The sequence below is a fragment of the Mycobacterium sp. NPDC004974 genome, assembly GCF_053600815.1.
This window is the reverse complement of record NZ_JBSGAQ010000009.1, coordinates 168,627-224,653: the sequence shown is the minus strand read 5'-3', so window position 1 is coordinate 224,653 and position 56,027 is coordinate 168,627. Positions and strand designations below refer to the sequence as shown.

Annotated in this window: 55 protein-coding genes (2 of these 55 cut by a window edge); 26 read left to right on the top strand and 29 right to left on the bottom strand. The window is 67.7% G+C overall.

Going from position 1 to position 56,027, the window contains the following annotated elements; genetic code table 11:
• A protein-coding gene (locus tag ACWEFV_RS21040; RefSeq protein WP_450071571.1) for a fumarylacetoacetate hydrolase family protein crosses the window boundary here: on the bottom strand, positions 1-477 show its 5' portion. 234 nt of this gene lie to the left of the window's left edge; 477 of the gene's 711 nt are visible here — the first part of the coding sequence; its start codon is at positions 475-477; its stop codon lies off the left edge, out of view.
• 118 nt (positions 478-595) lie between these two features.
• On the bottom strand, positions 596-2,425 hold the full coding sequence (locus ACWEFV_RS21035) for an acyl-CoA dehydrogenase (RefSeq protein ID WP_450071570.1): 1,830 nt from the start codon (positions 2,423-2,425) through the stop codon (positions 596-598).
• 137 nt (positions 2,426-2,562) lie between these two features.
• Between ACWEFV_RS21035 and hrpA the strand changes: the two genes are divergently transcribed.
• Positions 2,563-6,456, top strand: a complete 3,894-nt coding sequence (hrpA, locus tag ACWEFV_RS21030) for an ATP-dependent RNA helicase HrpA (protein WP_450071569.1) — start codon at positions 2,563-2,565, stop codon at positions 6,454-6,456.
• Between the two features lie 68 nt (positions 6,457-6,524).
• Here hrpA and ACWEFV_RS21025 read toward each other — a convergent pair whose 3' ends face one another.
• Genes ACWEFV_RS21025 through ACWEFV_RS21010 form a run of 4 tightly spaced genes read right to left on the bottom strand, consistent with a single transcriptional unit; the run spans position 6,525 to position 10,694 of the window.
• On the bottom strand, positions 6,525-7,430 hold the full coding sequence (locus ACWEFV_RS21025) for a fumarylacetoacetate hydrolase family protein (protein ID WP_450071568.1): 906 nt from the start codon (positions 7,428-7,430) through the stop codon (positions 6,525-6,527).
• Entirely contained in the window at positions 7,427-8,275 is an 849-nt protein-coding gene (locus ACWEFV_RS21020) for an alpha/beta fold hydrolase (RefSeq protein WP_450071567.1), read from the bottom strand. The genes ACWEFV_RS21025 and ACWEFV_RS21020 overlap by 4 nt, the downstream gene beginning before the upstream one ends.
• A 48-nt stretch (positions 8,276-8,323) precedes the next feature.
• Entirely contained in the window at positions 8,324-9,499 is a 1,176-nt protein-coding gene (locus ACWEFV_RS21015) for an acyl-CoA dehydrogenase family protein (protein WP_450071566.1), read from the bottom strand.
• On the bottom strand, positions 9,492-10,694 hold the full coding sequence (locus ACWEFV_RS21010; protein WP_135459573.1) for an acyl-CoA dehydrogenase family protein: 1,203 nt from the start codon (positions 10,692-10,694) through the stop codon (positions 9,492-9,494). The genes ACWEFV_RS21015 and ACWEFV_RS21010 overlap by 8 nt, the downstream gene beginning before the upstream one ends.
• Before the next feature lie 59 nt (positions 10,695-10,753).
• Between ACWEFV_RS21010 and ACWEFV_RS21005 the strand changes: the two genes are divergently transcribed.
• Complete coding sequence (locus ACWEFV_RS21005) at positions 10,754-11,890, top strand: FAD-dependent oxidoreductase (protein ID WP_167858040.1); 1,137 nt, start codon at positions 10,754-10,756, stop codon at positions 11,888-11,890.
• Here the strand turns inward: ACWEFV_RS21005 and ACWEFV_RS21000 are convergent.
• The 3 genes from ACWEFV_RS21000 to ACWEFV_RS20990 form a co-directional block, all read right to left on the bottom strand.
• A complete protein-coding gene (locus tag ACWEFV_RS21000) occupies positions 11,866-12,279 on the bottom strand; it encodes a cupin domain-containing protein (RefSeq protein ID WP_135459571.1) in 414 nt (137 codons plus the stop codon). The genes ACWEFV_RS21005 and ACWEFV_RS21000 overlap by 25 nt on opposite strands.
• A 144-nt stretch (positions 12,280-12,423) precedes the next feature.
• A complete protein-coding gene (locus ACWEFV_RS20995) occupies positions 12,424-13,665 on the bottom strand; it encodes an esterase family protein (protein WP_450071596.1) in 1,242 nt (413 codons plus the stop codon).
• Between the two features lie 89 nt (positions 13,666-13,754).
• On the bottom strand, positions 13,755-14,624 hold the full coding sequence (locus ACWEFV_RS20990; RefSeq protein WP_450071565.1) for a helix-turn-helix domain-containing protein: 870 nt from the start codon (positions 14,622-14,624) through the stop codon (positions 13,755-13,757).
• 74 nt (positions 14,625-14,698) lie between these two features.
• Here ACWEFV_RS20990 and ACWEFV_RS20985 point away from each other — a divergent pair, with 74 nt between their 5' ends.
• Complete coding sequence (locus tag ACWEFV_RS20985; protein WP_450071564.1) at positions 14,699-15,292, top strand: class I SAM-dependent methyltransferase; 594 nt, start codon at positions 14,699-14,701, stop codon at positions 15,290-15,292.
• Here ACWEFV_RS20985 and ACWEFV_RS20980 read toward each other — a convergent pair.
• From ACWEFV_RS20980 to ACWEFV_RS20970, 3 genes are all read right to left on the bottom strand, one after another.
• The gene (locus tag ACWEFV_RS20980) at positions 15,261-17,210 is read right to left on the bottom strand and encodes a CocE/NonD family hydrolase (RefSeq protein WP_450071563.1); all 1,950 of its coding nucleotides are present in this window, start codon (positions 17,208-17,210) and stop codon (positions 15,261-15,263) included. The two genes, ACWEFV_RS20985 and ACWEFV_RS20980, sit on opposite strands and share 32 nt — an antisense overlap.
• Positions 17,211-17,275: 65 nt before the next feature.
• Positions 17,276-17,674 carry a heme-binding protein gene (locus ACWEFV_RS20975; RefSeq protein ID WP_450071562.1) on the bottom strand — a complete coding sequence of 133 codons (399 nt, stop codon included), beginning with the start codon at positions 17,672-17,674 and terminating at the stop codon, positions 17,276-17,278.
• Positions 17,675-17,945: 271 nt separating this feature from the next.
• Positions 17,946-18,383 (bottom strand): DUF4383 domain-containing protein, encoded by a 438-nt coding sequence (locus ACWEFV_RS20970; RefSeq protein WP_450071561.1) that lies wholly within the window; start codon positions 18,381-18,383, stop codon positions 17,946-17,948.
• Between the two features lie 57 nt (positions 18,384-18,440).
• On the opposite strand from ACWEFV_RS20970, the gene ACWEFV_RS20965 reads away from it, so the two are divergent.
• Positions 18,441-18,926, top strand: coding sequence for an N-acetyltransferase family protein (locus ACWEFV_RS20965; protein ID WP_450071560.1), 486 nt, complete (start codon positions 18,441-18,443; stop codon positions 18,924-18,926).
• A 3-nt stretch (positions 18,927-18,929) separates the two neighbouring features.
• Here the strand turns inward: ACWEFV_RS20965 and ACWEFV_RS20960 are convergent, their stop codons facing one another.
• Positions 18,930-20,477, bottom strand: coding sequence for an acyl-CoA carboxylase subunit beta (locus ACWEFV_RS20960; RefSeq protein WP_450071559.1), 1,548 nt, complete (start codon positions 20,475-20,477; stop codon positions 18,930-18,932).
• Between the two features lie 49 nt (positions 20,478-20,526).
• Between ACWEFV_RS20960 and ACWEFV_RS20955 the strand changes: the two genes are divergently transcribed.
• A complete protein-coding gene (locus ACWEFV_RS20955) occupies positions 20,527-20,967 on the top strand; it encodes a PPOX class F420-dependent oxidoreductase (protein ID WP_135459566.1) in 441 nt (146 codons plus the stop codon).
• Between the two features lie 15 nt (positions 20,968-20,982).
• Here the strand turns inward: ACWEFV_RS20955 and lipE are convergent, their stop codons facing one another.
• Genes lipE through ACWEFV_RS20930 form a run of 5 tightly spaced genes read right to left on the bottom strand, consistent with a single transcriptional unit; the run spans position 20,983 to position 24,450 of the window.
• Complete coding sequence (gene lipE, locus ACWEFV_RS20950; protein ID WP_135459565.1) at positions 20,983-22,227, bottom strand: lipase LipE; 1,245 nt, start codon at positions 22,225-22,227, stop codon at positions 20,983-20,985.
• Positions 22,224-22,709: a peroxynitrite isomerase gene (locus tag ACWEFV_RS20945; RefSeq protein WP_135459564.1), complete on the bottom strand. Its 486-nt coding sequence runs from the start codon at positions 22,707-22,709 to the stop codon at positions 22,224-22,226. The genes lipE and ACWEFV_RS20945 overlap by 4 nt, the downstream gene beginning before the upstream one ends.
• Positions 22,710-22,765: 56 nt before the next feature.
• Complete coding sequence (locus ACWEFV_RS20940; RefSeq protein ID WP_450071558.1) at positions 22,766-23,404, bottom strand: SRPBCC family protein; 639 nt, start codon at positions 23,402-23,404, stop codon at positions 22,766-22,768.
• Positions 23,401-23,754 carry an ArsR/SmtB family transcription factor gene (locus ACWEFV_RS20935; RefSeq protein ID WP_135459562.1) on the bottom strand — a complete coding sequence of 118 codons (354 nt, stop codon included), beginning with the start codon at positions 23,752-23,754 and terminating at the stop codon, positions 23,401-23,403. The genes ACWEFV_RS20940 and ACWEFV_RS20935 overlap by 4 nt, the downstream gene beginning before the upstream one ends.
• A gap of 33 nt (positions 23,755-23,787) precedes the next feature.
• Positions 23,788-24,450 carry a class I SAM-dependent methyltransferase gene (locus ACWEFV_RS20930; RefSeq protein ID WP_450071557.1) on the bottom strand — a complete coding sequence of 221 codons (663 nt, stop codon included), beginning with the start codon at positions 24,448-24,450 and terminating at the stop codon, positions 23,788-23,790.
• A gap of 62 nt (positions 24,451-24,512) precedes the next feature.
• Here ACWEFV_RS20930 and ACWEFV_RS20925 point away from each other — a divergent pair, with 62 nt between their 5' ends.
• The 4 genes from ACWEFV_RS20925 (at position 24,513) to ACWEFV_RS20910 (ending at position 28,273) form a co-directional block, all read left to right on the top strand.
• A complete protein-coding gene (locus ACWEFV_RS20925) occupies positions 24,513-25,055 on the top strand; it encodes a hypothetical protein (RefSeq protein WP_450071556.1) in 543 nt (180 codons plus the stop codon).
• Positions 25,056-25,163: 108 nt separating this feature from the next.
• Positions 25,164-26,564: a PepSY-associated TM helix domain-containing protein gene (locus tag ACWEFV_RS20920; protein WP_450071555.1), complete on the top strand. Its 1,401-nt coding sequence runs from the start codon at positions 25,164-25,166 to the stop codon at positions 26,562-26,564.
• Positions 26,557-27,060 (top strand): copper chaperone PCu(A)C, encoded by a 504-nt coding sequence (locus ACWEFV_RS20915; protein WP_450071554.1) that lies wholly within the window; start codon positions 26,557-26,559, stop codon positions 27,058-27,060. The genes ACWEFV_RS20920 and ACWEFV_RS20915 overlap by 8 nt, the downstream gene beginning before the upstream one ends.
• On the top strand, positions 27,053-28,273 hold the full coding sequence (locus ACWEFV_RS20910; protein ID WP_450071553.1) for a Dyp-type peroxidase: 1,221 nt from the start codon (positions 27,053-27,055) through the stop codon (positions 28,271-28,273). The genes ACWEFV_RS20915 and ACWEFV_RS20910 overlap by 8 nt, the downstream gene beginning before the upstream one ends.
• 2 nt (positions 28,274-28,275) lie before the next feature.
• Here the strand turns inward: ACWEFV_RS20910 and ACWEFV_RS20905 are convergent, their stop codons facing one another.
• Entirely contained in the window at positions 28,276-29,376 is a 1,101-nt protein-coding gene (locus ACWEFV_RS20905; protein WP_450071552.1) for a helix-turn-helix transcriptional regulator, read from the bottom strand.
• A 187-nt stretch (positions 29,377-29,563) separates the two neighbouring features.
• On the opposite strand from ACWEFV_RS20905, the gene ACWEFV_RS20900 reads away from it, so the two are divergent.
• Together ACWEFV_RS20900 and ACWEFV_RS20895 are read left to right on the top strand one after the other, a co-directional pair.
• Positions 29,564-29,713 (top strand): hypothetical protein, encoded by a 150-nt coding sequence (locus tag ACWEFV_RS20900; RefSeq protein WP_167857650.1) that lies wholly within the window; start codon positions 29,564-29,566, stop codon positions 29,711-29,713.
• Between the two features lie 50 nt (positions 29,714-29,763).
• Positions 29,764-30,432: a GNAT family N-acetyltransferase gene (locus ACWEFV_RS20895; protein WP_450071551.1), complete on the top strand. Its 669-nt coding sequence runs from the start codon at positions 29,764-29,766 to the stop codon at positions 30,430-30,432.
• Positions 30,433-30,443: 11 nt separating this feature from the next.
• On the opposite strand, the gene ACWEFV_RS20890 is transcribed toward ACWEFV_RS20895, so the two are convergent.
• On the bottom strand, positions 30,444-31,034 hold the full coding sequence (locus ACWEFV_RS20890) for a TetR/AcrR family transcriptional regulator (protein WP_450071550.1): 591 nt from the start codon (positions 31,032-31,034) through the stop codon (positions 30,444-30,446).
• A gap of 119 nt (positions 31,035-31,153) precedes the next feature.
• On the opposite strand from ACWEFV_RS20890, the gene ACWEFV_RS20885 reads away from it, so the two are divergent.
• The 5 genes from ACWEFV_RS20885 to ACWEFV_RS20865 are packed head-to-tail and all read left to right on the top strand — an operon-like array spanning position 31,154 to position 36,371.
• Entirely contained in the window at positions 31,154-32,161 is a 1,008-nt protein-coding gene (locus tag ACWEFV_RS20885; protein WP_450071549.1) for an NAD-dependent epimerase/dehydratase family protein, read from the top strand.
• Positions 32,158-34,389, top strand: coding sequence for an acyl-CoA dehydrogenase (locus ACWEFV_RS20880; protein WP_450071548.1), 2,232 nt, complete (start codon positions 32,158-32,160; stop codon positions 34,387-34,389). Before ACWEFV_RS20885 ends, ACWEFV_RS20880 begins: the two co-directional genes overlap by 4 nt.
• Positions 34,390-34,398: 9 nt before the next feature.
• Positions 34,399-35,619 (top strand): thiolase family protein, encoded by a 1,221-nt coding sequence (locus ACWEFV_RS20875; RefSeq protein ID WP_135459551.1) that lies wholly within the window; start codon positions 34,399-34,401, stop codon positions 35,617-35,619.
• 6 nt (positions 35,620-35,625) lie between these two features.
• Positions 35,626-36,048, top strand: coding sequence for a Zn-ribbon domain-containing OB-fold protein (locus tag ACWEFV_RS20870; protein WP_450071547.1), 423 nt, complete (start codon positions 35,626-35,628; stop codon positions 36,046-36,048).
• 44 nt (positions 36,049-36,092) lie between these two features.
• The gene (locus ACWEFV_RS20865) at positions 36,093-36,371 is read left to right on the top strand and encodes a hypothetical protein (protein ID WP_450071546.1); all 279 of its coding nucleotides are present in this window, start codon (positions 36,093-36,095) and stop codon (positions 36,369-36,371) included.
• A gap of 30 nt (positions 36,372-36,401) precedes the next feature.
• Here the strand turns inward: ACWEFV_RS20865 and ACWEFV_RS20860 are convergent, their stop codons facing one another.
• From ACWEFV_RS20860 to ACWEFV_RS20845, 4 genes are read right to left on the bottom strand one after another with little or no spacing between them, the layout of a single operon-like run.
• A complete protein-coding gene (locus tag ACWEFV_RS20860) occupies positions 36,402-37,592 on the bottom strand; it encodes a cytochrome P450 (protein ID WP_450071545.1) in 1,191 nt (396 codons plus the stop codon).
• A complete protein-coding gene (mhpA, locus tag ACWEFV_RS20855) occupies positions 37,589-39,136 on the bottom strand; it encodes a bifunctional 3-(3-hydroxy-phenyl)propionate/3-hydroxycinnamic acid hydroxylase MhpA (protein WP_450071544.1) in 1,548 nt (515 codons plus the stop codon). The genes ACWEFV_RS20860 and mhpA overlap by 4 nt, the downstream gene beginning before the upstream one ends.
• Positions 39,133-40,071 carry a fumarylacetoacetate hydrolase family protein gene (locus tag ACWEFV_RS20850; RefSeq protein WP_450071543.1) on the bottom strand — a complete coding sequence of 313 codons (939 nt, stop codon included), beginning with the start codon at positions 40,069-40,071 and terminating at the stop codon, positions 39,133-39,135. The genes mhpA and ACWEFV_RS20850 overlap by 4 nt, the downstream gene beginning before the upstream one ends.
• Positions 40,068-41,204, bottom strand: coding sequence for a VOC family protein (locus tag ACWEFV_RS20845; RefSeq protein ID WP_450071542.1), 1,137 nt, complete (start codon positions 41,202-41,204; stop codon positions 40,068-40,070). The genes ACWEFV_RS20850 and ACWEFV_RS20845 overlap by 4 nt, the downstream gene beginning before the upstream one ends.
• Positions 41,205-41,348: 144 nt before the next feature.
• Here ACWEFV_RS20845 and ACWEFV_RS20840 point away from each other — a divergent pair, with 144 nt between their 5' ends.
• Positions 41,349-42,020, top strand: coding sequence for a TetR/AcrR family transcriptional regulator (locus ACWEFV_RS20840; RefSeq protein WP_450071541.1), 672 nt, complete (start codon positions 41,349-41,351; stop codon positions 42,018-42,020).
• 4 nt (positions 42,021-42,024) lie between these two features.
• Here ACWEFV_RS20840 and ACWEFV_RS20835 read toward each other — a convergent pair whose 3' ends face one another.
• Both ACWEFV_RS20835 and ACWEFV_RS20830 read right to left on the bottom strand, forming a co-directional pair.
• Complete coding sequence (locus ACWEFV_RS20835; RefSeq protein ID WP_135459543.1) at positions 42,025-42,681, bottom strand: enoyl-CoA hydratase-related protein; 657 nt, start codon at positions 42,679-42,681, stop codon at positions 42,025-42,027.
• Positions 42,678-43,310: a TetR/AcrR family transcriptional regulator gene (locus ACWEFV_RS20830; protein WP_450071540.1), complete on the bottom strand. Its 633-nt coding sequence runs from the start codon at positions 43,308-43,310 to the stop codon at positions 42,678-42,680. Before ACWEFV_RS20830 ends, ACWEFV_RS20835 begins: the two co-directional genes overlap by 4 nt.
• Positions 43,311-43,412: 102 nt before the next feature.
• Here ACWEFV_RS20830 and ACWEFV_RS20825 point away from each other — a divergent pair, with 102 nt between their 5' ends.
• The 5 genes from ACWEFV_RS20825 to ACWEFV_RS20805 all read left to right on the top strand — a co-directional run bounded on the left by ACWEFV_RS20825 (position 43,413) and on the right by ACWEFV_RS20805 (position 50,606).
• Complete coding sequence (locus tag ACWEFV_RS20825; protein ID WP_450071539.1) at positions 43,413-44,135, top strand: TetR/AcrR family transcriptional regulator; 723 nt, start codon at positions 43,413-43,415, stop codon at positions 44,133-44,135.
• A complete protein-coding gene (locus tag ACWEFV_RS20820) occupies positions 44,135-46,714 on the top strand; it encodes an ABC transporter ATP-binding protein/permease (RefSeq protein ID WP_450071538.1) in 2,580 nt (859 codons plus the stop codon). Before ACWEFV_RS20825 ends, ACWEFV_RS20820 begins: the two co-directional genes overlap by 1 nt.
• The gene (locus ACWEFV_RS20815; protein ID WP_450071537.1) at positions 46,711-48,447 is read left to right on the top strand and encodes an ABC transporter ATP-binding protein; all 1,737 of its coding nucleotides are present in this window, start codon (positions 46,711-46,713) and stop codon (positions 48,445-48,447) included. The genes ACWEFV_RS20820 and ACWEFV_RS20815 overlap by 4 nt, the downstream gene beginning before the upstream one ends.
• Before the next feature lie 51 nt (positions 48,448-48,498).
• Positions 48,499-49,947 (top strand): hypothetical protein, encoded by a 1,449-nt coding sequence (locus ACWEFV_RS20810; RefSeq protein WP_450071536.1) that lies wholly within the window; start codon positions 48,499-48,501, stop codon positions 49,945-49,947.
• Between the two features lie 158 nt (positions 49,948-50,105).
• Positions 50,106-50,606, top strand: a complete 501-nt coding sequence (locus tag ACWEFV_RS20805; protein WP_450071535.1) for a hypothetical protein — start codon at positions 50,106-50,108, stop codon at positions 50,604-50,606.
• An 18-nt stretch (positions 50,607-50,624) separates the two neighbouring features.
• Here ACWEFV_RS20805 and ACWEFV_RS20800 read toward each other — a convergent pair whose 3' ends face one another.
• Positions 50,625-51,887 (bottom strand): amidohydrolase family protein, encoded by a 1,263-nt coding sequence (locus ACWEFV_RS20800; RefSeq protein ID WP_450071534.1) that lies wholly within the window; start codon positions 51,885-51,887, stop codon positions 50,625-50,627.
• 72 nt (positions 51,888-51,959) lie between these two features.
• Here ACWEFV_RS20800 and ACWEFV_RS20795 point away from each other — a divergent pair, with 72 nt between their 5' ends.
• Positions 51,960-52,778 carry an AraC family transcriptional regulator gene (locus ACWEFV_RS20795; protein WP_450071533.1) on the top strand — a complete coding sequence of 273 codons (819 nt, stop codon included), beginning with the start codon at positions 51,960-51,962 and terminating at the stop codon, positions 52,776-52,778.
• On the opposite strand, the gene ACWEFV_RS20790 is transcribed toward ACWEFV_RS20795, so the two are convergent.
• Positions 52,687-53,505, bottom strand: coding sequence for a DUF2127 domain-containing protein (locus ACWEFV_RS20790; protein ID WP_450071532.1), 819 nt, complete (start codon positions 53,503-53,505; stop codon positions 52,687-52,689). The genes ACWEFV_RS20795 and ACWEFV_RS20790 overlap by 92 nt on opposite strands.
• Positions 53,506-53,532: 27 nt before the next feature.
• Positions 53,533-54,147, bottom strand: a complete 615-nt coding sequence (locus ACWEFV_RS20785) for an O-methyltransferase (RefSeq protein WP_450071595.1) — start codon at positions 54,145-54,147, stop codon at positions 53,533-53,535.
• A 74-nt stretch (positions 54,148-54,221) separates the two neighbouring features.
• Between ACWEFV_RS20785 and ACWEFV_RS20780 the strand changes: the two genes are divergently transcribed.
• The 3 genes from ACWEFV_RS20780 to ACWEFV_RS20770 all read left to right on the top strand — a co-directional run.
• On the top strand, positions 54,222-54,929 hold the full coding sequence (locus ACWEFV_RS20780; RefSeq protein WP_135459534.1) for a histidine phosphatase family protein: 708 nt from the start codon (positions 54,222-54,224) through the stop codon (positions 54,927-54,929).
• A gap of 117 nt (positions 54,930-55,046) precedes the next feature.
• Positions 55,047-55,334 carry a hypothetical protein gene (locus ACWEFV_RS20775; RefSeq protein ID WP_450071531.1) on the top strand — a complete coding sequence of 96 codons (288 nt, stop codon included), beginning with the start codon at positions 55,047-55,049 and terminating at the stop codon, positions 55,332-55,334.
• Between the two features lie 106 nt (positions 55,335-55,440).
• Positions 55,441-56,027: the 5' portion of a DMT family transporter gene (locus tag ACWEFV_RS20770; protein ID WP_450071530.1), read on the top strand. 340 nt of this gene lie beyond the right edge of the window; the window shows 587 of its 927 coding nt (coding positions 1-587); its start codon is at positions 55,441-55,443; its stop codon lies off the right edge, out of view.

Below are 56,027 nucleotides of genomic sequence, written 5' to 3'. Positions count from 1 at the left end.
CAGCCAGATCTCGCCGCTGTCGGGGTGACCGACTTCGGCGACCGGATGGATCGGCGTGCACGGGGCGGATGCGTCGAACCCCTTGGCCCAATCCCAGGGCCGGCTGAGCTTCTTGGCCTCGTCCTGCAGATCGCGCCGGGTCAGGTCGACGCCGACCCCGTAGCCCCAGACCAGGCCCAGCGCGTCGTCCGGTGCCACGTCGCGGCCCCCGGCACCCAGCGCCACCACGAGCTCGATCTCGTGGTGAAACGACGAGGTCAGCGACGGGTAGGGGACCGTGCCCGCCGCGTCGATGACGGCGTCGGCCGGCTTCATGAAGAAGAACGGCGGTTCCCGGTCGGGGTCCTTGCCCATCTCGCGCGCGTGGGCCGCGTAATTGCGTCCGACGCAGAACACCCGTCGCACCGGGAAGCGCTCAGGCCCGGTGCTCACCGGGAGCGACGCCTGCGGTGGCAGTGGGATCACGAAGTCGGCCATGGGAACCATCATCCGGGCATCGCCGTGGCGTGGCACGTCACGAACGTGGATCCTCTGCGAGTTTTCAGCTGTTTTTTCGCAGAGGATCCACGCTCGAGGTGTAGCGCGCAATCCGGCGTCAGAACGCGGCGTTGTCCAGGTGCATGACCTCGCCGTCGACCGACTCGACAACTTCGCGAACCGCCGTCAGCAGCGGCAACATGTTGTGCGCGAAGAACTTCGCCACCGCGACCTTGCCTTCGTAGAACGGCCGGTCGCGATCGGTCGCGGTTGCCAGCGCGGTCTGGGCGACCTGCGCGCCGACCAGCAGGCGCCAGCCGATGAGCAGATCGCCCACCGCCAGCAGGAACCGCACCGAACCGAGGCCGACCTTGTACAGCTGCTCGGGCTGTTCCTGAGCGGACATCAGGTAGCCGGTCAGCGTGGCCGCCATCGACTGCACATCGGCCAACGCAGTGGCCAGCCGCGCGATCTCGGGTTCCAGCCCGGCGCCCTCGGATTCGATCGTGGCCGAGATCTGCGCCGCCACATGCGCCAGCGCTCCACCCTGATCGCGGATGATCTTGCGGAAGAAGAAGTCCAGCGCCTGGATCGCGGTGGTGCCCTCGTAGAGCGAATCGATCTTGGCGTCGCGGATGTACTGCTCGATCGGGTAGTCCTGCAGGTAGCCGGATCCGCCGAGGGTCTGCAGCGATTCCGTCAGGATCTCGTAGGCCTTCTCGGAGCCGACGCCCTTCACGATCGGCAGCAGCAGGTCGTTGACGCGGTGCGCCAGGCCGGCGTCGGCGCCCGAGACATGTTGCGCCACCACAGAATCCTGGTGCGCCGCGGTGTACAGGTACACCGACCGCAGGCCCTCGGCGTAGGCCTTCTGCGTGAGCAGGCTGCGCCGCACGTCGGGGTGCTCGATGATCGCGACCCGCGGTGCGGTCTTGTCGGTCATCTTGAGCATGTCCGAGCCCTGGATGCGTTCCTTGGCGTAGGCCAGTGCGTTGAGGTAGCCGGTGGACAGGGTGCCGGCCGACTTCACCCCGACGGTCATGCGCGCGTTCTCGATCACGCGGAACATCTGCGCGATGCCGTTGTGCACGTCGCCGACGAGATAGCCGACGGCCGGGGTGCCGTGCGCACCGAAGGTGAGCTCGCAGGTCGGTGACGACTTGATGCCCATCTTGTGCTCGAGGCCGGTGACGAACACGCCGTTGCGCTCCCCGAGTTCGAGGGTCTCGGGGTCGAAGTGGAACTTCGGGACGTAGAACAAGCTCAGGCCCTTGGTGCCGGGCCCGGCGCCCTCGGGGCGGGCCAGCACGAGGTGGAAGACGTTCTCGGCGGTGTCGCCGACGTCACCACCGGAGATGAAACGCTTCACCCCGTCGATGTGCCAGGTGCCGTCGGGCTGCGCGATGGCCTTTGTGCGGCCCGCGCCCACGTCGGATCCGGCATCCGGCTCCGTCAGCACCATGGTGCCGGCCCAGCCCTTGTCCATGCTCATGCGCGCCCAGCGCTGCTGCTCCTCGGTGCCGACCTCGGCCAGGGTGTGCGCCATCGCCGGGCCGAGTCCGTAGAGGAACATTGCCGACGGGTTGGCGCCCATGATCATTTCCTGGATGGCCCACACCAACGATGCGGGCGCCGGTGTGCCGCCGGCGTTCTCGGCGAGGCCGATGCGCCACCACTCGGCGTCCTTGACTGCCTGCACCGTCTTGGCGAGGGGCCCGGGCATCGTGATCTCGTGGGTTGCCGGATCGAACTCGGGCGGGTTGCGGTCGCTGTCGACGAACGACTCTGCGACGACGCCTTCGGCAAAGCGGGCGACCTCGTCGAGCATGGTCTGTGCGGTCTCTGCGTCGAGGTCGCCGAACGCGCCCGAGTCGAGGACCGGACCCAAGGCGAGAACCTGGAAGAGATTGAATTCGATATCGCGGACATTGGCGATGTAGTGAGCCACGATCTGCAAGCGTTGCCGACGCCGGACGGGGTACGCAAGCGTAGGTGCAGCAACCTACGGCTACGGAACCGGAGGTTGCCAGCTCCGAGCGTGATGTGAGCTACATCACATTTGATCATGCACCTATCCTTGACCGAGTGTCCGAACCGTCAGTCGCCGAGCTTCGCTCCCGCCTCGACGACTTGACCATCCGCGATGCGGATCGGTTGCGCCGCCGCCTGCGGAATCTGCGTGACGCGGAGCCGGCCAAGATCGAGAAGATCGCCGAACAGATCGCGGCCGCGGAAGGCCGCGTCCTCACCCGCCGGGCCGCTGTCCCGGCCATCACGTACCCAGACCTGCCGGTCAGCCAGCATCGCGATGAGCTGGCCAAAGCCATCAGCGAGAACCAGGTGGTGGTGGTCGCCGGCGCGACAGGCTCGGGCAAGACCACGCAGCTGCCCAAGATCTGCCTCGACCTCGGTCGCGGCATCCGCGGCACCATCGGTCACACCCAGCCCCGCCGGCTCGCCGCGCGCACGGTGGCCCAGCGCATCGCCGACGAACTCGGCACCCCGCTGGGCGACGCCGTCGGCTACACGGTGCGCTTCACCGACCAGGCCAGCGATTCGACCCTGATCAAGCTGATGACCGACGGCATTCTGCTCGCCGAGATTCAAAGAGACCGTCGGCTGCTGCGCTACGACACGCTGATCCTCGACGAGGCGCACGAGCGCAGCCTCAACATCGACTTCCTACTCGGCTACCTGCGTGAGCTGTTGCCCCGCCGCCCCGACCTCAAGGTCATCGTCACCTCGGCCACCATCGAGCCGGAGCGGTTCGCGGCGCACTTCAACGGTGCCCCGATCGTCGAGGTGTCCGGGCGGACCTATCCCGTCGAGATCCGGTACCGGCCTCTGGAAGTCACCGTCGGCGGCGCAGACGACGCCGATGATCCCGATGATCCCGACCACGAGATCGTGCGGACCGAACTCCGCGATCCGACCGAGGCCATCGTCGACGCGGTCCGCGAGCTGGAGTCCGAACCTCCGGGCGACGTGCTGGTGTTCCTCTCGGGTGAGCGTGAAATCCGAGACACTGCAGAAGCATTGAAGGACCTGCGCAACACCGAGGTGCTGCCGCTGTATGCCCGATTGCCCACCGCCGACCAGCAGAAGGTGTTCCAGCCCAGCCGCACCGGTCGGCGAATCGTGCTGGCCACCAACGTGGCCGAGACGTCGCTCACCGTGCCGGGCATCCGGTACGTCGTCGACCCCGGCACCGCGCGGATCTCCCGCTACAGCCGTCGCACCAAGGTGCAGCGGCTGCCGATCGAGCCGATCTCCCAGGCCTCGGCCGCCCAGCGGGCCGGTCGCTCCGGACGTACCGCGCCCGGCGTCTGCATCCGGCTGTACTCGGAGGCGGACTTCGAATCACGGCCCCGGTACACCGATCCGGAGATCCTGCGGACCAACCTGGCCGCGGTCATCCTGCAGATGGCTGCCCTTCAGCTCGGCGACATCGCGGAGTTTCCCTTCTTGGATCCACCGGATGCCCGCAGCATCCGCGACGGCGTGCAATTGCTGCAGGAACTCGGCGCGTTCGATGCGGCGGGCGCGCTGACCGATGTCGGACGACGCCTGGCTCGGCTGCCGCTCGATCCGCGGGTCGGGCGGATGATCCTGCAGGCCGACACCGAGGGCTGCGTGCGTGAGGTGCTGGTGCTGGCGGCCGCGTTGTCGATCCCCGATCCGCGCGAGCGCCCGACCGACCGGGAGGAAGCGGCGCGCCAGAAGCACGCGCGGTTCGCCGACGAGCATTCGGACTTCATCTCGTATCTCAACCTGTGGAACTACCTGCGGGAGCAGCGAAACCAGCTTTCTGGCAATGCCTTCCGGCGGATGTGCCGCGAGGAGTTCCTGCACTATCTGCGGATCCGGGAGTGGCAGGACCTGACCGGGCAGCTGCGCAGCATCGCCCGCGACATCGGGATCCGCGAGAGTGACGAGCCTGCCGAGCCGGCCAGCATCCACGCCGCGCTGACCGCGGGCCTGCTGTCCCATGTCGGGCTGCGGGAGGGGGAGTCCCGCGACTATGCCGGCGCGCGCAACTCCAAGTTCGTGCTGGCGCCGGGTTCGGTGCTGACGAAGAAGCCGCCGCGCTGGATCGTGGTGGCCGACCTGGTCGAGACCAGCCGGCTGTTCGGCCGTGTCGCGGCCAAGGCCGAACCCGAGGCGATCGAGCGGGTCGCCGGACATCTGGTGCAACGCAACTACAGCGAACCGCACTGGGAGGCCAAGCGCGGTGCGGTGGTGGCGTTCGAGCGGGTCACGCTCTACGGGCTGCCGCTGGTTCCGCGCCGGAAAATCGGATACACGCAGATCGACCCGGAGCTGTGCCGCGAGTTGTTCATCCGGCATGCACTGGTCGAGGGCGACTGGCAGACCCGGCACCACTTCTTCCGCGACAACGCGCGGCTGCGCACCGAACTCGAGGAGATCGAGGAGCGGGCTCGGCGGCGCGACCTTCTGGTCGGCGACGACGACATCTACGCGCTCTACGACGCCCGCATCCCGGCCGACGTCGTCTCCGCGCGCCACTTCGACGCCTGGTGGAAGAAGCAGCGGCACAAGACACCTGACCTCCTCACCTTCACGCGCGACGACCTGCTGCGTTCCGAGGACGGTGCGGACAATCCCGACACCTGGCAGGCCGGCGATCTCGAACTGCCGCTGACCTACCGGTTCGAGCCCGGGGCCGCCGACGACGGCGTCACCGTGCACGTGCCGGTCGGTGTGCTAGCCCGGCTCGGCGGTGACGGCTTCGCCTGGCAGGTACCGGCTTTGCGGGAGGAACTCGTCACCGCGCTGATCAAGTCACTGCCCAAGGACCTGCGGCGCAACTTCGTCCCGGCTCCCGACACCGCGCGCGCCATCCTGGGTGACATCGATCCCTCCGCGGGGTCACTGCTGGACGAGATCCAGCGCGAACTGCGCAGGCGCAGCGGCATTCTGGTACCGATCGACGCGTTCGACCTGAGCAAGATCCCGGACCATCTGCGGATGACCTTCGCCGTGGAATCGGCCGACGGCAAAGAGGTGGCCCGCGGCAAGAACATCGACGCGCTGCGCGAGCAGTTGGCCGTCCCCGTCGCCCAGGCCGTGGCCGACGCGCTGGGCGGTGACCTGGAACGCGCCGGGTTGCGGGCCTGGCCCGAGGATCTCGACGAGCTGCCGCGCACGGTGGAAAACGTGAGCGGCGGGCACACCGTCCGCGGATACCCGGCCTTCGTGGATACCGGAAAGGCCGTCGACATCAAGGTGTTCGCCAACCCGGCGGATCAGGCCGCAGCCATGCGGCCGGGACTGCGCAGGCTGTTGCGCCTGACCGTACCGTCACCGGTCAAGGCGATCGAGCGGGGCCTGAGCACCCGGACCCGACTGGCGCTCAACGCCAATCCCGACGGCACTCTGGCCGCGCTGCTCGATGATTGCGCCGACGCGGCCGCGGATGTGTTGGTTCCCAAGCCGGTGTGGACGAAGGCCGAGTTCGCCGGCGTCCTGGCCCGGGCCGGCAAGGAACTCGGCCCCACCACGCAAGCCGGGGTGAGCCGGGTCGAGAAGGTGCTGGCCGCAGCGCATGAGGTGCAGGTCGCACTGCCCGACAAGCCGTCAGCCGCCCACGCCGATGCCGTCGCGGATATCCGGTCTCAACTGGATCGACTGTTGCCCAAGCGATTTGTCACCGTGACCGGCATCGCGCGGCTGAACGATCTGGCGCGATATGTCACCGCGATGGCCCGCCGGTTGGAGCGGTTGCCGCAGGGAGTTGGCGCCGATCGGGACCGGATGTCACGGGTGCATGCCGTCGAGGACGCCTACGACGAACTGGTTCAGGCGCTTTCGCCGGGCCGCGCCGCGGCCGCCGACATCCGAGACATCGCGTGGCAGATCGAGGAACTGCGGGTCAGCCTGTGGGCCCAGCAGCTCGGCACTCCGCGGCCGGTCAGCGAGCAGCGCATCTACAAGGCGATCGACGCCGTCACCCGATAACCGCCGAAACGGTATTCCAGCAGGTGCCTTCTCGCACTATCTCTGCTGGAATACCGTTTCGGCGGGAGTCAGGCGATGGTGTGCTCGATGCGGCCGATGCCGTCCAGGGTCAGCGTGAGGGTGTCGCCGGGAAGTAGCCAGTGCCCGGTCTCCATGCCGCTTCCGCCGGGAAGTGTCCCGGTGCCGAAAAGCTCGCCGGGATAGAGCGGTTCGCTGCGTGACGCGTGTGCCAGCACCTCGCCCAGGCTGTGTTGCATCCCCGCGCTGCTGACAGTGCTGACCACCGCCCCGTTGAGCGCGACGGAACCGGTGAGGGAATTGATCCGCGGCAGGATCTCATCGGCGGTGACCGCGGTGTCCGACATCGAGCTGGCGAAGTGCTTGGACTTCTGCGGTCCGAAACCGCTGAGCATCTCGGGGCGTTGCACATCGCGCGCGCTGAAGTCGTTGAGCACGACGAACGCGCCGATCGCCTCGGCCGCTTTCTCGGGTGTCGCGTTGAACAATGGTGCGGCGAGGACGAATCCGATCTCCAGTTCGAAGTCGAGCGCCTGCGAATAGTCCGGTATCGCAACCGGGGTGCCGGTCGGGACGAAGGTCTGCGCGTTGGACATGTAGTAGATCGGCTGCTGGTAGAACAGCGGCTTGGGTTTGAACTGCGGTACCGGACGGCCGGTCACGCGTTCGTACAGCGACGTCAGCCGGTACAGGCCGGGATGGAAGCGCCGGATCAGCCCACGCGCGGCGTCGATGTTGTGTTGTTCGTACAGCATGAAGTCGCGGAAGGACACCGGCTGGAACGGCAGCAGATGGTCGCTGTGCTGCAGCTGGCGATCGGCCGATGCGGCAAGCCAGGCATCGTCGAAAACGCGGCCGCCGATCGGGGTGAGATCGGGGTACGCAGCCCAATTGCCTTCGGAATCAAGCGCTTCCACGCCGAGTCCGGTGGCCGTGCGGACGCGGCGCAGCTTCACGGGGCGCGTCCGAGTTGCCTGCGCAGGAACGCGGTGACGTGCCCGGCCACCACGTCGGGTTGCTCGAGCCAGGGCCAATGGCCGGTCCCGGGCACCGGCTGCACCTCGCAGTTCCGGAAGATCCGGCGGTAGTCGTCGGTTTGTGCGAATGGCACGTAGTGGTCATCGGCACCCCACACCACCAGGACGTCGCCTCCGTAATCGGCGAGCCGATCGAGGTACGGCGCAAGGGCATTCGGTCCGGTGGACCGGTACAGCTTCAACACCGCATCGGGTGTTCCCCGGGCGAACATGTGCTCGGCGATCGATTCCAGTGCGTCGGCCGGCAGGCCGGGATCTCGCATGGCGAGCACGCGACGCAGCACAGCCGGGTTGCCGATCCGTGACAGTGCCTCGGCCAGCACGGGGGTGCGCCACAGCTTGGCGGCGAAGTGGTTGATCACCACCGGGGCGTTGATCAACGTGATGCTGGCGACCGAGTCGAGATGGTCGACGGCCCACGCGAGTGCCCAGGGCCCGCCGAAGTCATGGGCGACCAGGTGCGCGCGTTCGACGCCGAGTTGGTCCAGGATCGCGTCGAGGTGGGCCGCATAGGCGGCCACCGTGTACGGCCACTGGGCCGGCTTGTCGGCCGCGCCGAAACCCGGCATCTCCGGAGCGATCACCCGCGCGAAACCGGCGACCGGCGCCAGCAATCGATCCCACTTGGCCCCGGCGTTGTTGCCGTGCACGAACACCACTGCTTCTGGTGCTTGTTGCCGGTCCGGGCCTGATGGCCCGGCAACAAGCACCGGCGACCGCACCCCGTCGACAGCCAGCGTGCGGTGTTCGGCAGCGCTGTCCATCAGCGGGATTTTACGGTCGAGTAACGCTTGCCGCGCGTTTTCAACCGATCATTGCGTACCCGTCGCCACCCATGGCACGCGTTCGGCCTCTGCGTCGTCGAGCACCAGTTCGGCCACCCGCGACCGATGGGCCTCCGCACTGCCCAACAGCGCGGCGTCGGTGGTGGCCCGCTTGAAGTACAGGTGCGCCTGGTGTTCCCAGGTGAATCCGATCCCGCCGTGCACCTGGATGGTGTCGGCGGCAATCTTGGCGAACGCGGCCGACGCGGTGGCCTGCGCGATGCTGGTCGCCAGTGCCGGGTCGTCGGTGCCGTCGGTCAGTGCCCACGCCGCGTGATAGGTCGCCGAGCGGGCGTGCTCGAGATCCACCAGGCAATCCGCCAGCCGGTGCTTGACGGCCTGGAAGGAGCCGATCTGCCTGCCGAACTGCTGCCTGGATTTCGCGTATTCCACCGATAGGTCCAGCAGATGCTGTGCGGCGCCGATCTGTTCGGCGGCCAGCAGTGCCGAGGCCACCTGGAATGCGTGGGTGATGACGCGATCGGCCTCGCCGGTGCCTGCCACCAATTGCGCGGGGGCAGCGGTCAAGACGATCGTGGCCTGCGGCCGGGTGGGATCGAGCGTGACCAGTGCGGTGCGTTGCACTTCTGAGGCCGATGCGTCGACCGCGTACAGAGCCACGCCGTCGGGCCCCGTGGCGGCCACCAGCAGCACGTCGGCCGCGTCGCCATCGACGACGCGCTCGACGGTGCCGGTGAGCGTTCCGTCTTCGGCGGCAGTGACATTCACCGCGGTGGGATCGAATGCGCCCGCCTGATCCGGGACCGCGAACGCCGCGGTGCGCGTGGCTTCGGCGAGCGCGCCGAGCAGTTCGTCGCGTACCGGGCCGGCCGAGGAGGCGACGAGCGCCGGGATCGACAGCAACACGGTGCCGAACACCGGACCGCACGCCAATGCCGCGCCGAGTTCCTCGACCGCGATGGCCTGGTCGACGAGCGTGCCGCCGGCTCCGCCGTCGGCCTCGGGAACCGCCAGACCGAGCACACCGAGCTCGGTGCCCAACCGCGTCCACACCGACGGATCGAACCGGGGCTCGGACTCCATCAGGGTCCGCACGGTCTGTTCGTCGAAGTTCTCGGCACAGAACTTGCGGACCGCCGTCCGCAGCTGGGCCTGCTCGTCGGTGAACGTGAACTCAGCACTGTTCTCAACGTTCTCAGCCACGCGGGATCTCCTTCCACGGCATACCGGCATCGGCCCGCAGATCGCCGGGCAGCCCGAGGATCCGTTCGCCGAGAATGTTGCGCATCACCTCTGACGTGCCGCCTTCGATGGTGTTGGCCTTGCTGCGCAGGAAGCGCTGCTGGATCGGGCCGCGCCAGTCCTTGCCGCTCTCGTCGTCGTCGCGGTCGCCCGTCCCGTACCCGTGGTACAGGATCCCTTCGGGCCCAAGCAGATCCATGCACCATTGGTAGATGTGCTGATTGAGCTCGGCACCGACGAGCTTTCCGATCGACCCTTCGGGACCCGGCCCGCCGACGGTGGCGGCAGCGCGGGAACGTTCTGCGGTCAGCCGCTGGGCCTCGGAGCGCAGCCAGAGCTGGGTCAGCCGATCCCGCAGCACCGGAGTGCGCAGATCTGGCCGTGATGCCCACAGCGCCACGGCATCCGAGATGGTCCCGGCTCCGCGACGGTTGCCGCTGCCGCCGAGCGCGCTGCGCTCGTTCATCAGCGTCGTCATCGCGACGTTCCAGCCGTTGCCGACCTCCCCGAGCCGATGCGCATCGGGGATACGGGCATCGGTGATGTACACCTCGTTGAACTCGGCCTGGCCGGTCATCTGCCGCAGCGGCCTGGTCTCGACGCCCGGTCCGTGCATGTCCAGCACGAAGTACGTGAGGCCCTTGTGTTTGGGCACATCGGGATTCGAGCGGGCCAGCAGCAGGCCCCAACGGGCCCGGTGCGCCAGACTGGTCCACACCTTCTGACCGTTCAGCACCCACTCGTCGCCGTCGCGCACCGCGGAGGTGGCGAGCCCGGCCAGATCCGATCCCGCGCCGGGCTCGGAGAACAGCTGGCACCAGATGTGCTCGGTGCTGGCGAGCGGCCGCAGCCAGGAACGCTTGAGTTCGTCGGACTGAGCGTGTTCACGCACCGTCGGTGCGGCCATGCCGTAACCCATGGGGTTGAGGCTCAGCGGTATGGGCCCGCCGGCGCCCTGCAGGATGCGGTCGGCCACGGCCTGCAGACCGCGGGATACCCCGAGACCGCCGAGGCCCTCCGGGAAGTGCACCCAGGACAGTCCCGCGTCGTAACAGGCGGCCAGGTACTCGGGGATCGGGACTTTCTTGGGGTCGTGGTCGGCCACGACCCGGCGGGCGAGGTCGGCGACCCGGTCCGCATCAGCGACGCTGCTCATCCAGCCACGATAGGGAAAGGCATTCAGTGGCTCGCGGGCGGGCGGTAGCGTCACGGTTCGTGGACCGTAAGCGCGTGGTGATCGCCGGGCTCGGTGACTCCGGGGTGCTCACCGCGATCCGGTTGGCGCGTCGGTTCGACGTCGTCGGCATCTCGGTGAAACCCGGCCTGGTCAGTGGCCAGGAGCTCGGCACGCGGCTGGCGCGGCCCGACGATTGGGCGCGCGATTACTGGATCGGCTTCGACCGGTTCCGCGAACTCGACCGGGTCCGCACCGTGCACGGCACGCTCACCGGGGCCGACCTGTCCGCACGCACGGTCAGCGTGCGTGAGGCCGACGGGAACGAGCGGGTGGAACCCTATGACGCGCTGGTCATCTCCACCGGTGTCACCAACGGCTTCTGGCGGCAAGCCGTTCTGCAGTCGGCGGGGGAGGTCGATGCCGGGCTGCGGACCGCCCACGAGCGGGTGGGTTCGGCACGTTCGGTTGCCGTCATCGGGGGTGGCGCGGCGGCGGCCAGCAGTGCGGCCAATATCGCTCTCCGGTGGCCGGACATCCGGGTGGGGCTGTACTACCCGGGTGAACACCCTCTGCCGCAGCATCATTGGCGGTCCCGGCAACGGGTCGAAAGCCGGCTGACCGCGGCTGGGGTGACCTTGCATCCCGGACATCGAGCAGTGGTGCCCGAGGGTTTCGACTGCGCGGCCATCACCTCCGAACCCGTTCACTTCAGCGGCGGCCAGGCGCCGGTGCAGGCAGATGCCGTGTTGTGGGCCATCGGCCGGGTGCGGCCGAACACGGCCTGGCTGCCCGCGGACATCCTCGATGAGCGCGGGTTCGTGCGGGTGACGCCGGAACTGCGGGTGCCGGGGCACGACGGCGTGTTCGCCGTCGGCGATGTCGCGGCCACCGACCCGCTGCGCTCCTCGGCCCGCAACCGGGCCGACGGACTGCTGGCCCGAAACGTGGCCGCCTATTTCACCGGCGGCCGCATGCGCGGCTACCGTCCGCCGGCCAGCCGCTGGGGGTCGGTACTGGGTGTGCTGCCGGACGGGCTGGAAGTGTTCGCACCCAACGGGTTTGCCTTCCGATTCCCGTCCTGGTCGATCGAACGGGTGCTGCAGCCGTGGATCGTCCGCCGCGGCATCTACCGTGGTGTGCGGTCCGACGATCAGTACACGGTCACCAACGGTTGATCGACGGGCACCACGTAGGTGGACAGCATCAGCGTCCTCACCGTGCCGACGTTGTGCGCGTTGTGAACGACGCCGGCCGGGATGAGGAACGGGTCGCCCGAATGCAGGTGCTGGGTGGGCCGATCGTCGAAGACCATGTCCACGTCTCCCTGGACGATGTAGCCCACTTCCGGCCCCGGATGACTGTGACGGCCGGACTCCTTGCCGACCGGGATCTCGAACCTGGTCTGGATGATCTCGAATCCCGGCGTGGGAGCGGCGGAACGCTGGAGCTCGGTGCGCGATACTCCCGCGGTCGGGTCGTCGGCGAGCGCGGCCGGGGCGGTGACCAGGCCGCCGGTCGCGGCGGTTAAGGCGAACGCGGCCAGAGCGAGACGTGTGCGTGTCATGGCTCCATGACACCCGGCTCAGCTCATCGAGTCCAACGATGCTTTTCGATGACAGTCATCTGTATTGGTGATAACCCCTCGCGTTTGTAGCGCCATGGCGGGAATTCGGCCGATTTTCCGCCATGGCGCTACGTACGCGGCTCGTTAGCGCGGCAGCGCCACGGGCACTGTCTGCAGGCCAGGTGCCACGGGTGCGACCGGCGCCGCGGCGACGCCTGGCACCCCGGCCACCCGCGGCACTGCGGCCACTCCCGGAACGCCGGCCGTACCCGGTAGTCCGGTCATCCCGGGCACCGCTGGAGCTGCGGGAGCTGCTGCGACGCCGGGGACCTGGCCGGGCACGGCCGGCATTGCGGGCGCTGCCGCGACACCGGGCACCTGGCCGGGCACAACCGGAGCCGCTGGTGGCGGCGGAGCAGCGGCTGCTGCCGCGTTCTGACTGAGCACCCGCAGCATGTCGGGCTTCATCTGCTGCAATTGCGATCCCCAGTAGTTCCAGTTGTGGGTGCCGTTCGGCGGGAAGTCGAACTTCGCATTCCGCCCGCCGGCAGCCACATACTTCTGCTGGAACTCCTTGTTGGAGTTGATCGTGATGTTTTCCAGGAACTGCGCGCTGTACAGCGTGCCGAAATTGCCGCCGGGGTCGTCGAGTTCGGAGGGAACGCCGTTGCCGCAGTACACCCAGATCGCGGTGTTGTTGGCCACCAGCCGGTTGATGTTGACCGTTGGGTCGTTGCGGCGCCAGGCCGGATCGTTGGAGATACCCCACATGTCGGTGGGGTTGTAGCCGCCGGCGTCCTTCATCGCGAAGCCGATCATGGTGGGCCACAGGCCTTGTGACGGATTCAGGAAGCCGGACAAGGCGCCCGCGAAGATGAACTGGGCGGGATGCCAGATCGCCAGGTTGAGGGCGGCCCCACCGGACATCGACAGCCCGACAACGGCATTGCCGGTTGGCGCGACGTCGCGTTTGGCGGCCAGGTAGGCCGGGAGTTCCTGGGTGAGGAAGGTTTCCCACTTGTAGGTGGTGGTGCCGGCACTGCCGGCCGCGGGGCGGTACCAGTCGGCGTAGAAGCTGGACTGTCCGCCGACGGGCATGACGACCGAGATGCCCGACTTGTAGAACCACTCGAACGCGGCGGTGTTGATATCCCAACCGTTGTTGTCGTCCTGGGCGCGCAACCCGTCGAGCAGGTACAACGCCTGCGGACCACCGCCCTGGAACTGCACGGTGATATCGCGGCCCATGGCTGCTGACGGGACCTGAAGGCGTTCCACCGGCAGGCCGTCGCGCGAATATGCCGCAGCGGTCGGTGCCGGCCCGGCCATCACCAGCGCCGGCAACATCAACCCTGCAATCGTCGTAGCCGCCACGCGGCGCGACATCCGACCGAACATTCTCAGTCTCACACCGGCACGCTAACAACGCCTGAGCTGGGCCTACCGGGGCCGCGCCTGGCGTAACCCCTCCGTTATCAAGGTGATTCGGTTCCGATGCCGGACCGGCGCCACTCGCGCGGTGACAGGCCGTGTGTCCGCCGGAACTGACGGCTGAAATAGCCAGGGTCGGCCATCCCCACCCGGGCGGCGACCTCGGCCACGGGCAGGTCCGTATCGCCGAGTAGTTGACGGGCTCGACTCATCCTGCGCTCGTTGATCCACTCGCCGACCGTGCGTCCGGTCCGCCGCCGGACCAACGTGGTGAGGTGACCCGCCGTCATTCCGACCTCGCTGGCGACGTCGCGCAACGACAGCGGCTCGGACAACCTGCGGTCGATCGACGAGAACACCTCGGCCAGCAACGGCTCGCCACTGCGTCGCAAGTCGCTGACCACATCGTCGGCGAGACGGGCCAGATCGATGAGCACCAGGGTCAGATGGGCCAGCGCGGCTTGACGATAACCCTCGCGCCGACCGGTCAGCTCCGCCTCGATCGATCGGATCGCGCTGTCCCAGAAAGGCTGTCGATCGGCGGGCACGTGCAACTGCAGTAATCCACGGGAGTTCCCGTGGATGAACGGGAACAGCAGGGGGTGGGCCTGCCAGGTGGGCCATGGCGAGCCGGCGTCGTACCCCAGCGCGGTGGGGTCGAAGTACACGCCGATCCCGTCGGAGTCGGCGGTCAGCGGTCGTGGGTCGATCACCTCGCCTGCTGCCACCACGTAGACGACCCCATCGGCCGGCACGTACCAGAGCACCGGGAAGTCGTGAATGTGCGGACGGTGTTCGGGGAGATCTGCGCGCCGGCCCCGGGTCACCGACACCGGCGGCGCATCGCCGTCCGCCCAGTACCGGTACACCGGGACGCCGTCGCGGTGGCGGACCAATCGAGACACATCGGCCATGACGCCAAAGATAATCCTGATACAGCCAATTTTCGCCCAACTCCCTAGGTGCTGCCAAATGGATCATGGAATGCATGACCGAACATCGTCCACATCTTCTGAAGAATCGGCATGACTACCTGCCTGCGGCCGGCCATGATGCGTTCCTGCCCGGTTACGACCTCCTGACGCGGGTCTTGGGGATGAACCCCGCATACCGTGACCTGGTTGCTCAGGCCGGACTCTCCGGCGGCCAGCGGGTCATCGAAATAGGTTGTGGAACCGGCAACCTCACCGTCCGCGCCAAGAAGGCATGTCCCGGCGCCGATATCGTCGGGACCGACCCTGACCCGCGGGCGCTGCGGCGGGCAGAGCGAAAGGCCAAGGGAATGACCGGTATCGGATTCACGCGGGCCTACGCCCAGGAACTGCCGTTCGACGACGGCGAGTTCGACCGGGCGCTGTCGTCGATGATGCTGCACCATCTCGACGAGGCGACCAAGATGGCCGCCGCCCGCGAGCTGTTCCGGGTCTTGCGCCCTGGCGGCAGGTTGGACGTCGTCGATGTGCACGGCGACGCCCTCCCGCGGCTGTTCGAGGACGCCGGATTCGATTGCTCGGTAGTGGGATCCGGGCACATCCGGCTGGCCGGAACCCTTACGTATCTCCGCGCGACTCGTCCGGCGTGAATGCTGCGGGGTCGGCCAACGGGATGAGCAGGCTCGACGGCGCGTCGCCGCCCTGACGGATCCGGTAGGTGCCGCCGGCCAGCGCCTGCCGGGCCGGGTGAGTGGGCACCAGGTGGGGGAAGTCGTAGGTGGTCAGGGTCAGCCGTAGGCGATGGCCCGGTTCGACCAGTGCCGCGGTGGGGAAGATCTCCAGGTCGTACCGGGTCAGCTCACCGGGCACGACCGGCGTGACGGCGGTGCGGGTACTGATGTGGTGCGGTCGCAGCACGGTCCCGTCCGGCAGGTGCCACGTCTTCTCCGGATCCAGCGCCCGGTGCGATCCGAGCAACGCGCCCTGGGTCAGCGGTCGGCTGGCGCCGTCCGGGGCGACGTCGTCGAGATGGGCCACCCACAGCGTCTCGGTGCTGTCGGCCGTCGCCTGCACGGTCAAAACGACTGGGCCGGCGATCAGTTGGGCCTCGGTGAACTCGGCCGTGGTGTAGGTCAGGGCCTCTCGCTGAAGCCGGCGGTTGTCCAGGTCGTAGCGGATGCGCCGACCCGCCTGGGCGGCCATGAAGCTGCCCATCCCCAGGGTCCACTGCTCCAGGCTGCGACCGGATATCGGACCACGCACCGCGTAGCGCAGGATGGCCTCGGTCTGCTCGGCGGCGGGTTCGGCGGCGAGGTGCCCGCCCTCGGCCAGATACAGCCGCGTCGGCGTGGCCTCGGGGAACGGATAGTCCTGGGCCTGGAACCATGCTTTGCTGCCGATGGCCTGGAAGCGGATCGGCGAACCTGTGACCGCGGCATCGGCGTCGTCCTTGAGCCAGCGGTCGAACCAGCGCAGCTGCAGCGCATGCAGATGCAGACCGTCCAGATCAGAGACGTGATACCAGGGCCCCATGATCAACTGCACCCGGTCCGTGAGCGGCTGCCCGGGCTCCATCGGAGCGTTGGTCGGCCGGCCCGTGTAGGCGTTCTGCAGCGCGGCGTAGTTGAGCGGGGCGCCGCGCTGGAAGGCGTCGTGCCAGCCTCCGACCAGGAAGACCGCGACCTTGTTCTCGGCGATGTCGGGCAGTACGTCCGAGGCCCGCATGGTGTCCCAGAACGGACCGTCGAAGGCGGTGTCCCCGCCGGCTGTGGCGTCGCCGATCATGGTGCGGAAGTACTGGCGCTGGTCGCGCCCGCGCTGGCGGACCGCGGCCAGGCCACCGACCCGGGGCCGCTCGTGAGCGCCGCGCTTGGCGAACTCCAGCGCCGGGTTGACCACGTTGAGCAGTGAGTAGACAGCGCCGTAGGCCCGCACCGTGCGCATGTGCGGTACCCCGCCCATGGTGACCACGTCGCGGTAGAAATCGTTGGCGGCCATCACCGGGAAGATCGCCTTCAGCGGTGAGTCGGGGCCGACCGCGGCGGCGGTGAGAAGCTGGTTGATGGCCAGGTAGGAGATTCCGAACATTCCGACCCGACCGTTGGAATTCGGCAGCCGCGCAGCCCAATTGACCAGATCGACACCGTCCTGGACCTGGACGGCGCCCAGCATCTCGAACGATCCGCCCGAGGCTCCGGTGCCCCGCACGTCGGCCATCACCTCGATGTAGCCGCGCCGGATCAGGTACGGGGTGGCCCCGCCGCCGATCTGGGCGGCCGGCGGCGGGGCCTTCTTGCCGTAGGGCGTGATGGACAGCAGCACCGGGAACGGTCCCACTGCCGGCGCGCCGGTCTCGGGGACCGTCGGATAGTGGATGTCGGCACGCAGCACCGTGCCGTCGGAGGCGCGGATCGCCACGTTGTGGTGGACTCCGACGCCGTAGCGGGCCGGCGGGGCCGTCCAGGCCGGTTCCAGCGGTGACGGGTTGCGTTTGCGAGCGCGTGCCGCCGATTGTCCGGCCACCTTGGTGCCGCGGTTACCTCGGACCGTCTGCCACTGGTTCGCCATCCGTCCTCCTTGACGTGTCGGCCTGGCTCCACCGTAATGACAGGCTGCGAGCCGACACCGACGGACTACCCGGCCATGAAGTCCGAGTAGGCCGAGGCCAGCTCGGGTGACAGTGCTGTCACGTTGCACGCGCGCTGCGTGTCACCGATGGGTGCCAGGATGCCGCGCAGGTCGTAGTACTCCTGCGGGTTGGCGGTGAAGTAACCGCGCAGGGTGGCCGCGGCCTGCGGACGCGGCTGGGTGAACGCGGTGGTCACGGCCTGGTTGGCGCCCGGGTGGCTGTCCAGATAGGCGCGCGCGGCGCCGGTGGTGCTGCTGACGGTTCCGGCCACGCCACTGGCGCTGCAGTCGGGTGCGGCGGACGCCGTCGGTGCGCCGATCATCGCTGCGGCCATCCCGCCGAGCAGGCCGGCGGCACATGCGCCGGCAATTCCACGGCGAGCGGTGATATCAGTGAATTTCATGATCATTTTCCTTCGGGATTCTGCTGTCCCCGACCCGAATTCGAAGGTAACCGCGACGCGGCCGAGCAAAACATCTGCGATGTGAAACAGCTGTGGCGGGTGTGGTGGTGTTACTACTGCCACCGTGAATTGCGCCTCAATGCCGACGAATTGCGGCCAATGATCTTGAAATGTCTCAGAGACCGGTAGCCATTCTTAATTGATCGTGATCTCCGGCGCCGGGCGTAGTGACCGAATTGTTATCCGGAGGCGGTTCAGCTAACGGATCTGGTCACCGCTTCAGGGTTAGCCCGGACAACGAGTTGGGTAGCCCGCCATCCCGGTAGATCTGCACGCCAGCCACGGCCAGCATGAGCGCGGCGGTTGCCATGTGCACGACGGCGTCGGTGATGTTGTTGGGGAAGGCGAATATGTAGGCCACCTGGTTGGAGAAAAACGCCCAGATTCCCGGCAGCGCTCCGGCCACCGCTGCCAGCAGGAGATACAGCACGGCCCAGGATTTTCGCCAGCACAACAGCAGGCCGGGGCCGAACAATGCCAGGCCGGCCACTGCATGCCAGCCGTTGTAGTCCATCCCGAGAATCGGTGTGGTCGGTGCATCCGGGCCGATGGCGAAACTCGGCTCGGCAATGAAACCGATGATTGCCTGCACCACATGGAACAGCGAGATGACCAGCAGTCCCCATTGAGCGAAACTCCACCGCCGCATGCCCGGACGTTACGTCTACTACAGCGTGTAGTCAACGGGTGGTCGTATGGTCGGGGCGTGGAAATCCGCACCGCCACGGTTGATGACATCGCCGAGATAGCACCGTTTTTCCGCGCGATCGTCGCCGACGGCGAAAGCTACACGTACCCCGATGACTTGACCGACCGGCAGATCCACGAGCTCTGGCTGGCTCCTGAACCCGGTCAGACTATCGTCGCGGTGGTCGACGGAGCCATCGTCGGCACCGCGCGGATGGGGCCGAACAAACCCGGCCGCGGTGACCATGTCGGCACCGCGAGTTTCATGGTCGATCCGGCCTCGTCCGCGCGCGGTATCGGGCGGGCCATGGGCCGGTGGGTGATCGACTGGCACCGCGAAAACGGTTACCGGGCAATCCAGTTCAACGCGGTGGTGGAGACGAACGCGCGGGCGGTGGCGCTCTGGCAGGACCTGGGCTTCCGGATCATCGGTACCGTCCCGAAGGCCTACCGGTCGCGGACCCAGGGCCTCGTCGGGCTGCACATCATGTACCTGGAGCTGTGAACGTCACCAGGTGTCGATGAACCGCGCACGGGGCGCGGGTCGTTCGTGCTCAGCGGCCGCGGCCAGCGTGGCGGCGATCAGCCCACGCGTTTCGGCCGGGTCGATGACGTCGTCGATCTCGAACAGTGAGGCGGAGTTGAGCGCCCGCGCGTTCTCCTCGGCCGCCGCGGTGGCGGCCCGCACGGCCTGCTCGCGCTCGTCGTCGTCGGCGATGGCCTCGAGCTCCTTGCGCAGGCCCAGGCGGACGGCTCCCTCCAGGCCCATCGGACCCAGATGTGCACCCGGCCAGGCCACCGTGAGCAGCGGCTCATGAAGGCTGCCTCCGCACATCGCCTGTGCCCCAAGGCCGTAACCGCGGCGCAAGATCACTGCGACCAGGGGCACCGTCAGCGCGGCACCGGCGACCAGCAGCCGCGAGCCGCGCCGCACCAGGGCTTCGGCCTCGGCAGCCGGGCCGACCATGTAGCCGGGGCAGTCCACCAGCGAGACGACCGGCAGGCCGAATGCGTTGCACAGCTGCAGGAACCGGGCGGCCTTGTCGGAGGCTGCGGCCGTGATGGCGCCGGCCATCACCATGGTGTTGTTGGCGATGACGCCCACCGGCCTACCGTCGATGCGCGCCAGGGCCGTCACCATTTCCGGGGCGAACTTCTCCCGCAGCACGGTGACCGAGCCGGCGTCGGCCAGTGACTCGATGATCGGTGCGACCGGGTAGGCGCGCCGGGCGCGTTCGGGAACCATTGTGCGCAGGTCGGTTTGGTCGGCAACCGGACCAGGTTCGGTCGTCCCGGTGAAGTACCCCATCAAGGTCCTGGTGGTCGCGACCGCCTCCGCCTCGTCCGCCACCACGACGTCGACGACGCCGTTGGCCGCCTGCACCGAGATCGGGCCGACGTCGTCAGGCGCGACATCCCCGAGGCCGCCGCCGGCGATCATCGCGGGCCCACCCATCCCGATGGAGCTGTCCTGCGTGGCGACGATCAGGTCGGCCGCACCGGCGATCACCGCATTGCCGGCGAAACACCTGCCCTTGACCACGGCGATGCGCGGTACCACGCCAGAAAGCCCCGCCCACAACGCGAATGCCCGGATCTCCAGGGACGAGACCGTCGGAATGTCGGTGTCACCGGGTCGTCCGCCGCCCCCTTCGGCGAAGAACACCGTCGGCAGCTTCAGCCGCTCGATGATCTCGAACAGCCGGTCCTTCTTGCGGTGGCCCAGAGCGCCCTGGGTGCCGGCCAGCACGGTGTAGTCGTAGGACAGCACCGCACATGCCGCGCCGCCGATGCGAGCGGTTCCGGCCAGCAGACCGTCTGCGGGCGTGCGTTCGATGAGGTCGTCGAGGGTGCGACGCTGCCGCTGGGCTGCGATCGTGAACCTTCCGTATTCGACGAAGGACCCGTCATCGACCAGGTCGGCGATGTTCTCCCGGGCGGTCCGGCCCCCGGTCGCGTGCCGGCGGGAGACGGCGTCGGGCCGGCCTGCGTCCTGCGTCAACGCCCTTCGGCGCAGCAGTTCGGCGAGATCGTCGCGGAGCGGTTCGTCAGGCATCGGCAGGCTCCTGGAATAGCGGGCGTGCGGTCGGAGGTTGCGCACACATGTGACCGCCACCTCATCTAACCCGTTCGATCCGCACGATCTACTGGCCGAGGCCCGGTTGGGCGTGTTGGCCACCATCAAGGCCTCCGGTGTCCCGCAACTGTCACCGGTGACACCGTTCTACGACCGGGCCGCCGGCGTCATCTACGTGTCGATGACCGAGGGGCGTGCCAAGACGGTCAACCTTCGTCGCGACCCACGTGCCGCGCTGGAGGTGACCAGTGCAGACGGCTGGGCCTGGGCCACCGCGGAAGGGCCGGTGACATTGACCGGCCCGGGCACCGATCCGCACGGCCCGGAGGTCGAGGCGCTGGTCGACTACTACCGCAGCGCCGCCGGGGAGCACCCCGACTGGGATGAATACCGGTCGGTGATGGTCTCCGATCGACGGGTGCTGATGAGGCTGACCGTCGATCGGGTGTACGGGGAGAAGCTGCGCTGATTCAGCGCACGAGTCTCAGCCGACCGGGATCTCGGCCGAGATCCGATCCAGCACAGCGGGATAGCGGTTCGCCTCCCAGTGCGCCCCGGGTTTGCCGCTACTGACGATCGCCGCCGACAGGCTGCGTTGCGGGTCGGCCCACACCGCGATGTCGACCAATCCGGTGTGCCCGAACGCCGACGGGGTGTGGCGGCCGAACGGCCCGAAGCGTTTCCCGCCGAGCATGTAGCCCGTGCCCCAGCGCATCGGCTTGAGGCCGGTCGCCACATCCGGGCGCATGCGCCGGCACGGCGTCGTCGCGGCCTGCAAAGTCTCCGGCTTCATGATCCGCACCCCGTCGAGTTCGCCTCCACGGCGCAGGATTTCGGCGAACCGCGACAGTTCGTCGGCGTTGGAGACGGTGGTCGACGACGGGATGACACTGGTGAGGAACAACGGGGTGTTGCTGAGCGGGATGATGCGGTCCAGTGTCCCGCCCACGGCGGCCCGGAACGCCGCGGCGATCGGCGCGGGCAACGGCTTGCCGGTGACGTGGCTTGGCGCCACCATCGGAACCTCTTCTGCGGCAACGCCGTAATTGGTCCACCGGAATCCCAGCGGGTTGAGAATCTCGTCGGCCAGGATGTCGCGGATGTTGCGGCCGGTCGCCGCCGAGACGATCTCGCGGACCAGCGGACCCCAGGTCAGCCCGTGATAGATGTGCACGAGCCCGGGCCGGTACACCGGTTTGAGCAGGGCCAGCTGCTCACGGGTGTACTCGCTGTCGTCCACGCGGGTGACGTCGGGACGCGGTCCGGTATGGATCGGCACGCCGGCGCTGTGGGTGATCACGTGCCGGATCGTGGTGCGGTCCTTGCCGTGGCTGGTGTAGTTGGGCAGGTAGTCGCAGACCCGGTCGTCGAGGGAGAAGTGCCCCTGCTCGACGAGCATGTGCACCACGGTCGTGCTGATCGCCTTGGCCGCCGAGTAGACGCAGAACGGAGTCCGGGTGGTGACCGGAATCTTCTCGGCGTCCGGGGCGTCTGTGGGGCCGTTGCCCCAGCCGTGGCCGATTGCGCGGTTCAACACGGTTTTTCCGTTGCGCCGCAAGCACACCTGGATCGCCGGGTGCAGGCCCGATCCGTACCAGTACCGGACTGATTCCCAGATCCGTTCCACGGCCTTCGGGTCGATCTCCGAATGGTCCTCTGCGCCGATGTCGGTGACGGCGTCCAGGTCGGAGGGGAGGGCGATCTTGCCGGTCGGTGCTTGTTGGCTCATTCGCTCTTCCTGGTCAGGGTCGCGGAAAGGTGGTGTTGCAGCGGCTGTCCGACAGCGCCCATCTGCAGGCTGTACGTCAGTTGGTCGCCGATGACCTGGACGGAACGCGACAGTGCCGCAACGTTTTTGGCCGATGCGGTCAGCCCGATGGTGGTCGCGGCCAGCTCCATCTCGATGCGCCCGTCGACGACACGCACCGTGCCCTCCTGGATCTCGGTGATGCCGGTCGGATGCGCCAGCACCCATTCCACCCGGCCGGGTGCCGGGACCCGGAGGTAGCCGGTCTCGGCGTGCAACGGCCGGCCGTCATCTTGGGCCTTGGTGCGCTGGCTGTAGGTGAGGAACGGTTTGCCGACGTGGCCGAAGGTGATCTCTTCGAGGTACTCGAACGACTCGATCGTCGGATACTCCCCGGCGCCGGGACCGGCCCAGGTGCCGAGCAGTGGAGCCAGCACGGTCAGGTTCGGGTGGAGGTCAGGCACAACGACAGGGTACGGCGATGGTGGGGCCGCACCCCATCGCGTGGCGTCGGCCCAGGTCAGCCTGCTGCGGTGTAGGCCTCAGCGGTGCGGTCCGCCGCGGCGCGGGCCTGTGCCGGATCCTCGCCGGCCGCCAGGTCCGCCTGGTACCAGAGTTCACTGGCCGAGGTCATGAAGCCGCGGCCCTCCTCGCCGGCCGCCCAGGCCGCACCCTCCTCCGGCGTGATGCGGCCGCCTGCACTGAGGTATCCGGCCAGGCCGAGAAGTGCGGAATCCCAACCGACTCCGACCGCTCCCGGCCCGAACTGCAGCCAGAACTCATCGTCGTCGCCGGAGTGCATGATGTGGTCCAGCGTGAAGGTGGCCCGATCCTCGCCCGCGGGAGTGATGGTGACCTCGACCCAGCTCGTCGCCCCCATGGCCTCCCACGTGGTCGTGAACGTGCGCGGCGGATCGCAGCTCAGCACCTCGCCGGACGCGTTACCTTCCAGCTGGAATCGGCCACCCAGCTGCAGGTCGCCGGTGACGGGCAGGAACCAGCGGGGGATCCGCTCGATGCTGGTGCAGGCGTCCCACAGGTCAGCGGCATCGGTGTCGTAGGTCTGGCTGACGCTCACGACGCGCGCCTCGCGGGCTTCGAACGTCTTGCGCCCCACACTGCGGCGGACGGCGTTGAGCTGGTATTGGACGTCGATCACTGGGAAGCCTCCTTGTTCGTGGTTCTTCTTCGTTCACGTTTGCCGCGCGCGATCTCGGTCGCCAGGGCATCCAGGTGCGGTGTCCAGTTGTGCCGGAACCGCTCGAGCCACTGGTCGACCTCGCGCAGTGGTGCGGTGTCGACGCTGTACAGACGACGGGTGCCTTCTGCCCGCACACTGGCGAAACCGTTGTCCCGCAACACCTTGAGGTGTTGTGAAACCGCAGGCTGGGTGATCGCGAACTCGGCTCGGATCACCTCGGTGATGGCGCCGGATGACATCTCACCCGCCTGGATGAGCTCGAGGATCCGCCTGCGCACCGGATCTCCGAGGATGTCGAAGGCGTGCACGTGCTCCAGAGTAAAAGTCTGTACTTATATAAGTCAAGACTGATTATTCGGAACCGCGAGCCTGCGTGTGTGCGCGATGACCATCGCCTGCGCGGTGGGTTCATCGAGCTGGACCTGACGCGCCCGTTTGGTTGTCGCGTACACGGTGAATCCGGACGCCTCCAGGGCGTCGCACACCACGGGGATGTCGTGTCGCAGGAACGTCAGCGCCACATCCCGGCCGAAGGCATGGTCGTAGACCGCGGTCTCACCGTCGGTCTGGAAACCCAGTAGCAGCCACCCCGGATCGGTCAGGACCCGGCGGAATCGGGTGAACAGCTCGGACAGTGCCTCGGCGGGCGTGTGGATGATCGAGTACCAGGCGCACACCGCGTCGAACGCTCCCGCCTCATACGGGAGGTCGAACATGTCCGCGGTCTGAAACCGCACCTGCGGCCACTGCTGAGTGGCGAGGGAAACCATCGCCGGGGAGCCGTCGATGCCCTCGGCGCGCAGTCCGCAGGAAGCAAGTTCGGCGGCGGCCTCACCGGGCCCACACCCCACGTCCAGCACCGTGCTGCCACCGGACCGCACCACATGGTCGGCGAAGGACCGTAATACCGCGCGATCGAACGGACGGTCATCGAACTCGCCGGCGAAGGCCCGGGTGTACTCGTTCGCGATCAGGTCGTACTGCTCATATGCCCGGCCATCCACGGCGCCAACTCTAGGTCCGGACGCCGGAAGCCCAGCTCAGGCCGCACGGTAAGGTTCCGCAGGTGAGCACGTCAGCCAAGCACGCCGCGCGCCTGCGCGGGGGTTTGGTCGGCGCGTGCTCGGCACTCACCGCAACGGTCGCGCACACCGCGGCCGGCGGCATGGCTCCGACGAGTAGCCCGCTGATCGTTCTGTTGCTGCTGTGCGCGGCGCTCGGAGCCGCCGTGGGCGGGCTGAACCCGCAGACGCGCTCGGCCCGGACGGGTGTGTTGGTCGCCGGGCTGGGCGCTGGTCAGCTCGTCGGTCACTTCGCACTGGCGATGTCCGGCGGGCATCATCACGCGGCATCACTTCTGACCGCACCCATGCTGGGTATGCATGTCGCCGCGGCGGTGGGTCTCGGCGTGGTGATCGGTATGGCCGAGTACCTGTTCGTGGTGTGCGTCTCGGTGCTTTGCTGGTTGCGGATCTTCGCCGCCGCCCGGCTCCGCCCGTTGGACCGTGCGCTCTGGTGGCCTTCGAATGTGGTTGTGGCGCGGCCTGTTCTGCTCCGCGCCGGTCTGGGAATGCGGGCGCCGCCGGCGGTGTCCGGTATGGGCTTCTGACGCCCACTACTTTCTTCTGAGCCCGTCGGACCGACGGGCTGTTACCCGTTTGTGCGCCCGCGCGCACCTTTCTGGTTCTCTCAAGTTCTTTTCCGCGAAGGCGTTTTCATGACCACCACCCCCGACGATCAACTACGCGAGGAATCCCCTCCTCCCGTCAAAACCCGCTCCATCCGTCCCCTTCTGGTGCGGCTGCACTTCTACGCCGGCGTGTTCGTCGGTCCGTTCATCCTGATCGCAGCCGTCACCGGCCTGCTCTACGCGCTGATCCCGCAGATCGACACGTTCGTCTACCGGCACGAGCTGACGGTCGCGCAGGTTGGGACCGAGCGGCTGCCGCTGGCCGACCAATTGGCCGCGGCGCGGCTCGCCCATCCCGAAGGCACGGTGGAGAGCATCCGCCCGCCGGCGGCCCCTGACGAGACCACCCAGATCAGCCTGCTGGTGGGTCCGGAATTCAAGGACGTTCCGCCGGACTACTCGCGCACGGTGTTCGTCGACCCTTACACGGGTGAGGTGCGCGGGGCGCTCACCACCTACGGGCAGTGGATGCCGATGCGGGCCTGGTTCGACGAGCTGCACCGCAACCTGCACCTCGGCGCATTCGGCCGCAACTACAGCGAGCTGGCTGCCAGCTGGATGTGGGTGATCGCCCTGGCCGGGCTCGCCCTGTGGATCATGCGCCGCCGGGAGAACCGCGCGATGCGCGACCTGATCCTGCCCGACCGGACCGCCTCGGGCCGTCGACGCACGCTGTCCTGGCACGGTGCGGTCGGCGTGTGGACGGTGGCGGTCCTGCTCGCGCTGTCGGTGACGGGCATTACCTGGTCCCGTTATGCGGGCGAGACGGTCAACAGCATCCAGGCCCGGCTGAACACCACGGCGCCTGCCGTGGACACCTCGTTGTCCGGGGCCCCGGCCGCTGCCGCGGCACACCACGGACAGCAGGGTGGCCAGTCCGAGCTGCGCGGTGCCGACACCGTGCTGCGGAGCGCAGAGCAGGCCGGGCTGCGCGGCCCGATGTGGATGCACCCGCCGGCCGAGGCCGGTCAGGCCTGGAAAGTTGCTGAGCGTAAACGTGATTGGCCAACCCGTGCTGACGCGGTCGCGGTCGATCCCGATACCGGGGCTGTGACCGATCGAGTGAACTTCGCGCAGTGGCCCTTGCTGGCCAAGCTCACGGACTGGACGATCGATGCCCATATGGGCCTGTTGTTCGGAATCGCCAACCAGATCGTGTTGGCGCTCACCATGGTTGGCCTGATCACCGTCATCGTGCGCGGCTACCGAATGTGGTGGCAGCGCAGACCCACGCGCGGTTCGGACTGGGCCGTGGGCCGGGCCCCGCTGCGCGGGGCGCTGCGTGATCTGCCGCCCTGGGGCAGCGTGGCGGTCGTCGCCGTCGCCGCCGTCATCGGGTGGTCCCTCCCGCTGTTCGGGTTGAGTCTGGTGGCTTTTCTGCTGGTCGATGTGGCTGTGGCGTGGTGGAAGGAAAGATCAAATGTCTAAGGTTGCAGCTGTTCTGACGGGGGCCGCATTGGCCTTGGCGGTAGGACTGGGCGCCTGCACACAGAGTCGTCACGACGAGACGATGGCCGAGACGGTCCAGGTGAGCGAGCAGTGGGCCAGTGCGGCCGACGCGGGGATGACCGCCGTCTTCGGCACCCTCACCAATGCCGGGCACCACGATGTGCGCATCGTCTCGGCGATCTCGCCCGCCGCCGGAATGGTGGAACTGCACGAGGTCGTCGGCGCAGGCGGGTCGAAAACCATGCGGCCCAAGGAAGGTGGGTTCGCCATTGCGGCCGGCGGTACCCATGAGCTGACCCCCGGTGGGGACCACCTGATGTTGATGGACCTCAAGGCGCCACTGCAGCCCGGTGCCGATGTTCCGGTGTCCTTGGTGTTCGAGGACGGTTCCTCACTCCCGGTCACAGCCCAGGTGCGGGACTTTGCCGGCGCCAACGAGAACTATCAGCCGCCGTCGCCGCACGGGCATGGCTGATCCGTCCCGCCTGTCGGTCAACCGGCGGCGCCTCCTCACCGGCGGCGCCGCCGCGCTGGCCGCCGGTGCGGTGCTGAACCAATCCGGCGCGGCCCATTCCGCCACCGTGCAAAAGGGTTTCGGTGTCGACGTGGAACCCTTCTACGGACCGCACCAGGGTGGGATCGCGACCGCGCCGCAGTCACACGGGCTGTTCGTGGCCTTCGATCTGAACCATCGCGGAAAGGCCGAGACCGGGCGCACCGAGCGGGAGACTGTCGCCGCAATCCTGCGGCTGTGGACGGCCGACGCGGCGCGGTTGACCCGCGGTGCGCCTGCGCTGGCCGATACGGAACCCGAACTCGCCACCCGACCAGCCAGATTGACCATCACGGTCGGCCTGGGAATCGGGCTGTTCGACCGGATCGGTCCGGCGGGACCCCGGCCCGCCTCGGCCCGTGAGCTGCCGGTCTTCGACGTGGACCGGCTCGAAGACAGGTGGTCCGGCGGTGATCTGTTGCTGCAGATCTGTGCCGACGATCCGGTGACGGTGGCCCACGCAAACCGGGTGCTGACCAAGAACATCCGGTCGATGGCGACCCCGCGCTGGCGGCAGGCCGGGTTCCGCAACGCCCGCGGCGCCGACGCGACCGGCACCACCATGCGCAACCTGATGGGACAGGTGGACGGCACCGCGAACCTCACGGCGGCCGACTTCGACGACCTGGTCTGGATGTCCGGTCCGGTCCACCCGGGGCTGGTCGGTGGCACGTTGATGGTCATCCGGCGCATCGCCATGCACCTGGACACCTGGGATGAACTGGACCGCGAGAGCAAGGAGTTCACCGTCGGCCGCACGTTGGATTCCGGGGCTCCACTGACCGGCACCCGTGAGACGGACGAACCGGATTTTGCGTTGATGCACAATGGAATTCCGGTGATTCCGCAGAACTCCCACGTTGCGCTGGCGCACCATCGCGGCACCACCGAACGATTCCTGCGCAGGCCCTACAACTACGACGATCCGCCAGAGCCCGGCCAGACGTCGAACACCGGGTTGATCTTTGCGACGTTCCAGCGCGACATCGACGAACAGTTCCTCCCGGTTCAGCGGCGCCTTGCCCGGTTCGATGCGCTCAACCAGTGGACCACCGCGATCGGCTCGTCGGTGTTCGTGGTGCCCGGCGGGGTGCGGGCACCCGACGACTACCTGGCGCAGGAGCTGGTGGGCTGAGCTCAGGTCACCGGATCCAGGGTGAGCAGCAGCCGCACCAGTTCCACCTGGCGGTGCGTGCCGGTCTTGTCGAACACCCGGTGCAGGTGGGTGCGCACGGTGGTGATCGAGACAGACAGATCCTCGGCGACGTGTTTGGGATCGGTTCCGTGGGCGACCCGCAGTGCGATGTCGGCCTCGGTGCGGGTCAGGTGGTACAGGCGTTGCAGGAGTGCCGCACTGGGTTCGGGCTCGTGGGCCGGATCGACCAGCACCACCAGCGCCCGTCGCCGGTCGGGCTGGTCGAGACGGTGCAGCGGCAGGATGTGGATGATGAACGGTCTTGTATCCGACGGTCTTTGGACTGTGAACGAGTAACCGCCGCGAATGTTGTCGGAGGTGCCGGTCAGCGCCGAGTGCAGGGCGCGGTTGAGGGTTCGGTTTGTCGAGGTGTTGGTCGCGGTGATGCGGCCGGAGACCACCTGGAGGCCGTCGCCGCCGCGCAGGATCGCTTCGGCGGCTGCGTTGAGGTTGAGCACCTGGCCGTTGGGCCCGGCGACGACGATGCCGTGGACCACCGAATCCAGCGCCGCGTGCAGGTCGGCGTCCTCGTGGGCGAAGTCGTCGAGTGCGCGCTGCGCCCGTAGTGCCTGCTGCAGGTGCGGGACCAGGCCGCTGAACTGCCGGACGCGGTCCCTCGTGCCGAACGGCTCGGACGTCACCGCGGAATGCAGGAGAAAGCACACGGGGCGGTGCCCCTGCGACAGGCGGACGAACAGTCCGTCCTCCAGTTCGTTGGGGTGCAGCCAGTCGGTGTAGAACTCGGAATTTCGGTACGGGATGACCAGTTCCGATCCGGTGCGGACGGTACCCACCGCGCCCTTCTCGACTGCGGCCATGGGGGAGTCGAGTCGGTGGTAGTACGCCGCGTAGCTGGCGGCGGCGCCGACCGGCAGGATCGAGTTCTGAATCGACCAGATCGACTTTTCGGCGGTGAGCAACGCTCCGCCGTTACCGCCGATTTCGCGATGGATGTCGCGGATCGTGGACTCCCAGTGCTGGGGAGCGATCGCGGCGGCGTAGATGCCGGCTACAAGGCGTGAGAATCCTTCGACCGTGACCATGTCACAGATCCCGATTCGTTCGTCGGCGTATGCATCTGACGTCAGACTAACCCCAGATCAATATCAATCGGATGGATGATGTGTCGCCGCGATCGGGATGGTTTTCTTCGGAGATGAACGGCGTGCCCGCCGCCGACATCGGGTCCGCCGACAACGGAGCCGGCGAAGGGGGCTTGCCATGTTCTCGATGACCCCGCTGCGACCCATGGTGGTTGCCCACAGCCCGTGGCATCAGCCGATCGACGGCCACGACCACGGCCGCCATCCGTTCGAGTGCGCATCGCGGTTGATCTATTTCGAGTGGTCGGAGATGGCGCGGGAAATGGACCGACTCTGAGCTGACGGTTGCTCTGCACACAGCGCGCACTGCTGATCTACGCTCGCGGTATGACCGATCACGACAAAGCCGCGGCCCGGCGCGAAATTGCCGACGCTCTGCTCAACGCACTCAATCGGCGCCACGAAGTGCTCGATGTGATCGTGGACGCCGATGATCGCCCGGCGGCCATCGACGCGGTTGCCGGCCTGCTCGGCACCTCGCACGCCGCGGCCGAAGCCGTGGTCGGGTTGTCGTTCGCGCAGATCACCAAGGATTCGCGTCGCGCCATCGCTGCCGAGCTCGATGATCTGAATTCCCAGCTCAGCTTCACGGTGTCGGAACGTCCGGCGGCCTCTGGTGAATCTCTGGATCTGCGGCCGTTCGCCGCCGAAACCGACCGCGACATCTTCATCGCCCGGACCACCGACGTCGGCGCCTCCGGTGACGGGTCGGGTGCGCCCGCGGCCGATGTCGACGACGAGATCCGCGCGGCCCTGGGCCGGGTGGACGCCGAAGAAGCCGCCTGGTTCGTGGCCTTGGAGGGTGACCAGAAGGTCGGCATGGTGTTCGGCGAACTGACCCACGGTGAGGTCAACGTCCGGATCTGGATCCACCCCGACTTCCGTAAGCGCGGCTACGGCACCGCCGCCCTGCGTAAGTGCCGCTCGGAGATGGCCACGTACTTTCCCGCCGTGCCGATGGTGGTGCGGGCGCCGGGGGCTGTTCCCGGGGCGTAGCGCGTCAGCTCTCAGCCGGCCTGGCCGCGCAGGCTCGCGACGATGATGCGGGCCAGGCCTTCGGCTCGCTGCCGGGAGTAGTCCCGTCCCTCGGACAGGATCGGATAGACCACGCCGCCGAGCAGGGCGTCGGCGGCGGCGGACGCCAGGTCGGCATCGACCTGTTCGGCCATCAGCCGGTTGCGCACGGAATCGACCAGCGGTCGGCTGAACCCTGCCCGCAGCCGTGCGGCGGTGTCCTCGTGTTCGAGTGAGGCTGCCGTCAGGATGCGCAGCATCGCGTTGCCGCGCTTCGTGGTCAGCGCCGAGGCCAGGGTTCCGGCCCAGGAGGCCAGGTCCGCGGTGACATCGTCGGTGTGCGGCATGGTGGCCAGGATCTTGTCGGCGTCCTCCAGCAGGACATCGGCGACCAGTGCGGGCCGGCTCGGCCACCAGCGGTAGATGGTCTGCTTGCCGACCCCGGCCCGTGCGGCGACGGCCTCGATGCTCAGCCCGTCGAAGCCCCGCTCCAGTAACAGTGCGCGGGTGGCCTCGATGATGGCCACCCGCGACTTCTCGCTGCGTCGCCGCGGCGGCGTCACCTCATCGGTAGTGGGGATCATCGGTACGTCCTCGTCGGTTCTCGGCACGGATCTTTACACGGCAAGCTACCCGCCGTAGTCTCCCACAAGACGAGACGTAGCGTCTCGTAAATATCGGAGAACGACGAACGCAAGGGCGCATGGCAACAAAGAAACTGGTCATCGGGGCCAGCGGATTCCTCGGTTCGCATGTCGCCAGGCGGCTGGTCGAGCGCGGCGAGGACGTACGGGTGCTCATCCGCAGCACCAGTTCCACCCGCGGCATCGACGACCTCGACGTGGAGCGGGTCTACGGCGACATCTTCGACCCCGACTCGGTGCGCGATGCGATGGACGACTGCGACGTCGTGTACTACTGCGTCGTCGACGCCCGGGCCTGGCTGAGTGACCCGGCGCCGCTGTGGCGGACCAATATCGAAGGGCTGCAAGAGGTCCTGGATGTGGCGGTCGAGGCGGGGCTGAGCAAGTTCGTCTTCACCAGCTCCATCGCCACTATCGGCATCGCCGAATCCGGCCCGGCCACTGAGGATCTGCCGCACAACTGGCTCGACGTGGGTGGCGACTATGTGCATACCAGGGTGCTCGCCGAACAGATGGTGCTGCGGTACGCCCGTGAGCACGGACTGCCCGCGGTGGCGATGTGTGTGTCCAACACCTATGGCCCTGGCGACTGGCTGCCGACCCCGCACGGGGGTCTGGTCGCCGCTGCGGTGCGGGGCAAGATGCCGTTCTACGTCAACGGAGCGGCCGCCGAGACCGTGGGCATCGCCGATGCCGCCGAGGCGCTGGTCCTGGCCGGTGAGCGGGGGCGGATCGGTGAGCGCTACATCGTGTCCGAATGTTTCATGTCTGCCGGGGAGATCTATCAAACCGCCTGTGCTGCTGTTGATGTCGAGCCGCCGCGGCGCGGGGTCCCGATCCGCCTGCTGGCAGCGGCGGGCGCGGTGGTCGATCCCTTGGCCCGGCTGCGCAAGAAGGACAACCAGCTCAGCCCGCTGACCGTGCGGTTGATGCACGTGATGTCGCCGATGGACCACAGCAAGGCGGTCCGCGAACTCGGCTGGCAACCGAGACCGACGACCGAGGCCATCGCCGAGGGCGCACGATTCTTCACTTCCGGTCTCTTCCGATCGAGGCGGCGCGCATGACCACCCACGTCTCCATCGCGCTGACACCCGAACAACAGCAGCTGAGCGAAGCCGTCGGGCAGTTCGCGGCCCGGCACGCACCCATCGACGCGACCCGGGCCGCGCTGGACGACCTGGCCGCGGGACGGTTGCCGTCATGGTGGGGCGCAATGGTGGAGAACGGCTTTCATGCCGTACACCTGCCCGAGGCGGTGGGCGGGCAGGGTGGCCGCCTGGAAGACATGGCCTGCGTGCTGGAGGCCGCGGGTGCGGCACTGCTGCCGGGCCCGCTGCTCACCACCGCGATCGCCGGGGCCGCACTGGCTTCGCAGCAGGGCCCCGGTGCCGAGACGCTGCTCAAGGAGATCGCCGAAGGTGCGACCGCCGTGGTGGTGTCCAGCGAGCAGTCCGACATCGCGGGCTGCCGCGACGGGGACGGCTGGCGGCTGACCGGTTCGACAGGCCTGACCTTGGGCCTGTGCTCGGCGCAGCGCGTCGTGGTGCCCTTTGCCGACGAGACCGGCGCCCTGCGCTGGGCAGCGCTGAATCCGGCTGAGGGTCAGGTCGAATCGCGCCGCGGCACCGACCTGACCACGGATCTGGGCCTCCTGCGGCTGAGCGATCACGCGGTGCCCGCCGCCGCGGTCCTGACCGGGGTGGACGCCGAGCTGGTCACCGACCTGACCGTGGCGTTCACCGCCTCGATGGCGGCCGGCATCACCCAGTGGTGTGTGGAAACCGTCACCGAACATCTACGGACCCGGGAACAGTTCGGCAAGCCGATCGGGACGTTCCAGGCGTTGCAGCACAAGGCGGCGATGCTGCTGGTGAACAGCGCGCTGGCGACGGCAGCGGCCTGGGATGCGGTGCGGGCGCTCGATGGATCCGTGGATACCGACCAGCACCGGCTGACCGCCTGCTCGGCCGCGGTGATGGCGGTCATGCCGGTTCCCGGTCTGGTGCTCGAGGCGCTCACCATGCTCGGAGCAATCGGATTCACCTGGGAACACGATCTGCACCTGTACTGGCGCCGGGCCACCAGCCTGGCCGCATCGATCGGTCCGGTGTCACGATGGACCCGCACCCTCGGCCGGCTGTCGGCCACCGCCACGCGGGACGTGACGGTCAACCTCGGCGAGTCCGACGCCGAATTCCGGGCCAGGGTCGGTGAAACCCTGGACCGTGCACTCACCCTGTCCGACAACGGTTTCGGACGACAAGGCGAGTACCCGGAGTTCACGATCGGGGCACGGCGTGACTTGCTGGCCGACGCGGGGTTGATCGCCCCGCACTGGCCCGCGCCGTGGGGATGCGACGCGACCGTACGTCAACAGCTCATCGTCGACGAGGAATTCGGTAAGCGCGCAGCCCTGGTGCGACCGTCGGTGGGCATCGCCGAGTGGATCCTGCCGAGCCTCATCGCGGCCGGAACCCCGGAACTGCAAGAGCGTTTCGTGCCCGGCTCGCTACGCGGGGACCTGTCCTGGTGTCAGCTGTTCAGTGAGCCGGGAGCAGGATCGGACCTGGCCTCGCTGAGTACCCGGGCCGTGCGGGTCGAGGGCGGGTGGCGGATCAACGGACACAAGATCTGGACCTCGTTGGCGCATCGAGCCGATTTCGGTGCGTTGCTGGCCCGTACCGATCCCGAGGCTCCCAAGCACCGCGGTATCGGCTACTTCATTCTCGACATGCGTTCACCCGGAGTGGAATTCCGCCAGATCACCCAATCCAGCGGGCGGGCCGAGTTCAACGAAGTGTTCCTCACCGACGTCTTCGTACCCGATGACATGCTGCTGGGCGATCCGGCGTCGGGCTGGCAGTTGGCCATCAGCACCATGGCCCACGAACGGGTGGCGATCAGCGGCTACGTCAACATCGACCGGATGGGGGCGCTACGCGAGCTCGTCGGGGTGAGCCCCGATCCGGATCCGGTGTTGCATGCCATCGGCGAGATCGACTCCTACACAAACGCTCTCAAGGCGCTCGGGGTGCGTGAGACGCTGCGTCTGCTCGACGGACAGCCCCCGGGGCCGGCGTCGAGCATCGCCAAGGTGGCCACCAACGTGATGCTGCGCCGCGCATCCGAACTCACCCTCGGACTCACCGGACCGCTTGCCCTGGAACAGGACAGCCAACCCGCGGTGGTGGCGCCCTACCTGGACCTTCCCGCCGAGCTGATCGGCGGCGGCACCACTGAGATCCAGCTCAACATCATTGCCCAGCTGATTCTGGGATTACCCCGCAAGTGAGGAGCGAGTATGGGAGCGCGTAGGGGACTACAGGGCGAAGCCGCGATCGTCGGCTACGTCGAGTTGCCGCCGGAGCGGATGAGCAAAGCCGCGCCGGCTCCGTTTACCTTGGAGCAGTGGGCCCTGCTGGCAGCGGCAGCCTTGGAGGATGCCGGCCTGTCGGCCGAGCAGGTCGACGGCATCGTCACCTCTCACCTGGGCGAGTCGGAGATCTTCGTGCCGTCGACCGTGGCCGAATATCTGGGCGTGCGAGCGAACTTCGCAGAGTTGCTCGACCTCGGCGGGGCCAGCGCCGCGGGCATGGTGTGGCGGGCGGCCGCCGCGATCGAGCTCGGCCTGTGTGACGTGGTGCTGTGCGCCCTACCGGCGCGTTACATCACCCCGAGCTCGGAGCTGAAACCGAAGACGTTGACCGACGCGGTGTTCTTCGGCTCGTCCAGCAACCAATTCGGCTCGCCGCAGGCCGAATTCGAGATTCCCTATGGCAACCTCGGCCAGAACGGGCCGTACGGTCAGGTGGCGCAGCGCTATGCCTATGAGTACGGCTACGACGAGCGGGCGATGGCCAAGATCGTGGTGGACCAGCGGGTCAACGCCAATCACACCGACGGCGCCATCTGGAAAGACACCCCGCTGAGCGTCGAGGACGTGCTGAACAGCCCGGTGATCGCCGACCCGTTGCACATGCTGGAGATCGTGATGCCGTGCGTCGGTGGCGCCGCTGTGGTCGTGGCGAGTGCCGAGGTCGCCGCCCGAGCCCGCAACCGGCCGGTGTGGGTCAAGGGTTTTGGCGAGCACGTGCCGTTCAAGACGCCCACGTACGCCGAGGATTTGCTCGACACACCGATCCGCAAGGCGGCCGACACGGCGTTCGGGATGACCGGGCTGACCCGCGACCAGATGGACATGGTGTCGATCTACGACTGCTACACCATCACGGTGCTGCTCAGCCTGGAGGACGCCGGGTTCTGCGAGAAGGGCAAGGGTATGTCCTTCGTGTCCGACCACGACCTGACCTTCCGCGGCGATTTCCCGCTGAACACCGCGGGCGGCCAACTCGGTTTCGGCCAGGCCGGATTAGCCGGCGGCATGCACCACGTTTGCGATGCCACCCGTCAGATCATGGGCCGAGCGGGGGCCGCCCAGGTCGCCGATTGCAATCGCGCATTCGTCTCCGGCAACGGCGGCATCCTGTCCGAGCAAACCACCCTGATCCTGGAAGGCGAGTGAAGACCGATGACCGGATTCGCCCGGCCCATGCCGGTGAAAACCCCTACCAGCACGCCGTTCTGGGACGCACTCGCGGAGCATCGCATCGTCATCCAGTACTCGCCGTCGACGCAGGCCTATGTGTTCTACCCCCGCGTGTTGGCGCCCCGCACGCTGGCCGATGATCTCGAGTGGCGGGAGATCTCGGGGATGGGCACGCTGTATTCGTTCACCGTGGCCCGGCGCCCGGTCGGCCCGCACTTCGCCGACGCCGTTCCGCAAATTTTGGGTATCGTGGAATGGGATGAGGGTCCGCGGTTCTCGACGGAAATCGTTGACGTCGCACCCGAGGAACTCAGTGTCGGAATGCGGCTCAAGCCTGTTTTCTGCGACTACCCGGACGCCCTTGCCGGAGCTGGTGTGACGCTGCTGCGCTACACGCGGGCTTGATCACACCACTTGGCAGGAGGCTCACAGGAGAGGAGTATGGAGTCATGCTAACCATACGAAAACTCATGGGATCAGTGTTCGTAGCGGGAGCCGCATTGGCGATTGCAGCAGGACCGACCGCCGCGCTTATGACTGACGCGCCCGCGACGACGATCAGTGCTCAACCCAGCGGCGGCGGTGACGCCGGCGGTGGCGGTGGCTGTGACAGCGGGCCCGGCTGGAACGGCTGTGGCGGTTGGAACCCGGTCCAGGGTGGCTTCGGCCATGGCTGCATCAACGGAATCTGCGGTGGCTGGGACGGCCAGCGCGGCTGGGGTAGCTGACCCCTACCGCTGACCCCGTCACCGACGGGGTCAGACGGCGGTCAGCTTGACCGGCAGCGATGAGTGCCGGCGGATGATGTTGTTGAGCGCCCAGACCGGGGTTGCCGTCAGTTCGATGCGGTCCACCCGCTCGACGAGTGCGCGCAGCATCGCCTGGGTCTCCAGACGCGCGAGCCCCTGCCCGGCGCAGGCGTGGGCGCCATTGCCGAAGCCGAGCTGACGGCCCGCGTCGTTGCGGATGTCGAACACGTCCGGGTCATCCCACTCGAGTTCGTCGCGGTTCGCGGACGCGTAGATCACCAGTACCCGGGCCCCGCCCGGCACGGTGGCGCCACCGACTTCGATGTCGTGGCGTGCCTTTCGGGTGAACGCGCGCAGCGGCGACGAGTACCGGATGATCTCGTTGACGGCATTCGGGATCAACTCGGGCTGACGCTTGAGCAACTCGAACTGTTCGGGGTGGGTGGCCAGCAGGTGTACCGCGTTGGCGATGGCGCTGATCGTGGTGTCCAGCGACGGGACGATGTAGTCGACCATCAGGGATGCGCAGTCGGCGTCGGAGAGCTCACCGTTGTCGGCAGCGAGCAGGAGGTCGTGCCCGAGGCTGCCGTCCAGGACAGCGCGTTTCTTGACGACGCCGCGAGCGAAGCGCAGCATCCGCGCGGAGTCAGGGATGGCTCGCGCAGCCCGCCGATTGAGCGGGCCGAGCAGGTCGAAAGTGGCTCCGCCCCAGGCCATCAGGTCGGCGCGCTGGTCCCGCGGCCAGCCGACCAGGTCGGGGACGATCGCCAGCGGTAGCGCCGACGCGATGTCGTCGATGCCGTCTACCGAACCCTTCGCGACGGCCCGGTCGACGATGTCGGCGGCCATTCGGTCGACGTCGTCGGCCATCGCGCGCAGCGCCCGCGGGAGTAGGCGGTGGGCGACGAGCTTGCGACGCGCGTCGTGTATCGCACCGTCGCTGGTGAGAGTGGTGCCCTTGGAGAGGGTATTCGGGATCGGGTTCAGCCCGACCCCCTCGCCGGAGATGAAGGTCTTGTCGTCGCGCAGGATCGACTTGCACTCGGCATAGCGCGGGATTGCGTAGGCCCGATGGCGGGAGAGTCGCACCACGGGGCCGAGTGCCCGCAACCGGGCGTAGTGCGGGTAGGGGTCGATGATCGCCGCGGTGGAGTAGATGTCCGAGCGGTAGGTGGGAATGGCGTTGCGTGTCAGCGTCATTGCGGTGGCGTCACTTTCCGGATGGTCCCGCTGCAGGACTTGGGCAGCGAGTCGAACAAGGCGTCCAGATCCCGTCCCGCGCGCATCACGGTGCGGTCGGGCCGGATGATGGCTGCGTCGGCGCGACCACGGCGCAGCCAGTTCGCGAGCTCGGAACCCGGCGCGGCGACGTGAATGACGGCGCCGCGCTCATCGGCGAGGGCGCGCCCGGCGGCACTCGGCGCGGTGCGGGTGATCACGGCGAAGCCGTCTGAAAGGTCGGAGTCGAGCCGTATGCCTTCCGCCACCAGCGGATTCGGACAGAGTCTGCCGGCCAGTTGCCGTGGCGCCCGGGACTTCTGGACCAGCGCCGAGCGATGCAACGCCGGCGTCTCGCTGTCGACGAGATTGGTGCTCAGTCCCGGCAACCAGTGCAGGCGTGGCACGAGTATCCGACGGATCAGGTTCCCGAACTCACCACCCGCGGTCATCGCCCGCCCGACCGCGAGGGCCAGCCGGATCATGTGCCGGGTATGTGGCTTCCGTTCCTGCTCATAGGTTTCCAGGACGTCGCCGGGCAAGGACCCGGCCAGCACGCCGGCGAGCTTCCAGGCCAGGTTCATCGCGTCGCGCAGTCCCGCGCCCATGCCTTGCCCGATGAACGGTGGGGTGAGATGGGCGGCGTCGCCGAGCAGGAAGATCCGGCCCCGCCGCCATTGATCGGCAAGCTGCGCGCGGAAGGTGTACTCGGTCACGCGCACCAGGTGCAACTCGGCGCTCGAAACCTGCTGGACCCAGGGGCGAATCAGCGGCTCGAGGGCGTCGAGGGTGGCGAAGTCAGCGGCGGTCTCGCAGTCGCGCAGCTGGAACTCCCACCGATAGCGCGTCTCGCCGATCCGCATGTACGTGCCGGCCCGGTCCGGGTCGCAGACCTGATCGACGCCCTCCCAGTTGGCGAGTTCGGCGGTGGTGCCGACATCGACGACGAGCCAGCGTTGCTCGAATCCGAGATCCTCCATGCGGGAGCCGATCCGGGACCGCACGATGCTGTTGGCTCCGTCGCAGCCCAGCACGTAGTCCGCCTCGACGACATGCTCGCCGCCGTCGGCGCGGTCGGCGTAGGTGACGCGAACCCGGCCACGTGCATCCTCGGCGACGTCGGTGACCTCGACGCCGCCGCGTAGTTCCGCATGCGACCGGCGGGCCAGGTTGGTCCGCAACACGGCCTCGAACTCGGGCTGGTCGAACATGTTGGCCTGGGGAAAACCGTTGCGGCCCAGCGCGGCATCACGTCTGAACTCGGCGAGCACATGCCTAGAGCTGTCGAGCAACCGAAGCCCCAGGGTGGGGCGCGAGATCGCGGCGAACTCGTCGGCGATGCCGAGGCGGGCCACGATGCGGAAGATCTCGTCGTCCAGGTGCACCGCCCGGGGTTGCGGATACACCTGCGCCCAGCGGTCCAGGACCAGGCAGTCGATGCCGTACTGCGCGAGCAGGGTGGCCGCCGTTACCCCGGTGGGCCCCGCCCCGATGACGACGACGGGGACGTGCGGCACCGCCGTCATGCGTAGCGGACCACCGCGCGCTGGGTGCCCAGGTCGATCGCCTTGTCGTCGGTCGCCACGCTGGTCTCGACGACGTCACCGTCGCGCAGGTACCTGGTGTTCTTGGCCTGGGCCTTGAAGAACGCCTTCCACTTCAGTGCCGGTGGCAGCAGCGCACCGATCATCTCGATCGGCTTGGGCGGTGCACTCAACGCGGTCCCGACTGGGGTGCCGGTCAGGAGCAGATCGCCGACGTCCATCCGCTGGAATCGCGTCAGTTCCTGAAGGGCGCGCAGCGGGAGGTAGATCATGTCGCCGGCCACCTTGGCGTCCTGACGAAGTTCGCCGTTGACCCGCAACTGGAGGCGCAGCTCGCCGAAGCGCTTGAGCTCATCGGCATCGAGCAGCACCAGCGCCGGTCCTACCGGCGTGAACGTCGGATACGACTTGGCTTCGTAGAACTGGGTTTTCGGCAACTGGACGTCGCGGGCCGACACGTCATTGGTGACCACCAGCCCGGCGATGTAGGTGGGCAGATCCGTTTCGGTCAGGTGGGTGCCGACCGGGAGCTCACGTCCGAAGACCAGGCCGATCTCCACCTCGTAGTCCAGGAGCCTGACGTGTTCGGGCTTGACGATGTCGTCGGTCGGACCGTTGATCGACCCGGAGGCCTTGCGGAAGAACGCCAGTGGGAGTGTCTCGGGATTCAGGCCCGCGTCCTTGGCGTGCGATGCGAAGTTGGCCATCTGGGCGACGACCCGGCACGGTGCGGTCACCGGTGAGACGAGGTCGAGGGTGTCGACCGGTACCGGGTCGGTGCCGGTGGTGGCTGTGTCGATGGCGGTCCGGTCGCCGAGCAGTTCGGCCGTGGTGGTGGCCGAGGTGTCGATCTTCACTGCGCCACGGTCGGTTTGGACGTACCAGGCGTCGGCGGTGCGGAGGACGGTGGTGGTCATGAACTGGCTACTTTCAGCAGGCCGCGCAGGCGGGTGAGGGTGAATTCGTTGTCGTGGTCTCGGATGGCGGCGAGCATCGAGCGCAGTTCGTCGATCGACTCTTGATTGGGGGCGATCCCGAGGAAGTCCTTGGTGACGGGCGGCCCCCACTGGGCCAGCCCGGACGCGGTGAACGGCGCCCACCCGGGTTCGAGGGTGTTGTCGAACATGTCGCCGTCGGCGAAGTGTTCGACGAGGAAGCCGTCTGGGTCGCGCCAGTAGTCGAACAGTTGGCTGCCCTGGACGTGGCGACCGATGCCCCACGATCGGTGGTAGCCGTGTTCGCGCAGGTATTCGCCGCCGGCGGCCAACGCATCGAGATCGGCCACCTGGTAGGCGGAGTGCACGTAGCGGTTGCGCGGGCCGAGTGTCATCGCCAGCGTGTGGTGATCGGTGGGTACCTCGCCGCGGTCGCAGCGGATGAAGCTCATCGTCGGACCGCGGTCGCGCTGGCCGGGGTAGTACTGGAAGTCGCTGACGATCATCCCGAGGTTGTCCAGATACCAGTTCAGCGTCTCGGTGTACTTGGTGCTTTGCAGCACGACGTGGCCCAGGCGTTGCACGGCGGCGGGAACCCGTGGCGGACGCTGGGTTGCGTTGGTGCGTCGCAGATCATGCCCGACGTTCAGGACCAGCGGGCTCTGCGACGGCAGGGGAGCCAAGTCGTGGGTGCCGGCGATGACGTGGACCGGGACACCGCTGGGGTCGATCAGGTCGACGGCGAGTCCGCCGATGCTCTCGGGCAGTGCGCGCGTCGGTGCACCCGTTGTCTCGGCCAGTCGACGCACGTCGCCTTCGTCGCGGGCGGCGAAGGCCACGCCGGCGAATCTCGACCGGGGACCCCGCCGCACGATCAGACACGGTGCGCCGGCATCAGTGCCACGCAGGTGCAGTTGGTCGGATGTCCTTGCCGCCGTGGCGAAGCCGAACGCCTGCGTGAAGGCCTCGGCGCGGACGAGGTCCGGCTTCTCGAACTCCAGCCAAGCGATGTCGCGCACCTTGATCACCGGATTGCGGGACCGGCCCGGGTGCTCGCCTCGGCGCGCGCCCTGGTCGCTGTGCAGGTCGTGATGGGTGCCTGCGGTATCCGCCATGGCCGCCTCCCGTTGATTCTGACGAAATCGTCACATGCGCCGCGATCGTCAGTCAAGGTGTTCTGACGAAATCCTCAGAATTGATGAGGCGGTTAGAATCAACGGAATCCCGGAAGGATCTGCGCGGGGAAGGGGGCCATCACGATGACGACGCAGCCGGCTGATGGGCCTGGCGATCAGCCGAACCGGTTGGCTCGGCGCAAACAGCGCACCCGCGCGGCCCTGCTCGCCGCGGCGCAATCCTTCATCGCGGCGGGCAAGCTCAACGTGCCGGTTCTGGAGATCACCCAGGCTGCCGACGTCGGCATGGGGTCGTTCTACAACCACTTCGACAGCAAGGAAGAGTTGTTCGAAGCCGCCCTCACCGAGGCGCTCGACGTGCACGCCGACCTGTTGGACGCGTACGCCAAGTCGCTCGGTGACCCGGCCGAGGCGTTCGCCTGCAGCTTTCGCCTGACCGGGCGGATGTTTCGTCGGCGACCTCAGGAAAGCCGGGTACTGCTGTCCAGTGGACTGTCCCTACTGTCCTCGGACAAGGGCCTGGCCCCGCGGGCCCGGCGCGATATCAGCGCCGCCGTCGAGGCCGGCCGATTCCACGTCACAGATCTCAACCTGGCTCTGGCCGTGGTCGGAGGGGCGCTGCTCGGGCTGGGGCAGCTACTTCACGACGAACCGGATCGCGATGACGCACAGGCCGCGGACACAGTGACGCAGAACCTGCTCATGCTGCTCGGCATGTCCGCCGAGGAAGCCGGCCGTCTCTGCAAGCAGCCGCTGCCCGATCTCAGCGCGATCGATCAATCGGGCCCGGCCTGATGGGCTAGACGGATTGCAGCGCTTGGACCGCCGGTCCGAACATGCCCTGCTTGATCGCACCCAGGGTGCCGGAATCCTTGCCGCCCAACGGACGCAGCAGATCAATGGCCGCCGTCGTCACCGAGCCCTCGGGTGCCGTGGCGTCGACGATCCCGTAGGCCTGGGCATCGACGCCGCCGAACCGGCGGCCGGTGGTCATGGACGCGACGGCCGCCTGCGGGGTCAGTTTGGCCTGGATCAGCGCGGCCATTCCCGGGGTGAATGGAATACGGATGTCCACCTCGGGGAAGCAGAAGAACCCGCGGTCGTCACGCATCACCCGGAAGTCGTGGGAGACGGCCAGCATCGCGCCGGCACCGAAGGCGTGCCCAACCACCGCGGCGGCCGTCGGGATCGGCAGCGTCAACACCCGCGCAAACAGGCCCTGTACCCGGCCGACGTACCAATCGCCCTGATCGCTGTGGGCGCCAAGCCAATCCAGATCCAGACCGTTGGAATAGAACTTGCTGTCGGCCGTCGTCACCAGGCCGTGTGCGCCCTTGGCCAGGACCGCGTCGAGGTGTGCGTCGACCGTATCGAGGAACTCGGGGGTGAACCGGTTCTCGTCGTCGCCCAGGTCGAGGATGGCGATCTCGCCGTCGTAATCCAGGGTGGGGGTCATGAGATTCCTTTCTTGAGGGGGAGTTTCGGCGTCTGCCTGGGGCCAGGTCCCACCGTCAGTACGGCGGCCACCGCCGCATTGAGATGATCGCGGGCAGTCGGATCGTCGAGGCGGTTGCGGTGTAGCAGGACAGCCGTGGGCAGGTCCACGATGCACGTCGTCACGGCGTCCACCGCGGCCCGGTCACGGCGGTCCCATGCGGCCGCAGCGAGTTCGATCATCAAGTCCACCAACTGCTTTTCCAACTCGCGCGCCTGCTCGGCCAGATCCGCCGGCAGATCGTGGCCGAGCACCTGCTCACGCCGGACCTGCAGGAGTAGCCGCGCCGACGCCGGGTGGCGCTCGGCGAAGACCGCCGGTGCGTAGGCGGCCGCGGCGATAGCGTCGACACCCGGTTGCGCAGCCTCGACCAGTTCCCGCTGCAGAGCCAGAAACCGTCGCCCGGCACGGAGCCAGACCTGGCCGAGCAGACCCGCCCGTGAGCCGAACGAGTGATACAGCGCGCCGTTGGACAGCCCGATCGCATCGCTGATCGCCCGGATCGTCACCGCTGCCGGTCCTGAGCGCACAGCCAGGGATTCCGTCGCATCGAGGACCGCATCCGGGTCGTAGACGCGAGGACGTGGCACCGCGACACCATAACAGAGCGAATGCTCCGTAACTCAGGGGGCGGTTGACGAGCACTAAGGCGACCCTTAGTTTGTGGGGGTAACTTTCCTGTGGAGGTGATCGTGGCCGGATCCGGGGTCCCGGCGCGGGTAGCGCGCATGGGTGGGCGCCCGCCGCTGATCGCGGTATCCGACATCGTCTCCGCGGGACGCGAGCTCGGCATGCGAAATCTGAGCATCAACGCCGTCGCCGCCCGGCTCGGCGTGTCAGCGACCGCGCTGTACCGCCACATCAGCGGCCGCTGGGAACTGGAACGGCTGGTCGGGGAGAGCCTGCTCGCCGAGCTCGAGTTCACCGATGATCCGGCCCGGTCCGTCGAAGACCACCTGCTGGCGTTCGGGGCGAACCTGCACCGCTACGCCCTGGCCAATCCCGGACTGGCCACCTACATGCAGGTGCTGTTCCCGCGCGGGGAGGCCGGCGCCAGGCTGCTGGCCGACGAGATCGCCGCATTGGGCCGCCGCGGCTACACCGCGGAGGCCGCGGCACTGTTGAGCAGTTCGGTGGCCGTACTGGCCATCGGGCTGGCCGCCCAACACGAACTCAAGGCCGAGGCCAGCGGCGGTGACGACGGATTCGTCCTGGAACGCGATGCCGCCGCCGAGCGGTTGGCCGGCGACGTCGCGCTGGGACCGGTCCACACCGCGGGCATGCAACTGCGTAGTCCGCAGTACCTGGAACTTCTGCTGAACGCGCTGATCCGGGGACTGTTGACGTCCGTCGTGCCCGGCAGGGCGATCACCGACATCGTGGCGGATCTGACCGCCAAGGGAGAGGACCGCTGATGGCACGCGGATTTCAGGGAGTGATGATGCGCGGCTTCGGCGCGCGTGATCACCAGGCGACCGTGGTCGAGACCACCTACCTGACGCCCAACATGGTGCGCCTGCGCATGGTGTCGCCGACGGTCTTTGAGGACGCCGTGGCCGAGCCGACGTCCTACCTGAGATTCTGGGTTCCGGACCCCGACGGCTCGAAAACCGAGTTCCAGCGCGGCTACACCATGTCCGAAATGGAGCCGGCCACCGGTCATTTCGCGGTCGACGTGGTGCTGCACGAACCGTCGGGCCCGGCGTCGAAGTGGGCTCGGGCCGCCAAGCCGGGCGACACCATCCCGGTGATGGCCCTGGGCTCGACGGGATTCACTGTGCCCGAGGATCTGCCCGCCGGATACCTGCTGATCGGTGATGCGGCAGCCACGCCGGCCATCAACGGCATCATCGGCGTTCTGCCGCATGACATTCCGATCGAGGTCTATCTCGAGCAGCATGACGAGAACGACCTGCTGATCCCGATCGCCGAGCACCCGCGGCTGCGGGTGCACTGGGTCAAGCGCCATGACGCGACGTCACTGGCCGCCGCGATCGAGACCCGGGACTGGTCGGACTGGTACTGCTGGGTGACGCCGGAGGCCGGCTCGCTCAAGCTCCTGCGCACGCGGTTGAAAGACGAGTTCGGCTTTCCCAAGTCCGAACTGCACGCCCAGGCCTATTGGACCGAGGGCCGGGCGATGGGCACCGATCGCACCGAAGCCGAGGCCGAAACCCGGGACGAGTCCGAAGCCGCTGTGGCCGAACCTGTTCCCGCACCGGCTGCCGCCACCCCCGCCCGCGGGACCTGGCGGGCGCAGGGCGCGGGACGGCTGCTGTCCCCGCTGAAAACCCCGCTGATCGTGTCGGGTGTGCTGCAGGCGATCATCACCCTGATCCAGCTGGCGCCGTTCGTGCTGCTGGTCGAGCTGGCACGGCTGTTGCTGGCCGGGGCCGAGGAATCCCGCTTGTGGACACTGGGTTTGACCGCGGTCTGGCTGTTGGGCCTGGGCGCGTTGTTGGGTGCCGGGCTCACCCTGTGGCTGCACCGCCTCGACGCACAGTTCGCCCGTCAGCTGCGGACTCGGCTGCTGACCAAGATGGCCCGATTGCCGCTGGGCTGGTTCACCGCGCGTGGGTCGGGCTCGATCAAGCAGCTGGTGCAGGACGACACCCTGTCGCTGCACTACCTGGTGACCCACGCGATACCGGATGCCGTGGCGGCGGTGGTCGCGCCGGTGGCCGTGCTGGTCTACCTGTTCACCGTCGATTGGCGGTTGGCCCTGGTGCTGTTCATCCCGGTGCTCACCTACCTGGTGCTGATGTCGGTGATGACCATCCAGTCCGGTGCCAAGATCGGTCAGGCGCAACGCTGGGCCGACCGGATGAGCGGGGAGGCCGGCGCCTATCTCGAGGGCCAGCCCGTCGTCCGGGTGTTCGGCGGTGCCGCGTCGTCGAGTTTCCGTCGTCGTCTCGATGAGTACATCGGCTTCCTGGTCGGCTGGCAGCGTCCCTTCACCGGCAAGAAGTCGTTGATGGACCTGGTGACCCGGCCCAGCACCTTCCTGTGGCTGATCGCCGCCGTCGGCACCCCGATGATCATCGGCGGCTCGATGGATCCGGTCGACTTGCTGCCGTTCCTGTTGCTGGGCACCACATTCGGCGTTCGGCTGCTGGGCGTGGGCTACGGGCTGGGCGGGATCCGCGGCGGCATGCTGGCCGCGCGTCGCATCCAGAACGCCCTCGACGAGGCGGACCTGGCGCTGCTCGAGCACCAGGGCGGGCCGGGTGACCCGGGTGCCGTGGTGTTCGACGGGGTGACCTTCGGCTACCGGCCGAGCGTGCCGGTGATCCAGGACGTGTCGTTGACGTTGCGCCCGGGCACCGTGACCGCACTGGTCGGCCCGTCGGGCTCGGGCAAGTCCACGCTCGCCGCGCTGCTCGCGCGCTTCCATGACGTCGACTCGGGATCGATCCGATTGGACGGCAGGGATATTCGATCATTGTCGGCCGACGAGCTGTACCGCCGAGTCGGCTTCGTGCTGCAGGAGACCCAGCTCGTGGCCGGTACGGTCGCCGAGAACATCGCGCTGGCCGACCCGGAGGCCGATCAGGCACGGATCGAGCAGGCCGCGCGCGACGCCCAGATCCACGAACGCATTCTGCGGCTATCCGACGGGTATCAGACCGTGCTTTCGGCGTCGTCGGCATTGTCCGGCGGGGAACGGCAGCGGCTCACCATCGCCAGGGCCATCCTGGCCGACACCCCGGTGCTGATCCTGGACGAGGCCACAGCCTTCGCCGATCCGGAATCGGAATACCTTGTGCAGCAGGCACTCAACCGGTTGACCAGGGACCGAACCGTTCTGGTGATCGCACACCGGCTGCACACCATCACCCACGCCGACCAGATCGTCGTCCTCGAAACCGGCCGCATCGCCGAAACCGGCACGCATGAGGAACTGCTGGCCGCAGGCGGGCGCTACCACCAACTCTGGCAGACCGGACAATCGCTGCGCCCCGGCGATGCCGTCACCGCAGGAGAGGCACGATGATCCGCACCCTGATCGCCCTCATCCCGGCCGACCGTCGCGGCAAGGTCGGCATCTATGCCGCGCTCACGTTGGTCTCAGTGGTGATCCGGGCGGCAGGCACGGTGCTGCTGATTCCCCTCGTGGCTGCGTTGTTCAGCGATGTGCCGCGCGACGCGCTGCCGTGGCTCGGCTGGCTCACCGCCGCGACGGTCATCGGCTGGATCGTCGACACCGCGACCTCGCGGCTCGGATTCGACCTCGGCTTCGCACTTCTCGACCACACCCAGCACGACGTGGCCGACCGACTGCCCGGCATCCGGATGGACTGGTTGGGCGGCGCCGGCGGCGCGAACACCGCCAATGCCCGCCAGGCGATCGCCGCCACCGGACCCGAACTGGTCGGCATGGTGGTCAACCTGCTGACGCCGTTGATCGGGGCGATCCTGCTGCCCGCGGCCATTGCGCTTGCGCTGCTGTTCATCTCGGTCCCGCTGGGGTTGGCTGCCCTGGCCGGCGTGGTGATTCTGCTGGGGGCGTTCTGGGCCTCGGGCCGGCTGAGCCGCAAGGCCGACGCGGTCGCCGACGAGACGAACCGGGCGTTCACCGAACGCATCATCGAGTTCGCCCGCACCCAGCAGGCGCTGCGCGCGGCCCGGCGGGTCGAGCCCGCCCGCAGCATGGTCGGCGACGCCCTGGCCGCGCAGCACGGCGCCAGCATGCGACTGCTGCTGATGCAGGTGCCGGGACAGCTGTTGTTCAGCCTGGCCAGCCAACTGGCCCTGCTGATCCTGGCCGGGATGGCCACCTTCCTGACCGTGCGCGGCACTCTCGGTGTGCCCGAGGCGATTGCGATGATCGTGGTCGCGGCGCGCTATCTCGAGCCGTTCACGTCATTGTCAGAGTTGGCCCCGGCGATCGAATCCACCCGGGCCACGCTGGGCCGGATCCGCGCCGTGCTCGACGCCCCGGTGATGGCCACCGGTACCGTCACGTTGACCACGGACGCCGCGCCCCGGATCGAATTCGAGGGCGTGACGTTCGGTTACGGAACCACCCCGGTGCTGCAGGATGTCAGCTTCGTCCTGGAGCCCGGCGGCACTACCGCGATCGTCGGGCCGTCCGGGTCGGGCAAGAGCACCATCCTGTCGCTCATCGCCGGGCTGCACCAACCCAGCGCCGGGCGGGTGTTGATCGACGGCGTCGACACCGCCCAGATGGACACCGAAACCCGCAGGGCAGCAACGAGTGTGGTGTTCCAGCATCCCTATCTGTTCGACGGGACGATCCGGGACAACATCCTGGTCGGCGACCCGGATGCCGATGCCGATCAACTGGCCGCCGCGGCGCGGCTGGCTCGCGTGGACGAGTTGACCGGGCGGTTGCCCGACGGTGACGGCACCAAGGTCGGTGAAGCCGGGACGGCCTTGTCGGGCGGTGAGCGGCAGCGGGTCAGTATCGCTCGCGCGCTGGTCAAGCCGGCGCCCGTGCTGCTGGTGGACGAGGCGACCAGCGCACTGGACACCGAGAACGAGGCCGCGGTGGTCGACGCCCTGACGGCCGATGAGCGTTCGCGGACCCGGGTGATCGTCGCGCACCGGCTGGCCAGCATCCGGCACGCGGACCGGGTGCTGTTCCTCGACGGCGGCCGGATCGTCGAGGACGGCAGCATCGATGAACTGCTGGCCGCGCGTGGTCGTTTCGACGAGTTCTGGAACCAGCAACGCGAGGCGGCCGACTGGCAGATCACGCACTAGCCGCCAAAATTCGTGACCGGCGTGCGGACGGCGCATTGCTAGGGTCGGTGGGTGGATGATTCCCAGCCTGGATTTCGCGAATGGCTGCACCAAATGCGCTGGTGGCACTGGCTTATCCTGGTTTTCGTCGCGGCCTGGTCCGCCGGGTTGGTGTGGCTCTTCACCAGTTTGGCCAGTGAGGACCCGACGCGGGAGCTGGCGCCGGTCAGCTATGCCGGCGACGTCGGGGTGCCCGGCCAGGTGTTGTTGCCGTCGCTGCGTCAGCAGCCGGTGCCGGGCTGGCGCATGAACCTCAAGACCGTGCTCGCTGATGTCACCCGGCCACGCGTTGAACACGTCGGTGATGTCGGCACGCGTGCCTATTTCACCGTGGCCGGTACGGAGCGGACCACCGGTGTGCGCCGCGCGTGGCTACTGGGTGTTGATGTGGCGCAAGGAGTCCCGTCATTCGCCCCGGTGCGGATCGACAACCCGGTAATGGTCACCTGCCTTCTCAACGGCGTCACCAGGGTGCTGTGTCTCAACAAGGACTACGGCGAGGCGCCGGGTGAGGCCTGGGTGCTGGACGCGCAGACCGGTGCTGTCCTCTCACGTACGGCGAGCACGCTGCAGTTCGACACCAGCAGTCTCGGTGACAAGGCCAGAGTCGTGCAGATCGGCTCCTACGCAGTGGCCTACGAACCGGAGACCGGCTGGCACGGTATCGACGATCAAGGTCGGTTCACCTGGACGGTCAAGGCAGTTGCAGGCGACATGACCATGTTGAAACGGCAGCCAGGTATGCCGCCGAGCGACATCGGAGTGGCCAAGATCGACAAGGACCGCAGTGCGGTGTTCTCGGCCGTCGACGGCAAGGTGCTCAGGAAGTCCGGCGGCAAGTTGCTGCCGGTGGTCGGTGGGTTCGCGGAGCAGGAACGTCAAAACAAGGCTGCCCGTCGTAGCCCGACGACGTTCGCGTTCTTCGATGACAGCGGGAATCGGGTGGGCCGCTATGACAACCAGACCGGCAGCCCCGAGCTGTTGAGTTCCGGCCTGCACGGTGCCGAGCTTCCGGTGTTGTCACTGTCACTGAGCGATCAGATGCTGGTGCTGGACAGTCGCGGTACACCGATGACGGCGGTACACGTCGACCAGGAAGTCACGCCGAATTCGATCGGGTTCCTCGGCGGCAGCATGTACCTCACCGACAACAACTGGAGCACCGGCGACAGATCGACAACATGGCAGAAGTTCGATCTGCGCAGCGGCAATCGGGTGTCGTCTTGTACCGGTCTTCCGGTGGAGGAGGACGGGTACGTCGGTTCCGATGGAACGGTCGTGGTCGCGCCGCAAGCGGGCGTCGACAAAGACGACGCGCCGACGGTCGCGGTCGATCTCGATACCTGCGCAGTGCTGTGGAAGATCCCCGAACCGGGACCGATGTGGGCAGTCGGGTCCACGTTGGTGCAGGCACTGCCCGCGTCCGGTGAACTGATCTCACTGGTGCCACCCGCACGCTAGCTGGGTACTAGCCGATCGGATAGTTGAAACGAACCTACTGTAACCATTACAGTTGGGCGTCCCGGAGTGATGAGCGGGGCAAGTTTGCCTATCCGGCGGGAGGCCATGTTGACGACGTCGCAGGTGGTTTTCGACTTATTCTCGGCGCGGGCAGCGCGATGAAGAGTGAAAAGGGCAGTGGCGCCGTGACATACCGCATGCACGTGATAGCCAGTGATGCCGCGGAACTGGCGGCGAACGCCGGGGGACTGATCGTCGACCGGATGATGAGCGGCTGGCGGGTCAGCGTGCAGCTCCTGCGGGAAGCCACGTCCGGGGCTGACCGGTCGGTGCAGATCCTGGGTGCCGAGTTGGTCGATGAGATGGAACCATCGGCCGGCGCCGACGGTGAGCAGTTCGTCCTGGTCATGGGTGCCGATTCGTACGACCGCGTGATCTCGGCTGACAGCCGGCAGTTCCCGGCCGGATTGGTCGAGGTTCTGGTCTGGGGTGAATCACCGGACGCCACTCAGATGTTCGGGCACACCCTGAGCGCGGCAGCACTGGCGTTCAAGACCCAGGCTGTTGCCGCGGTCCACCTCCCGGTCGGGGAGGTGGACATCGTTGAGGCATTCACGTCGGTGAACGCGAAGGCGCGGGCGGTCACCCGGCGCGCGTAAGCCCTCAACGACACATTGTCAGGCCTTCGTGAGCTGCTTCTGCTCGTACAGCCGCGCCCATTCGGCCCGTGGCCGGATCGAGGTGTCGACGTCGGTGGCCTTGGCGCGCAGTGCGCCGACGGAGGCCTGATCACGCGCGGTGTGCTGGAACGGATCCCAGCTGAAGAACCGCGCCGAGTTCTCCCAGGTGATCTTGTTGATGTCGGAATCGCTTGCGCCGGCGGCATTCAACTCCGCCAGCACCTGCTCGGGTGCGTCGGGCCAGAAGCAGTCCGAGTGCGGGTAATCGCACTCCCAGGCGATGTTGTCGATGCCGATCTCGTGGCGCAGCTTCAGCGAGGTCTTGTCGGTGACGTAGCAGGCCAGCGAGTGCTCGCGGAACACGTCGGAGGGCAGCTTGTCGCCGAAGTCGCGGCGCAGCCACTTCTGGTTGGTGTAGTGCCGGTCGCTGCGGTCCAGATAGAAAGGAATCCAACCGATTCCGCCTTCGGAGAAGGCGAACTTGAGGTCGGGGTAGTTGCGCATCGCCGGTCCCCACAGCAGGTCCTGGGCACACATCGCCGAGACCTGGGTGGCCAGGATGATCAGGTTGTCGATGGGGGCGTTGGGGGCCATGCTGATCGCGCCGAAACCCGTGCCGATGTGCAGGCACATCACCACGTTCTCCTCCGAGAGCGTCCGGAAGACCGGGCCCCAGTAGTCCTCGTCGTGGTAACTCGGCAGACCCTCGAGGTGTGGCAGTTCGGGCATCGTCACCGCGCGGCAGCCCTTGGCGGCCACGCGGCGGATCTCGGCGCACATCCCCTCGGGAGTCCACGTCGGCAGGATCGCGATCGGGATGAACCGATCCGGGTAACTGCCCGCCCACTCGTCGATGTGCCAGTCGTTGTAGGCCGACACCATCACCAGCGTGACGTCTTCACGGGTCATGTTGAGGTGCCGGGCGGAGAACCCGGTGAAGGTCGGGAAGCACATCGACGCCAGGATGCCGTTGCGGTTCATGTCGCGGACGCGCTCGTGCACGTCGTACACGCCGGGGCGCATCTCGGCGAACCCGGCCGGATCACGTCCCCACTCTTCGGCCGGCCAGGACACCACGGCATTCAGACCGGACACGCCCTGCGGCCGTCCCTGATACATCCACTGGTCGACGCCCTTGTCGTCGGTCACCACGATGGGTGCCTCCGGCTTGTACTTGGCCGGCACGTGGTTGAGGAACATGTCGGGCGGCTCGACGACGTGGTCGTCGATGCTGATCAGGATCAGGTCGTCGGTCTGCATATCTAACTAGTACCCTCGGGAGGCGTGACCGTCTCTGCACTTTCGGACAGAGGTTTGACTCAATCGGCCAACATGTCCAGGCCGGTCATCGAGTTGCGCCGGGGCGGTCATGCGCTGGCCGGCAGCTACCTCTACGAGGGCGATGGCCTGATCACCGGCTGGCACTCCCACGAGGTGCACCAGATCGAATACGCACTGCACGGCGTCGTCGAGGTGGAGACCGACGCCGCGCACTATCTGCTGCCGCCGCAGCAGGCCGCCTGGATTCCGGCCGGCCTGCAGCATCAGGCGGTGATGAACCCCGACGTCAAGACCGTCGCGGTGATGTTCGATACGCAGTTGATCGCCGATCCGGGGGACCGGGCCAGGATCATCGCGGTCTCGCCGCTGATCCGCGAGATGATGATCTACGGATTGCGCTGGCCGGTCGACCGTGCCCACGGCGACGACACGTCCGACACCTTCTTCCGGACCCTGGCCAACCTCGTCGCCGACGCGCTCGATCACGAGGCCCCGCTGAGCCTGCCGACCACCGAGCACCCGATCGTGGCGGCCGCACTGGCCTACACGAAGGACCACCTCGCCTCGGTGACGGCCGAGGACGTCAGCCGGGCCGTTGCGGTGTCGGAGCGGACGCTGCGGCGCCTGTTCACCGAGACCATCGGAATCTCTTGGCGGACATACCTTCTGCATGCCCGGATGCTGCGGGCCATGGCCTTGCTGGCCGGGCCGGATCAATCGGTGCAGGCCACCGCGACGGCGGTGGGATTCGAGAACCTCAGCTCGTTCACCCGGTGCTTCAGTCAGTTCTGCGGTGAGACTCCGTCGGCGTACCGGAATCGCGCCCGTGAGGAACACCTGGAGCAGCCAACCCGGCCCGCTCGACACTGAGCAGGCTCTCGGTGTGATGCTCGGCGCGGTACGCCGCACCGCCGCCGTTGATCCCGAAAAGCCGCTTGCTCCAGAGCAACCAGATCACCGCGGCGAGGTTGATCACCAGCGCACCGAGGCGCAGGACGGTCACCTTCTCGGTCAACTCGTAGATCTCCAGCGGTAGGAAGACGCCGGTGGCGATCACCGCGAAGTACTCGCCCCACCGTTTCATCAGCCACAGCCCGACGGCCTCGGTGAACTCGATGAGGGCATAGGCGGCCACCCCGACGGCGATCCACAGCAAGGTGGTGGACGACAACGTGAAGGCCTCACCGATGTGCCGCACGATCTTGGAATCATCGATGTTCCAACCGATTTGGTCGGCCAGCGGACGCATCAGCGGGATGTCCTTCTCGAATGCGTCCTGCAGCTGGCTGCGGGACGCACGGACCTTGAGGATGCCCACCGCCAGCAGCGTGAACACGATCCCGCGCACCGCCCGCTCGGTGGCCAGCAGTCGCATGATGGTGCGGTCGCGCAGCAGCCGCCCGCGCGGGATCTCCGGTGCGGTGTCAGCGGGCCCGTGACCGCGCGGCGAGCCGACGACGAACGTCTCGCAGCGCAGGCAGCGCCAGGCCTCCCCGACCGGGGTTTCTACCCGCAACCGCTCTCGTAGCTCCGGTTCATCGGGGGCGAATGTCGCATGCCCACGCAGCCCGCACGACCGCAGGGCGAAATCCACCATGTCAGCACCGTAGCCGTGCGATGTCCGCTAGGCGCGGCAGCTCAGCTCCATGCTGTCGCTGTCGCGCGCCAGGAAGTTGACGCTGACGTACCCGTTCGACGGATCGCGGACACGATCCAGATACGGCTGGGTGTCCGCCATCGACGTGTTGTCCGCGACCACCAGCGCACCCGTGGTCAGCTGGGGCTCCAGGAGTTGGAGCACCGGGAGATAAAGCTCCTTCCAACCGTCGAGAAGGACGAAACCGATGTCGCCGGTCACCGACTTCAGCGTCTCCAACGCATCACCTTCGAGCACGGTGATGACGTCGTCGAGGCCCGTCTCGGCGAACGTCCGCTTGGCCGCCGCGATCTTGGCGGCGCTGAGCTCGGTGGTGAAAACCCGCCCAGAACCGTTGTCGCGCACGGCGGATGCCAGGTGAAGGGCCGAGAGCCCGAAGGACATCCCGAACTCGACCACGATCGCCGGCTTGGTCGCCCGAACCAGGGAGTACAACAACCGGCCGGCCTCCCGCGTCACCGGCATGTAGATGTCACTGAGCGCATCCGCGCGTTCCTGCGCGGTGGCATCGGACAGATCAGCGAATCGACGAGAGCCGTCTTCGCGCAATTTCGCAAACTGTTGATCGGCCGCGGCGTACATCCGATCCAGCGCGCCGGCGACCCTGTCTTCGTTGAGGGTAGTCACGCTGACGAACCTACGCCCGAGGGTGGAATATGGCCGGTGTGCGAAAACTACGAGCGCTCCCGTTTCTGGCCGCAATCGTCCTTGTCCTCACCACGCTGTTGGCCCCGAGCGCGGCCGCGGGCGGGTACCGCTCCATCACGCTGACCTTCGTCCGGCACGCCCAGTCGGCGGGCAATGCCTCGGGGCTCGTCGACAGCTCAACGCCCGGTCCGTCGCTCACGGACCTGGGCCGGACACAGGCCGTCGCCAGCGCGCAACGCCTGGCGCCCAACCATTACGACGGCATCTTCGCCTCGACCATGATCCGGACCCAGCAGACCGCCCAACCCATGGCCGACACCCTCCACGAGCCGATCACCGTGCTGCCCGGGCTCCACGAGGTCGAGGCAGGCATCTACGAGGGCCAGCCCGAGGCGAGCGCGATGGACACCTACTTCTCCGCGCCCGAGCAGTGGCTGCGTGGCGACCGGAATGCCCGGATACCCGGATCGATCGACGGCAACGAGTTCGACACCCGGTTCGACGAGGCGGTGCAGCAGATCTACGACAGCGGCGACGACAACCCCGTCGCGTACTCGCACGGCGCCGCGATCATGTTGTGGGTCCAGATGAACGTCGCCAATCCCAACTCCCAACTGCTCATGCAACACCCGCTCGACAACACCGGATATGTCGTCATCAAGGGCAATCCGACCGACGGCTGGACCCTGACGGACTGGGACGGGGCGGGAAGCTAGCTGCCGATGTGATCCGCCGGCCATAAACTGCCGGAATGCGGCGCCGGTCACGTCTGGCTCGAACCACGGCCGGGCGCGGATACTGTGTGCCAAGCAATCGGAGATGGGAGCGGGGCTATGAGATTTCGGTTGTTGCCATACGTGACCGTCGAGGTCGACGACCGCGTACGGCTGCGGGCCCGCAGGGCCGGTGAGCGGCTGCGGGTCAACCTCAGGGCCTATCTGCGCAGTGCCGCCGATGAGGTCGAGACCGCCAGCGGCCGGGTCCGCGACCTGTGCGACAACGCGGTGAACCGCGTCGACCTGGCGGTGGCCAGCGTCAACGACAAGATCGCTCCCGCCCCGCCGGCCGATCCCGCGGACTCCTCCGACGAGCCACCGAAGCGGCATCTGCAGGTCGTCTGACCCCGGGCACAGCGCGACAACCGTCAGCGCTCTACGGTTGGAGGGCACTGGCCTTCTCCCCTCTCAGAGAGGGCCGACACACTGGCCCGAAAGGGGTTGACGAGGCTTGCTCGGCAACGGTCTTGCGGTGCTGTTCGCCCTGTGCGCAGCCGTTTTCGCAGCTGTCGGCATTGTGGTGCGGCAGCGCGCCACCATGGACGTCCCGCCCGAGAAGGGCGTCAGCACAGTCATGCTGCGCACGCTGCTGCGCCGCAGGCTGTGGTGGGCGGGCACCGCGTCCGCGGTCGCCGGGTACGCGTTCCAGGCGCTGGCGCTGGGTTTCGGCTCACTGCTGCTCGTCCAACCGGTGCTGGTGTCGGCGCTGCTGTTCGCGCTCCCGCTGAGCGCGCGGCTGGCCCACCGGAAAGTCAGCCGCGCGGAATGGGCCTGGGCCCTGCTGCTGACGGGGGCGTTGACCGTGTTCGTGGCGCTGGCCAGGGCCAGCACCGGAACGTATGGGGTATCCGTGGCCACCACGGTCACCGTCGTCGTGGTGTGCGCAGCGGCGGTCGGCCTGTGTGTCCTGGCCGCCACGCGGAGCACCAACTGGCGCCGCGCGGTCCTGCTGGCACTCGCCGTGGGCGTGATGTTCGGTGTGGTCGCCGTGCTGACGAAGATCGTGATGCACACGATCGCCGTGGACGGTGTGCTCGC

Excerpts from the sequence above, each read along its gene's own strand:
- ACWEFV_RS21020 (WP_450071567.1), bottom strand. The coding sequence starts at position 8,275 with ATGGACAGCGCTGCCGAACACCGCACGCTGGCTGTCGACGGGGTGCGG.
- ACWEFV_RS21010 (WP_135459573.1), bottom strand. The coding sequence starts at position 10,694 with ATGAGCAGCGTCGCTGATGCGGACCGGGTCGCCGACCTCGCCCGCCGG.
- ACWEFV_RS21000 (WP_135459571.1), bottom strand. The coding sequence starts at position 12,279 with ATGACACGCACACGTCTCGCTCTGGCCGCGTTCGCCTTAACCGCCGCG.
- ACWEFV_RS20995 (WP_450071596.1), bottom strand. The coding sequence starts at position 13,665 with ATGTCGCGCCGCGTGGCGGCTACGACGATTGCAGGGTTGATGTTGCCG.
- ACWEFV_RS20990 (WP_450071565.1), bottom strand. The coding sequence starts at position 14,624 with ATGGCCGATGTGTCTCGATTGGTCCGCCACCGCGACGGCGTCCCGGTG.
- ACWEFV_RS20985 (WP_450071564.1), top strand. The coding sequence starts at position 14,699 with ATGACCGAACATCGTCCACATCTTCTGAAGAATCGGCATGACTACCTG.
- ACWEFV_RS20980 (WP_450071563.1), bottom strand. The coding sequence starts at position 17,210 with ATGGCGAACCAGTGGCAGACGGTCCGAGGTAACCGCGGCACCAAGGTG.
- ACWEFV_RS20975 (WP_450071562.1), bottom strand. The coding sequence starts at position 17,674 with ATGAAATTCACTGATATCACCGCTCGCCGTGGAATTGCCGGCGCATGT.
- ACWEFV_RS20970 (WP_450071561.1), bottom strand. The coding sequence starts at position 18,383 with ATGCGGCGGTGGAGTTTCGCTCAATGGGGACTGCTGGTCATCTCGCTG.
- ACWEFV_RS20960 (WP_450071559.1), bottom strand. The coding sequence starts at position 20,477 with ATGCCTGACGAACCGCTCCGCGACGATCTCGCCGAACTGCTGCGCCGA.
- lipE (WP_135459565.1), bottom strand. The coding sequence starts at position 22,227 with ATGAGCCAACAAGCACCGACCGGCAAGATCGCCCTCCCCTCCGACCTG.
- ACWEFV_RS20920 (WP_450071555.1), top strand. The coding sequence starts at position 25,164 with ATGACCACCACCCCCGACGATCAACTACGCGAGGAATCCCCTCCTCCC.
- ACWEFV_RS20915 (WP_450071554.1), top strand. The coding sequence starts at position 26,557 with ATGTCTAAGGTTGCAGCTGTTCTGACGGGGGCCGCATTGGCCTTGGCG.
- ACWEFV_RS20910 (WP_450071553.1), top strand. The coding sequence starts at position 27,053 with ATGGCTGATCCGTCCCGCCTGTCGGTCAACCGGCGGCGCCTCCTCACC.
- ACWEFV_RS20905 (WP_450071552.1), bottom strand. The coding sequence starts at position 29,376 with ATGGTCACGGTCGAAGGATTCTCACGCCTTGTAGCCGGCATCTACGCC.
- ACWEFV_RS20900 (WP_167857650.1), top strand. The coding sequence starts at position 29,564 with ATGACCCCGCTGCGACCCATGGTGGTTGCCCACAGCCCGTGGCATCAG.
- ACWEFV_RS20895 (WP_450071551.1), top strand. The coding sequence starts at position 29,764 with ATGACCGATCACGACAAAGCCGCGGCCCGGCGCGAAATTGCCGACGCT.
- ACWEFV_RS20890 (WP_450071550.1), bottom strand. The coding sequence starts at position 31,034 with ATGATCCCCACTACCGATGAGGTGACGCCGCCGCGGCGACGCAGCGAG.
- ACWEFV_RS20885 (WP_450071549.1), top strand. The coding sequence starts at position 31,154 with ATGGCAACAAAGAAACTGGTCATCGGGGCCAGCGGATTCCTCGGTTCG.
- ACWEFV_RS20880 (WP_450071548.1), top strand. The coding sequence starts at position 32,158 with ATGACCACCCACGTCTCCATCGCGCTGACACCCGAACAACAGCAGCTG.
- ACWEFV_RS20875 (WP_135459551.1), top strand. The coding sequence starts at position 34,399 with ATGGGAGCGCGTAGGGGACTACAGGGCGAAGCCGCGATCGTCGGCTAC.
- ACWEFV_RS20870 (WP_450071547.1), top strand. The coding sequence starts at position 35,626 with ATGACCGGATTCGCCCGGCCCATGCCGGTGAAAACCCCTACCAGCACG.
- ACWEFV_RS20865 (WP_450071546.1), top strand. The coding sequence starts at position 36,093 with ATGCTAACCATACGAAAACTCATGGGATCAGTGTTCGTAGCGGGAGCC.
- ACWEFV_RS20860 (WP_450071545.1), bottom strand. The coding sequence starts at position 37,592 with ATGACGCTGACACGCAACGCCATTCCCACCTACCGCTCGGACATCTAC.
- mhpA (WP_450071544.1), bottom strand. The coding sequence starts at position 39,136 with ATGACGGCGGTGCCGCACGTCCCCGTCGTCGTCATCGGGGCGGGGCCC.
- ACWEFV_RS20850 (WP_450071543.1), bottom strand. The coding sequence starts at position 40,071 with ATGACCACCACCGTCCTCCGCACCGCCGACGCCTGGTACGTCCAAACC.
- ACWEFV_RS20845 (WP_450071542.1), bottom strand. The coding sequence starts at position 41,204 with ATGGCGGATACCGCAGGCACCCATCACGACCTGCACAGCGACCAGGGC.
- ACWEFV_RS20840 (WP_450071541.1), top strand. The coding sequence starts at position 41,349 with ATGACGACGCAGCCGGCTGATGGGCCTGGCGATCAGCCGAACCGGTTG.
- ACWEFV_RS20835 (WP_135459543.1), bottom strand. The coding sequence starts at position 42,681 with ATGACCCCCACCCTGGATTACGACGGCGAGATCGCCATCCTCGACCTG.
- ACWEFV_RS20820 (WP_450071538.1), top strand. The coding sequence starts at position 44,135 with ATGGCACGCGGATTTCAGGGAGTGATGATGCGCGGCTTCGGCGCGCGT.
- ACWEFV_RS20815 (WP_450071537.1), top strand. The coding sequence starts at position 46,711 with ATGATCCGCACCCTGATCGCCCTCATCCCGGCCGACCGTCGCGGCAAG.
- ACWEFV_RS20805 (WP_450071535.1), top strand. The coding sequence starts at position 50,106 with ATGAAGAGTGAAAAGGGCAGTGGCGCCGTGACATACCGCATGCACGTG.
- ACWEFV_RS20800 (WP_450071534.1), bottom strand. The coding sequence starts at position 51,887 with ATGCAGACCGACGACCTGATCCTGATCAGCATCGACGACCACGTCGTC.
- ACWEFV_RS20795 (WP_450071533.1), top strand. The coding sequence starts at position 51,960 with ATGTCCAGGCCGGTCATCGAGTTGCGCCGGGGCGGTCATGCGCTGGCC.
- ACWEFV_RS20790 (WP_450071532.1), bottom strand. The coding sequence starts at position 53,505 with ATGGTGGATTTCGCCCTGCGGTCGTGCGGGCTGCGTGGGCATGCGACA.
- ACWEFV_RS20785 (WP_450071595.1), bottom strand. The coding sequence starts at position 54,147 with ATGTACGCCGCGGCCGATCAACAGTTTGCGAAATTGCGCGAAGACGGC.
- ACWEFV_RS20780 (WP_135459534.1), top strand. The coding sequence starts at position 54,222 with ATGGCCGGTGTGCGAAAACTACGAGCGCTCCCGTTTCTGGCCGCAATC.
- ACWEFV_RS20775 (WP_450071531.1), top strand. The coding sequence starts at position 55,047 with ATGAGATTTCGGTTGTTGCCATACGTGACCGTCGAGGTCGACGACCGC.